General features: G+C 63.9%; 61 protein-coding genes, 1 pseudogene and 1 riboswitch (1 of these 63 only partly in view). Of the genes and pseudogenes, 44 read left to right on the plus strand and 18 right to left on the minus strand.

The annotated features are described in order from the left end of the window. Both HMPREF3067_RS02605 and HMPREF3067_RS02610 read right to left on the minus strand, forming a co-directional pair. On the minus strand, positions 1–378 hold the 5' end (the start) of the coding sequence (locus tag HMPREF3067_RS02605; RefSeq protein ID WP_070768176.1) for an ABC transporter permease. It extends 411 nt beyond the left edge of the window; 378 of the gene's 789 nt are visible here — the first part of the coding sequence; it begins with the start codon at positions 376–378; its stop codon lies off the left edge, out of view. A gap of 16 nt (positions 379–394) precedes the next feature. Continuing rightward, on the minus strand, positions 395–1,231 hold the full coding sequence (locus HMPREF3067_RS02610) for an ABC transporter ATP-binding protein (RefSeq protein ID WP_083319098.1): 837 nt from the start codon (positions 1,229–1,231) through the stop codon (positions 395–397). A gap of 149 nt (positions 1,232–1,380) precedes the next feature. Further along, positions 1,381–1,496, plus strand: a riboswitch (TPP riboswitch). Here HMPREF3067_RS02610 and HMPREF3067_RS02615 point away from each other — a divergent pair. The 4 genes from HMPREF3067_RS02615 (at position 1,486) to HMPREF3067_RS02630 (ending at position 4,960) form a co-directional block, all read left to right on the plus strand. Continuing rightward, a complete protein-coding gene (locus HMPREF3067_RS02615) occupies positions 1,486–2,070 on the plus strand; it encodes an ECF transporter S component (RefSeq protein ID WP_070768178.1) in 585 nt (194 codons plus the stop codon). It overlaps the preceding riboswitch by 11 nt. Next, complete coding sequence (locus HMPREF3067_RS02620) at positions 2,063–3,538, plus strand: ABC transporter ATP-binding protein (protein WP_070768179.1); 1,476 nt, start codon at positions 2,063–2,065, stop codon at positions 3,536–3,538. Before HMPREF3067_RS02615 ends, HMPREF3067_RS02620 begins: the two co-directional genes overlap by 8 nt. After that, a complete protein-coding gene (locus HMPREF3067_RS02625) occupies positions 3,531–4,301 on the plus strand; it encodes an energy-coupling factor transporter transmembrane component T family protein (RefSeq protein ID WP_070768180.1) in 771 nt (256 codons plus the stop codon). Before HMPREF3067_RS02620 ends, HMPREF3067_RS02625 begins: the two co-directional genes overlap by 8 nt. A gap of 8 nt (positions 4,302–4,309) precedes the next feature. Beyond that, positions 4,310–4,960, plus strand: a complete 651-nt coding sequence (locus HMPREF3067_RS02630; RefSeq protein WP_083319099.1) for a nucleoside/nucleotide kinase family protein — start codon at positions 4,310–4,312, stop codon at positions 4,958–4,960. A 30-nt stretch (positions 4,961–4,990) separates the two neighbouring features. Here the strand turns inward: HMPREF3067_RS02630 and HMPREF3067_RS02635 are convergent, their stop codons facing one another. Both HMPREF3067_RS02635 and HMPREF3067_RS02640 read right to left on the minus strand, forming a co-directional pair. Further along, entirely contained in the window at positions 4,991–5,698 is a 708-nt protein-coding gene (locus tag HMPREF3067_RS02635) for an anaerobic ribonucleoside-triphosphate reductase activating protein (RefSeq protein ID WP_070768182.1), read from the minus strand. Further along, positions 5,679–7,502 (minus strand): ribonucleoside triphosphate reductase, encoded by a 1,824-nt coding sequence (locus HMPREF3067_RS02640; RefSeq protein ID WP_070768183.1) that lies wholly within the window; start codon positions 7,500–7,502, stop codon positions 5,679–5,681. The genes HMPREF3067_RS02635 and HMPREF3067_RS02640 overlap by 20 nt, the downstream gene beginning before the upstream one ends. A gap of 524 nt (positions 7,503–8,026) precedes the next feature. Here HMPREF3067_RS02640 and rpsL point away from each other — a divergent pair. The 5 genes from rpsL (at position 8,027) to HMPREF3067_RS02665 (ending at position 13,715) form a co-directional block, all read left to right on the plus strand. Beyond that, positions 8,027–8,398, plus strand: a complete 372-nt coding sequence (rpsL, locus tag HMPREF3067_RS02645; protein ID WP_070768184.1) for a 30S ribosomal protein S12 — start codon at positions 8,027–8,029, stop codon at positions 8,396–8,398. A gap of 5 nt (positions 8,399–8,403) precedes the next feature. Continuing rightward, a complete protein-coding gene (gene rpsG / locus HMPREF3067_RS02650; protein ID WP_070768185.1) occupies positions 8,404–8,871 on the plus strand; it encodes a 30S ribosomal protein S7 in 468 nt (155 codons plus the stop codon). Between the two features lie 211 nt (positions 8,872–9,082). Then, complete coding sequence (gene fusA, locus HMPREF3067_RS02655; RefSeq protein ID WP_070768186.1) at positions 9,083–11,212, plus strand: elongation factor G; 2,130 nt, start codon at positions 9,083–9,085, stop codon at positions 11,210–11,212. A gap of 423 nt (positions 11,213–11,635) precedes the next feature. After that, positions 11,636–12,826 carry an elongation factor Tu gene (gene tuf, locus HMPREF3067_RS02660; RefSeq protein WP_070768187.1) on the plus strand — a complete coding sequence of 397 codons (1,191 nt, stop codon included), beginning with the start codon at positions 11,636–11,638 and terminating at the stop codon, positions 12,824–12,826. Between the two features lie 151 nt (positions 12,827–12,977). Then, the gene (locus HMPREF3067_RS02665; RefSeq protein ID WP_070768188.1) at positions 12,978–13,715 is read left to right on the plus strand and encodes a hypothetical protein; all 738 of its coding nucleotides are present in this window, start codon (positions 12,978–12,980) and stop codon (positions 13,713–13,715) included. A 33-nt stretch (positions 13,716–13,748) separates the two neighbouring features. Here HMPREF3067_RS02665 and amaP read toward each other — a convergent pair whose 3' ends face one another. The 6 genes from amaP to HMPREF3067_RS02695 are packed head-to-tail and all read right to left on the minus strand — an operon-like array spanning position 13,749 to position 16,903. Further along, on the minus strand, positions 13,749–14,309 hold the full coding sequence (gene amaP, locus HMPREF3067_RS02670) for an alkaline shock response membrane anchor protein AmaP (protein ID WP_070768189.1): 561 nt from the start codon (positions 14,307–14,309) through the stop codon (positions 13,749–13,751). Next, complete coding sequence (locus tag HMPREF3067_RS02675; RefSeq protein ID WP_070768190.1) at positions 14,302–14,877, minus strand: DUF6286 domain-containing protein; 576 nt, start codon at positions 14,875–14,877, stop codon at positions 14,302–14,304. Before HMPREF3067_RS02675 ends, amaP begins: the two co-directional genes overlap by 8 nt. Beyond that, positions 14,867–15,787 carry an Asp23/Gls24 family envelope stress response protein gene (locus tag HMPREF3067_RS02680; RefSeq protein WP_070768191.1) on the minus strand — a complete coding sequence of 307 codons (921 nt, stop codon included), beginning with the start codon at positions 15,785–15,787 and terminating at the stop codon, positions 14,867–14,869. The genes HMPREF3067_RS02675 and HMPREF3067_RS02680 overlap by 11 nt, the downstream gene beginning before the upstream one ends. Then, positions 15,787–15,984 carry a hypothetical protein gene (locus HMPREF3067_RS02685; protein WP_070768192.1) on the minus strand — a complete coding sequence of 66 codons (198 nt, stop codon included), beginning with the start codon at positions 15,982–15,984 and terminating at the stop codon, positions 15,787–15,789. Before HMPREF3067_RS02685 ends, HMPREF3067_RS02680 begins: the two co-directional genes overlap by 1 nt. A gap of 46 nt (positions 15,985–16,030) precedes the next feature. After that, complete coding sequence (locus HMPREF3067_RS10930; RefSeq protein WP_210400073.1) at positions 16,031–16,414, minus strand: hypothetical protein; 384 nt, start codon at positions 16,412–16,414, stop codon at positions 16,031–16,033. A gap of 6 nt (positions 16,415–16,420) precedes the next feature. Then, entirely contained in the window at positions 16,421–16,903 is a 483-nt protein-coding gene (locus HMPREF3067_RS02695) for an Asp23/Gls24 family envelope stress response protein (RefSeq protein WP_070768238.1), read from the minus strand. 753 nt (positions 16,904–17,656) lie between these two features. Here HMPREF3067_RS02695 and rpsJ point away from each other — a divergent pair. The 14 genes from rpsJ (at position 17,657) to rplE (ending at position 24,408) form a co-directional block, all read left to right on the plus strand. Next, positions 17,657–17,962 (plus strand): 30S ribosomal protein S10, encoded by a 306-nt coding sequence (rpsJ, locus tag HMPREF3067_RS02700; protein WP_003848085.1) that lies wholly within the window; start codon positions 17,657–17,659, stop codon positions 17,960–17,962. Between the two features lie 32 nt (positions 17,963–17,994). Continuing rightward, positions 17,995–18,651, plus strand: coding sequence for a 50S ribosomal protein L3 (rplC, locus tag HMPREF3067_RS02705; RefSeq protein ID WP_070768194.1), 657 nt, complete (start codon positions 17,995–17,997; stop codon positions 18,649–18,651). Beyond that, on the plus strand, positions 18,648–19,313 hold the full coding sequence (gene rplD, locus HMPREF3067_RS02710) for a 50S ribosomal protein L4 (RefSeq protein WP_070768195.1): 666 nt from the start codon (positions 18,648–18,650) through the stop codon (positions 19,311–19,313). The genes rplC and rplD overlap by 4 nt, the downstream gene beginning before the upstream one ends. Next, positions 19,306–19,608, plus strand: a complete 303-nt coding sequence (gene rplW / locus HMPREF3067_RS02715) for a 50S ribosomal protein L23 (protein ID WP_070768196.1) — start codon at positions 19,306–19,308, stop codon at positions 19,606–19,608. Before rplD ends, rplW begins: the two co-directional genes overlap by 8 nt. Positions 19,609–19,636: 28 nt before the next feature. After that, entirely contained in the window at positions 19,637–20,473 is an 837-nt protein-coding gene (gene rplB / locus HMPREF3067_RS02720; protein ID WP_070768197.1) for a 50S ribosomal protein L2, read from the plus strand. A 13-nt stretch (positions 20,474–20,486) separates the two neighbouring features. Then, on the plus strand, positions 20,487–20,765 hold the full coding sequence (rpsS, locus tag HMPREF3067_RS02725) for a 30S ribosomal protein S19 (protein ID WP_040084843.1): 279 nt from the start codon (positions 20,487–20,489) through the stop codon (positions 20,763–20,765). A gap of 3 nt (positions 20,766–20,768) precedes the next feature. After that, positions 20,769–21,131, plus strand: coding sequence for a 50S ribosomal protein L22 (gene rplV, locus HMPREF3067_RS02730; RefSeq protein ID WP_070768198.1), 363 nt, complete (start codon positions 20,769–20,771; stop codon positions 21,129–21,131). Further along, complete coding sequence (gene rpsC, locus HMPREF3067_RS02735) at positions 21,131–21,877, plus strand: 30S ribosomal protein S3 (protein WP_070768199.1); 747 nt, start codon at positions 21,131–21,133, stop codon at positions 21,875–21,877. Before rplV ends, rpsC begins: the two co-directional genes overlap by 1 nt. A gap of 3 nt (positions 21,878–21,880) precedes the next feature. Further along, entirely contained in the window at positions 21,881–22,297 is a 417-nt protein-coding gene (gene rplP / locus HMPREF3067_RS02740) for a 50S ribosomal protein L16 (RefSeq protein WP_070768200.1), read from the plus strand. After that, positions 22,297–22,527 (plus strand): 50S ribosomal protein L29, encoded by a 231-nt coding sequence (gene rpmC / locus HMPREF3067_RS02745; RefSeq protein WP_070768201.1) that lies wholly within the window; start codon positions 22,297–22,299, stop codon positions 22,525–22,527. The genes rplP and rpmC overlap by 1 nt, the downstream gene beginning before the upstream one ends. 2 nt (positions 22,528–22,529) lie before the next feature. Then, entirely contained in the window at positions 22,530–22,838 is a 309-nt protein-coding gene (gene rpsQ, locus HMPREF3067_RS02750; protein WP_070768202.1) for a 30S ribosomal protein S17, read from the plus strand. A gap of 328 nt (positions 22,839–23,166) precedes the next feature. Further along, entirely contained in the window at positions 23,167–23,535 is a 369-nt protein-coding gene (gene rplN, locus HMPREF3067_RS02755) for a 50S ribosomal protein L14 (protein ID WP_070768203.1), read from the plus strand. A 4-nt stretch (positions 23,536–23,539) separates the two neighbouring features. After that, entirely contained in the window at positions 23,540–23,854 is a 315-nt protein-coding gene (gene rplX / locus HMPREF3067_RS02760) for a 50S ribosomal protein L24 (RefSeq protein WP_070768204.1), read from the plus strand. A gap of 2 nt (positions 23,855–23,856) precedes the next feature. Further along, on the plus strand, positions 23,857–24,408 hold the full coding sequence (gene rplE / locus HMPREF3067_RS02765; protein ID WP_070768205.1) for a 50S ribosomal protein L5: 552 nt from the start codon (positions 23,857–23,859) through the stop codon (positions 24,406–24,408). 338 nt (positions 24,409–24,746) lie between these two features. Here rplE and HMPREF3067_RS02770 read toward each other — a convergent pair whose 3' ends face one another. Together HMPREF3067_RS02770 and HMPREF3067_RS02775 are read right to left on the minus strand one after the other, a co-directional pair. After that, positions 24,747–25,592, minus strand: coding sequence for a hypothetical protein (locus HMPREF3067_RS02770; RefSeq protein ID WP_070768206.1), 846 nt, complete (start codon positions 25,590–25,592; stop codon positions 24,747–24,749). 357 nt (positions 25,593–25,949) lie between these two features. Then, positions 25,950–26,696: a hypothetical protein gene (locus HMPREF3067_RS02775; RefSeq protein WP_070768207.1), complete on the minus strand. Its 747-nt coding sequence runs from the start codon at positions 26,694–26,696 to the stop codon at positions 25,950–25,952. A gap of 469 nt (positions 26,697–27,165) precedes the next feature. On the opposite strand from HMPREF3067_RS02775, the gene HMPREF3067_RS02780 reads away from it, so the two are divergent. Next, on the plus strand, positions 27,166–27,951 hold the full coding sequence (locus tag HMPREF3067_RS02780; RefSeq protein ID WP_070768208.1) for a formate/nitrite transporter family protein: 786 nt from the start codon (positions 27,166–27,168) through the stop codon (positions 27,949–27,951). Between the two features lie 164 nt (positions 27,952–28,115). Here the strand turns inward: HMPREF3067_RS02780 and fdhD are convergent, their stop codons facing one another. After that, a complete protein-coding gene (gene fdhD / locus HMPREF3067_RS02785) occupies positions 28,116–28,955 on the minus strand; it encodes a formate dehydrogenase accessory sulfurtransferase FdhD (RefSeq protein ID WP_070768209.1) in 840 nt (279 codons plus the stop codon). A 95-nt stretch (positions 28,956–29,050) separates the two neighbouring features. Further along, positions 29,051–29,323: a DUF6457 domain-containing protein gene (locus HMPREF3067_RS02790; protein WP_070768210.1), complete on the minus strand. Its 273-nt coding sequence runs from the start codon at positions 29,321–29,323 to the stop codon at positions 29,051–29,053. Positions 29,324–29,822: 499 nt separating this feature from the next. On the opposite strand from HMPREF3067_RS02790, the gene rpsH reads away from it, so the two are divergent. Genes rpsH through rplO form a run of 6 tightly spaced genes read left to right on the plus strand, consistent with a single transcriptional unit; the run spans position 29,823 to position 32,463 of the window. Next, complete coding sequence (gene rpsH / locus HMPREF3067_RS02795) at positions 29,823–30,206, plus strand: 30S ribosomal protein S8 (RefSeq protein WP_070768211.1); 384 nt, start codon at positions 29,823–29,825, stop codon at positions 30,204–30,206. Positions 30,207–30,220: 14 nt separating this feature from the next. After that, positions 30,221–30,757 carry a 50S ribosomal protein L6 gene (rplF, locus tag HMPREF3067_RS02800; RefSeq protein ID WP_070768212.1) on the plus strand — a complete coding sequence of 179 codons (537 nt, stop codon included), beginning with the start codon at positions 30,221–30,223 and terminating at the stop codon, positions 30,755–30,757. A gap of 3 nt (positions 30,758–30,760) precedes the next feature. Continuing rightward, on the plus strand, positions 30,761–31,162 hold the full coding sequence (gene rplR, locus HMPREF3067_RS02805; protein ID WP_070768213.1) for a 50S ribosomal protein L18: 402 nt from the start codon (positions 30,761–30,763) through the stop codon (positions 31,160–31,162). 34 nt (positions 31,163–31,196) lie between these two features. Then, on the plus strand, positions 31,197–31,817 hold the full coding sequence (gene rpsE, locus HMPREF3067_RS02810) for a 30S ribosomal protein S5 (RefSeq protein ID WP_070768214.1): 621 nt from the start codon (positions 31,197–31,199) through the stop codon (positions 31,815–31,817). Between the two features lie 3 nt (positions 31,818–31,820). Then, complete coding sequence (gene rpmD, locus HMPREF3067_RS02815) at positions 31,821–32,006, plus strand: 50S ribosomal protein L30 (protein WP_070768215.1); 186 nt, start codon at positions 31,821–31,823, stop codon at positions 32,004–32,006. Between the two features lie 7 nt (positions 32,007–32,013). Then, positions 32,014–32,463 carry a 50S ribosomal protein L15 gene (rplO, locus tag HMPREF3067_RS02820; RefSeq protein WP_070768216.1) on the plus strand — a complete coding sequence of 150 codons (450 nt, stop codon included), beginning with the start codon at positions 32,014–32,016 and terminating at the stop codon, positions 32,461–32,463. Positions 32,464–32,607: 144 nt separating this feature from the next. Here rplO and HMPREF3067_RS11320 read toward each other — a convergent pair whose 3' ends face one another. From HMPREF3067_RS11320 to HMPREF3067_RS02830, 3 genes are read right to left on the minus strand one after another with little or no spacing between them, the layout of a single operon-like run. Further along, on the minus strand, positions 32,608–32,775 hold the full coding sequence (locus HMPREF3067_RS11320) for a hypothetical protein (RefSeq protein ID WP_168166939.1): 168 nt from the start codon (positions 32,773–32,775) through the stop codon (positions 32,608–32,610). Between the two features lie 48 nt (positions 32,776–32,823). Beyond that, a complete protein-coding gene (locus tag HMPREF3067_RS02825) occupies positions 32,824–34,275 on the minus strand; it encodes an FtsX-like permease family protein (RefSeq protein ID WP_083319100.1) in 1,452 nt (483 codons plus the stop codon). Next, entirely contained in the window at positions 34,272–34,958 is a 687-nt protein-coding gene (locus tag HMPREF3067_RS02830) for an ABC transporter ATP-binding protein (RefSeq protein ID WP_070768217.1), read from the minus strand. Before HMPREF3067_RS02830 ends, HMPREF3067_RS02825 begins: the two co-directional genes overlap by 4 nt. Positions 34,959–35,069: 111 nt before the next feature. Here HMPREF3067_RS02830 and HMPREF3067_RS02835 point away from each other — a divergent pair, with 111 nt between their 5' ends. From HMPREF3067_RS02835 to eccB, 14 genes are all read left to right on the plus strand, one after another. Beyond that, complete coding sequence (locus tag HMPREF3067_RS02835) at positions 35,070–35,798, plus strand: sensor histidine kinase (RefSeq protein ID WP_070768218.1); 729 nt, start codon at positions 35,070–35,072, stop codon at positions 35,796–35,798. Further along, positions 35,798–36,463: a response regulator transcription factor gene (locus HMPREF3067_RS02840; RefSeq protein WP_070768219.1), complete on the plus strand. Its 666-nt coding sequence runs from the start codon at positions 35,798–35,800 to the stop codon at positions 36,461–36,463. Before HMPREF3067_RS02835 ends, HMPREF3067_RS02840 begins: the two co-directional genes overlap by 1 nt. Before the next feature lie 258 nt (positions 36,464–36,721). Then, a complete protein-coding gene (secY, locus tag HMPREF3067_RS02845) occupies positions 36,722–38,047 on the plus strand; it encodes a preprotein translocase subunit SecY (protein WP_070768220.1) in 1,326 nt (441 codons plus the stop codon). Then, positions 38,047–38,592, plus strand: a complete 546-nt coding sequence (locus HMPREF3067_RS02850) for an adenylate kinase (protein ID WP_070768221.1) — start codon at positions 38,047–38,049, stop codon at positions 38,590–38,592. The genes secY and HMPREF3067_RS02850 overlap by 1 nt, the downstream gene beginning before the upstream one ends. A 16-nt stretch (positions 38,593–38,608) precedes the next feature. Beyond that, on the plus strand, positions 38,609–39,406 hold the full coding sequence (map, locus tag HMPREF3067_RS02855) for a type I methionyl aminopeptidase (RefSeq protein ID WP_256381263.1): 798 nt from the start codon (positions 38,609–38,611) through the stop codon (positions 39,404–39,406). 142 nt (positions 39,407–39,548) lie between these two features. Beyond that, positions 39,549–40,409 carry a L,D-transpeptidase gene (locus HMPREF3067_RS02860; protein WP_070768223.1) on the plus strand — a complete coding sequence of 287 codons (861 nt, stop codon included), beginning with the start codon at positions 39,549–39,551 and terminating at the stop codon, positions 40,407–40,409. 256 nt (positions 40,410–40,665) lie between these two features. Continuing rightward, positions 40,666–40,884: a translation initiation factor IF-1 gene (gene infA / locus HMPREF3067_RS02865; protein ID WP_004566852.1), complete on the plus strand. Its 219-nt coding sequence runs from the start codon at positions 40,666–40,668 to the stop codon at positions 40,882–40,884. 182 nt (positions 40,885–41,066) lie between these two features. Then, on the plus strand, positions 41,067–41,435 hold the full coding sequence (gene rpsM / locus HMPREF3067_RS02870; protein ID WP_070768224.1) for a 30S ribosomal protein S13: 369 nt from the start codon (positions 41,067–41,069) through the stop codon (positions 41,433–41,435). A gap of 3 nt (positions 41,436–41,438) precedes the next feature. After that, positions 41,439–41,843, plus strand: a complete 405-nt coding sequence (rpsK, locus tag HMPREF3067_RS02875; protein ID WP_070768225.1) for a 30S ribosomal protein S11 — start codon at positions 41,439–41,441, stop codon at positions 41,841–41,843. Between the two features lie 23 nt (positions 41,844–41,866). Continuing rightward, positions 41,867–42,472, plus strand: coding sequence for a 30S ribosomal protein S4 (gene rpsD, locus HMPREF3067_RS02880; protein WP_070768226.1), 606 nt, complete (start codon positions 41,867–41,869; stop codon positions 42,470–42,472). A gap of 66 nt (positions 42,473–42,538) precedes the next feature. After that, complete coding sequence (locus HMPREF3067_RS02885; RefSeq protein ID WP_070768227.1) at positions 42,539–43,549, plus strand: DNA-directed RNA polymerase subunit alpha; 1,011 nt, start codon at positions 42,539–42,541, stop codon at positions 43,547–43,549. A gap of 64 nt (positions 43,550–43,613) precedes the next feature. After that, the gene (gene rplQ, locus HMPREF3067_RS02890; protein ID WP_070768228.1) at positions 43,614–44,135 is read left to right on the plus strand and encodes a 50S ribosomal protein L17; all 522 of its coding nucleotides are present in this window, start codon (positions 43,614–43,616) and stop codon (positions 44,133–44,135) included. A 499-nt stretch (positions 44,136–44,634) separates the two neighbouring features. After that, positions 44,635–45,561, plus strand: coding sequence for a tRNA pseudouridine(38-40) synthase TruA (gene truA, locus HMPREF3067_RS02895; RefSeq protein WP_083319102.1), 927 nt, complete (start codon positions 44,635–44,637; stop codon positions 45,559–45,561). A gap of 124 nt (positions 45,562–45,685) precedes the next feature. Continuing rightward, positions 45,686–46,978, plus strand: a complete 1,293-nt coding sequence (gene eccB, locus HMPREF3067_RS02900; RefSeq protein WP_246819212.1) for a type VII secretion protein EccB — start codon at positions 45,686–45,688, stop codon at positions 46,976–46,978. Here eccB and HMPREF3067_RS11325 read toward each other — a convergent pair. Then, positions 46,972–47,188 (minus strand): annotated as a pseudogene (locus HMPREF3067_RS11325) (peptidase S8); the annotation flags it as partial. The gene eccB and the pseudogene HMPREF3067_RS11325 sit on opposite strands and share 7 nt — an antisense overlap.

Consider the following 47,188-nt stretch of genomic DNA (forward strand, 5'->3'; position numbering starts at 1 on the left):
GAAAACCGCCACCACGGGGAGGGTGCAGCGCAGCGCCAAGGACAGCACCTGGGCGGTCAGGTAGTGGCCCGGGGTGGTGGGGGTAAGCGCTAGTTGGCGGCCCCAACCACTGCGACTTTCCACGACCGTGCCTCCGGCCGCCGCGGTCGCGGCGATGACCGCGCCGTAGAGCGCCATGGAGACCATGACGAAGGCTTTCGGGTTGCCGTGCGCAAAGTCCGGCATGGACGAATAGTCTTGCAGCGCGCCGAAGAGCAGGTAGAAGCCGACTGGCATGACGACAGTGAAAAAGACGTTGGTGAAATCCCGGAAGGCGCGCTTGAGGTTTAGCGCCGTCAGGGAGCGGACAGGCGTGGCAGCGGATGCGGTGGTGGTCATTCCTGTAATTCCTTTCTTAGGCCCATCGCGTAGGCCAAGTCGTGACTTCGGAGTTCTTCGCGTGGGTCTCCTCCGGCCGCAGGCCGGCGTGGAGGTCGGCGGTGAAATCGGGGGCGATGTAGCGCAGTACCGCCTCGTCGAGGCTCGGGTAGCTGCCTTGGACTTCCGCCACGGTGCCGTTGGCGGTGACAAGGCCGTCCTGGAGGATGACTACGCGGTCGGCGTAGCGCTGGGCCTCCTCGAGGTAGTGGGTGGCGAAAATGATGGTCTGGCCTTCTCGCGCCTGGTAGCGCAAGGTGTGCCAGAATTCGTGGCGGGTGTAGATGTCCATGCCGGTGGTGGGCTCGTCCAAGATGAGGAGGTCGGGGCGGGGCAGGATTGCCAGCGCGAAACGCACGCGCTGCTGCTCCCCGCCGGAGCACAACCGGACCTTACGGTTTTGGATCTCAGTCAGCCGGGTCTCCTCCATGACTTCGCGCACGACCTCATCCAGCGGCGCGGACCGCGGGTGCAGCCCGGCTATAGCGCGTACGGTTTCCTCGACCGTGATGTCGGGGAGAAGTCCGCCGGACTGCATCACCGCGCCCACGCGCGACGTCTTCGCGGCCCGGGCGGGCGGCCCGCCAAAGAGCTCGATGGTGCCGCTGGTTGGTTCGGTCAGTCCTAGCACCATGTCGAAAAGCGTTGTCTTGCCCGCGCCGTTGGCGCCTACCAAAGCCACAACCTCCCCAGCGGGGATGGTTAGGTCAAGGTCCCGGATGGCGTTGACCCGCTTCTTGCCGCGCCCAAAGGCTTTAGTCAGGTGCTGAATCTCAATAGCTGGGGTGGGGGTGCTGTTCGTTCTCGCGTTCATGCCCCGAGTATCGGGGAGGAGAACAAGGGGTGTGTAGGCCAAAGATCCAGACATAGGCATGACAAATGTCATGGGTCGGGATCTTTACCCCCGCTCAGGCAGGGGATTTTGTCGTGCGAAGGGGCTTGCTATGCTAAACGCCTGTACAACTAAACAAACGCGGGAGCTGTTGGCGGCAACGTCCAGCGGCTGAGATGGCCTTGGGGCCGAACCGTAGAACCTGATCCGGGTAATGCCGGCGCGAGGGAGGAAAAATGCCGAATAGGCTTCATTGGCGTGTTGTAGACATCGTGGTTGCATCCATCTTGGGTGTGGCCTGCGGTCTGATTTTCTTGCTGTGGAACACCGTGGGGTACGCGTGGTTCATGGCCATGGATAGTCTCACACCGGGGCTCGGGGGACTGGCCACCGGTATCTGGCTGTTGGGCGGCGTCATTGGCGGCTTAGTGATACGCAAGCCGGGCGCGGCTATCTTCGTCGAGGTCCTGGCGGCCTCTGTCTCCGCGGCGCTGGGCAGCCAGTGGGGTATTGAGACGCTCTACTCCGGCCTGGCCCAGGGCCTGGGCGTCGAGATCGTCTTGGCGATTTTCGCCTACCGGAACTTCAAGCTGCCGGTGGCGGCGCTGTCCGGCATCGGCGCGGGCATCGGAGCGTTCATCCTGGAGCTGTTCACGTCCGCCAACCTGGCCAAGTCGCTGGAGTTCAACCTCATCTACTTGTCCTGCCTGATGGTCTCCGGCGCCATCCTGGCCGGCGTGCTCGGCTACTACCTGGTCCGCGCCCTAGCGCGCACCGGCGCCCTGGACCGGTTTGCGGTAGGCCGGGAAGCCCGTGCCTAGTCCCGCTGCCAGCCACCCGACGGGACTTCACGCCCGGGACTTCGGCTGGCAGCACGCCGGGCGCAACCGGGCGGCACTCAAAGACATTGAGCTCGACATCGCACCGGGCGAGCGCGTCCTGCTGTGCGGGGACTCCGGCTCCGGCAAGTCGACGCTGCTGGCCGCCTTCGCGGGCGTGCTGGGCGGCGATGACGAGGGCGAGCAGGCCGGCGAGCTGACGCTCTACGACGGGGCCGGCCACCGCGAGGTGCCCGGGCGCACTGTCCCGGTGGGGCTGGTGCTCCAGGACCCGGACGCGCAGGTGATTGCCTCCCGCGTGGGCGACGACGTCGCCTTCGGGTGCGAGAACCTCGGCGTGGAAAGGGAAGAGATCTGGCGCCGGGTGCGCCACGCCTTGGACGTGGTGGGCCTGGACGTCGGCTTAGACCACCCGACGCAGCGCCTGTCCGGAGGGCAGAAGCAGCGCCTGGCGCTGGCCGGAATCATCGCCATGGGCGCGGGGCTCATCCTGCTCGATGAGCCCACGGCCAACCTGGACCCGCAGGGTGCCCGGGACGTTATCGCCGCGGTGCGCGATACCGTCGAGGCCACCGGCGCGACGCTCGTCGTGGTTGAGCACAACTACTCCGGTTGGGAAGATCTGCTGGACCGCGCGATTATGCTCAGCGACGGGCGCGTGAGCGCGGATTCCACCGTCGCGGAAGTGGCCGCCGCCCGGGCGGTGATTGGTCTGCCGCAAGCCCGGCCGGTTGCCGCGCACGCGCCGGCCGCGATGTTCTCGCGTGACCTGGTCACCCGTTTCGGGCCGCCGCGCAGCTACGAGATCCCGGCCGGGGCCTCCACCGTGGTTACCGGGCCGAACGGCTCCGGCAAGACCACCTGGCTGATGACCATGGCCGGCCTGCTCGCCCCGGTCAGTGGTCAGATCGGCATGTCGGAGGAGGTCGCCCGTGGGCTGCCGCCCAGCCCGCGGAAGTGGAAGTCGCGGCAGTTGGCGCACCGCATTGGCTACGTCTTTCAGAACCCGGAGCACCAATTTGTTGCCCGCAGCGTGGCCGAGGAGCTGCGCGTGGGCCCAACGGTGATGGGCGAGGAGGTCCCGACCGCGCGCATCGACGAGCTGGTAGAGCGCCTCCGGCTCGGGCACCTGCTGGAGGCCAACCCGTTCACGCTCTCCGGCGGGGAGAAGCGCCGCCTGTCCGTGGCCACCACCCTGGTGACCGCGCCGGCGGTAGTGCTCCTCGATGAGCCCACCTTCGGCCAGGATCCGTCTACCTTCGCCGAGCTAGTCGTCATGCTGCGCGAGCTCGTCGAGGCCGGCACCACGATCGCCTCCATCACCCACGACGAGATGTTCATCGCGGCGCTGGGTGATGCCCACATCCGCGTCACGGCCCCCGAAGCCGCGTCTAGCGTGCCTGCGAGTCGTGCTCGCGGCCACCGGCGAGGGGAGGGCCGGAATGCCTAATATCCTGGCGACTGTCAACCCGGTGACCCGGCTGGCGCTGATGGTCATTATCACCACGCCGCTGCTGCTGAGCCTGGATTGGGTCAGCGCGACCGTCTCCCTGGGCCTGACGGTACTGCTCGCCCCTCTGTGCGGGGTGCCCTGGCCCCGGCTGGTCCGGCTGGCCTGGCCCCTGCTGATTATCGCCCCGCTGTCGGGCATCTCCATGCTGCTCTACGGCCGGCCGGGCGGGAAGGAGTACTTCTCCATCTGGCTGGCGGTGGTCACGGAGAACTCGGTTGAGCTGGCCATCGCGGTGATGATCCGTGTCCTGGCAGTTGCCCTTCCCGTGGTGGTGCTGGCGCGCGACATCGACCCGACGGAGCTGGGCGACGGCCTGGCCCAGGTGCTGCGGCTGCCCGCGCGCTTTGTCATCGGCGCGGTGGCCGGGGTGCGCATGGCCACGCTTTTTAAGGACGACTGGGCGTCCATGGAACGGGCCCGCCGGGCTAGGGGACTGACCGACCGCGGCCGGATTGCGCACATGACCTCAATGTCCTTCGGCCTGCTGGTCGTGGCCCTGCGGCGCGGCGGTAAGCTCGCCACGGCGATGGAGTCCCGCGGTTTTGGCCGCACCCCGCCGCACGGCAGGAGCCGGACCTGGGCCCGTCAATCCCGCCTGCGCACCCAAGACTGGCTGGTCATGGCCGGTGTTGTAGTACTCGCGGCCGTCCCGGTGGTAGTTTCGGTAATCACGAACTCTTGGCGATTTTTTGGATTGTGATAGCTTCTATGCCCTCTGACCAGCCCGAGCAACCTGCTAGTGGCGTCGCGGACGAGCCCTTCTCGTCCGCGGCGGCGCTAAAACACTTGAGTATCGACCGGCAGCAGGCCTACGTGGTCGCGCGGGTGTTAGAGCTCGCCGCCGAGACCAAGCGGCCGATGAAGCCCGTCACCGTGCTCATCGACGGCCCGTCGGGGGCGGGCAAGACCTGGCTCTCGGCCCGCCTGGCCGAGCGCGACAACTGCCAGGTGGTGCACCTGGACGAGTTCTATCCCGGCTGGCACGGCCTGGACCGCGGCTCGGAGATGGTCTACGAGCACGTCCTGCGCCAGATGAACCCCGGCTACTGGCGTTGGGACTGGGAGGCCAACGCCCCCGGCGAATGGATGAGCCTGGACGCCCGCGACGACCTCATCGTCGAGGGCGTGGGCTCGGTAACTCCGGAGTCGTTGGCCACCGCCCGTCAGCGCGGCAGCGTCGTGGCCGTCTGGGTCACCGGACCGCGGGAAGAGCGCAAGGAGCGCGCGCTGAGTCGCGATCCGTATTACGCCGAGTGGTTCGAGGTCTGGGAGGACCAAGAAAAGGAGCACTTCGCAGAACTCGAGGCCGCCGGAATTGAATTCGACGTCCACTGGGACTGGACGCCGGCGCAGGACTAGCGGAGGCAGAAAGCCAGCCGCGCCAGCTGCCTAACCGCGGTAATAACCCTCGGCGTCGCAGCCGCGGGCGGACTGGACCACCAGCTCGCATCCCCGCGCCCGCGCCGCGGCCTTAAGCTCCGGCAGGTGACTTTCCACCACGGAGCCGGGCCAGGAGGTGGTGCGCAGCTGCAGCCCCATGCCGGAAGAGTGGGCGGTGTCCGCGGCGATATCCAGGCTCTGCCACATCCGGTGAGCTACCGCGGACGTCACCCCGGCCACAGCGGGCAAGTCCCCGGGCAGGCCCTTGACGTCCAGGCCTATCCAGTCCGGCCGCGTGTCCGAATCCGCCAGCAGGCGCCGCAGCCGCGCCGGGCTATAGCCGCTGGTGTGCAGCCCCACCGGGAAACCGGCGGCGTGGGTGCGGCGGATGGCATCGGCCAGCCCGGGCACCGCCAGCGGCTCCCCGCCGGAGACGACTAGGGCATCGATAAGCCCCCTGCGCGCGTCCAACAGGTCGAGCACCTCCTCGAAGCTCTGAACGCCCTCGAAGCCGTGGTAGCCGCCGCGGTCTCCGAGGGGCTGGAGCGCCGGGTTGTGGCAGTAGCGGCAGCGCAGCGGGCAGCCCTGCACGAAGGCCGTGATCGTGAGCTTGCCCGGCCAGTCGCAGGTGGAAAAAGGGATGACCCCCGCGATTGGCAGCGAGGAGCTGGCCGGCCCGGCGGAAGCGCCCGGGGGATTAATGAGCTGGGCCGACATAAGACTCCGCGAAGTACTCGCGCTCGTGGAACTCGCCCTGCTTGCCGGTGTTGAAGCTGGACACGGGGCGGAAATAGCCCATCACGCGGGTCCACATCTCTGTAGCCTCGCCGCACTCCGGGCACTGTGGGTGCTCACCGGAGATATAGCCGTGCGAGGCGCAGATGGAAAACGTCGGCGTGATGGTGATATACGGTAGGCGGAACGTGTTAAGCGCCCGCTTGACCAGCGTGGCGCAGGCGTCGCCGGAGGACATGGCCGAACCCATGTACAGGTGCAGGACGGTGCCGCCGGTGTATTTGGACTGCAGATCCTCCTGGGCGGCCAGGGCGGCGAAGGGATCCGGGGTGTGGGCCACCGGCAGCTGCGAGGAGTTGGTGTAGTAGGGCTGCGCCGCGGTGCCGGCCTGCAGGATGCCCGGGAAGCGCTCCTTGTCCTCGCGGGCAAAGCGGTAGGTGGCGCCCTCGGCCGGGGAGGCCTCCAGGTTGTAGAGGTGCCCGGTGCGCTCCTGGGCCTGGGTCAGCAGGGCGTTGACGTGGTCCAGCAGGCGCGCGACTTGGTCGTGGCCCTGCGGATCGGTGAGATCGTAGGCGTCCTGGGTGAAGTTGCGGATCATCTCGTTGCAGCCGTTGACGCCGATGGTGGAGAAGTGGTTGTCCAGGCTGGGCAGCCAGCGCCGCGTGTACGGGTAGAGGCCGCGATCCAGGTTTTCCTGGACGAAGGCGCGGCGGCGCTCCAGGGTGTCTACGGCCAGGTCGACCAGCTCGTCCACACGGGCCAGCAGCGCCTCCTCGTCGTCGCGGTAGAGGTAGCCCAGCCGCGCGCAGTTGAGTGTAACCACACCGATGGAGCCGGTCAGTTCCGCCGAGCCGAACAGGCCGTTGCCGCGCTTGAGCAGCTCCGTGAGGTCGAGCTGCAGCCGGCAGCACATGGAGCGCACCATGCCGGGATCCAGATCCGAGTTGAGGAAGTTCTGGAAATAGGGCAGCCCGTAGCGCGCGGTCATGGTGAACAGGGCCTGGGCGTTCGGGCTGTCCCAGTCGAAGTCCTTGGTGATGTTGTAGGTCGGGATGGGGAAGGTAAACGGGCGGCCGTCGGCGTCCCCGGCGGACATGACCTCCAGGAAGGCGCGGTTGATAAGGTCCATCTCCGCCTGCAGGTCCCCGTAGCGGAAGTCGACGGGCTCGCCGCCGATAAGAGGGGTGATATCCACCAGGTCGGCCGGGCAGGTCCAGTCGAAGGTGAGGTTGGTAAAGGGCGTCTGCGTGCCCCAGCGCGAGGGCACATTGAGGTTGAAGACGAACTCCTGCAGGGTCTGCTTCACCTGCTCGTAGCTCAAGTTGTCCAGCCGCACGAAGGGGGCCATGTAGGTGTCGAAGCTGGAGAAGGCCTGCGCGCCCGCCCATTCGTTCTGCAGCGTGCCCAGGAAGTTGACGGCCTGGCCGCATGCGGACGACAAGTGCTTGGGAGGGGCGGAGCTGACCGTGGCGGGCACGCCGCCGAAGCCTTCCTCCAGCAGCTGGCGCAGCGACCAGCCGGCGCAGTAGCCGGAGAGCATGTCTAGGTCGTGGATGTGGAGATCGCCGGCCCGGTGCGCTTGCCCGGCGGCGGGGGAGAAGACGTGGTTGAGCCAGTAGTTGGCGGTGACCTTGCCGGAGGTGTTGAGCACCATCCCGCCCAGGGAGTAGTCCTGGTTGGCATTGGCGTGGATGCGCCAGTCGGCGCGCTCGAGGTACTCATCCAGGGTGGACTGCACGTCGATGGTCGTGTGCTGCGCAGGGTGTGCGGGAGGCTGGTAAGCCATGGGTGTCCTTTCGGTTCAGGGAAGTGGTGAAGCCGTCGCGGCAGGGCCGGTGCCGCGAGCCCAGGGGTGGGCGAAGTAAAAAGCGCTTTCGATGGACAACATAGCTGTAATTTCGACGGTGTGAATTAGCCAAAACTCCATATATTCCGGTGCGGTATCTCACGCCCACAACATGTTGTGGTTTGGGGGCAGAGTTCGCTGCGTGAACCGGGGGCCATGTAGTGGCCGTGACGTTCGCCCCAGACCGCCGTTCGACCTACCCCATCGGTGGGGAGGGGAAAGTTCCGTGGACTTTGTCACTAAACTTTCGGGCCGGCCGCGATTTTTCTTTTTGGCGTGTTATCCGGTAAGGTTCCAAAGGTCTCGTCGTATACGTGCGGCGAAGAAGTCTGATCCTTAAACTGGCCGCCGCTGGGGTGAGGTTCTGGACGTGCGGCAGGGCCCCGGAAAAGAGCCCTCATTTTTGCATGTTTAGTCCTCTTATCCGGCGGCCAGCCGTAGAAGTCAACAGAAAGACTGAAAATATGCCAACTATTCAACAGCTGGTCCGCAAGGGCCGCCACAGCAAGCGCGGCGAGGTGTCCACCGCTGCGCTGAAGGGCTCCCCGCAGCGTCGTGGCGTGTGCACCCGCGTGTACACCACCACGCCGAAGAAGCCGAACTCGGCACTGCGCAAGGTCGCCCGTGTTCGTCTGACCTCCGGCATCGAGGTTTCCGCCTACATCCCGGGTGAGGGCCACAACCTGCAGGAGCACTCCATGGTGCTGGTGCGCGGTGGTCGTGTGAAGGACCTTCCGGGTGTCCGTTACAAGATCATCCGTGGCGCGCTGGATACCCAGGGCGTCAAGGACCGTAAGCAAGCTCGTTCCCGTTACGGCGCGAAGAAGGGACAGTAATAAAAATGCGTAAGAATGCTGCTCCGAAGCGTCCGGTTGTAAAGGATCCCGTTTACCAGTCTGAGCAGGTTACTCAGCTGGTCAACAAGGTCCTTAAGGACGGTAAGAAGTCGACCGCAGAGCGTATCGTCTACGGTGCGCTGGAGATGTGCCGCGAGAAGACCGGTACCGAGCCGGTTGACACGCTGGAAAAGGCTCTGGGCAACATCCGCCCGGATCTTGAGGTTCGCTCCCGCCGTGTCGGTGGCGCTACCTACCAGGTGCCGGTGGAGGTCCGCCCGGGCCGCGCCAACACCCTGGCCCTGCGTTGGCTGGTGACGTTTACCCGCCAGCGTCGTGAGAACACCATGATTGAGCGTCTGGCCAATGAGATCCTGGACGCCTCCAATGGTCTGGGTGCTTCCGTGAAGCGTCGCGAAGACACCCACAAGATGGCCGAGGCCAACCGCGCCTTCGCCCACTACCGCTGGTAATTTCCAGCAGACTGCACGCACATGCCCGAGTAACGACAACCTAGTTTTCGCGCCGTCGCACGGCGCCCATAACTTGATAATCGTTGCTCGGGCATTTGTCTCGCAGGCCACTTTGGGTGTCTTAGGCGCCCATGTGCTGCTAAAGCGGCTTATTAGTGGCACAATTGACCGAGAACTATCCGTTTAACGACTATGAGTTGGGGTAAAGACTGTGGCACAAGAAGTGCTTAAGGATCTGAAGAAGGTCCGCAACATCGGCATCATGGCCCACATCGATGCTGGTAAGACCACCACGACCGAACGTATCTTGTTCTACACCGGTATTAACCGCAAGGTAGGCGAGACCCACGATGGTGCCTCCACGACTGACTGGATGGAGCAGGAGAAGGAGCGCGGCATCACCATTACGTCCGCCGCCGTCACCTGTTTCTGGGAAGGCAACCAGATCAACATCATCGACACCCCGGGCCACGTGGACTTCACCGTTGAGGTGGAGCGTTCCCTGCGTGTTCTGGACGGCGCCGTCGCCGTCTTCGACGGTAAGGAAGGTGTCGAGCCGCAGTCCGAGCAGGTGTGGCGTCAGGCCGCTAAGTACGACGTTCCGCGTATCTGCTTCGTCAACAAGATGGACAAGCTGGGCGCTGACTTCTACTTCACCGTGCAGACCATCATCGACCGCCTGGGTGCTAAGCCGTTGGTCATGCAGCTGCCGATCGGTGCTGAGGATGACTTCGACGGCGTCGTCGACCTGCTCGAGATGAAGGCCATCACCTGGCGCGGCAAGGTCGAGACCGGTGCTGAGCCGACCATCGAGGAGATCCCGGACGACCTCAAGGACCGTGCCGTCGAGTACCGCGAGAAGCTCGTCGAGGCGGTCGCTGAGTCCGACGAGGAGCTGATGGAGAAGTACTTCGGTGGCGAGGAACTGACCATTGAGGAGCTCAAGGCCGGCATCCGTAAGCTGACCATCAACTCCGAGGTTTACCCGGTCCTGTGTGGTACCGCTTACCGCAACAAGGGTGTCCAGCCGTTGCTGGACGCCGTCATTGACTACCTGCCGACCCCGATGGACGTCGGCGAGGTGCACGGCCACGCTGTGGGCAACGAGGACGAGGACATGACCCGTAAGCCGTCCAAGGACGAGCCGTTTTCCGGTCTGGCCTTCAAGATTGCCGCTCACCCATTCTTCGGTCAGCTGACCTTCGTGCGCGTCTACTCCGGTCGCGTCGCCCCGGGCGACGAAGTCATCAACTCCACCAAGGGTAAGAAGGAGCGCATCGGCAAGATCTTCCAGATGCACGCCAACAAGGAAAACCCGGTGGATGAGGCCGTGGCCGGCAACATCTACGCCATCATTGGCCTGAAGGACATCACCACCGGTGACACCCTGTGTGCCAAGGATGCCCCGATCATCCTGGAGTCCATGGACTTCCCGGATCCGGTTATCAAGGTCTCCATTGAGCCGAAGACCAAGGCCGACCAGGAAAAGCTGGGTACGGCTATTCAGAAGCTGGCGGACGAGGACCCGACCTTCACCGTCGAACTGGACGAAGAGTCCGGCCAGACCGTCATTGGCGGCATGGGCGAGCTCCACCTGGACGTCCTGGTCGACCGCATGAAGCGCGAGTTCAAGGTCGAGGCCAACATTGGTAACCCGCAGGTCGCTTACCGCGAGACCATTAAGAAGCCGGTGAAGTCCCTGGACTACACCCACAAGAAGCAGACCGGTGGTTCCGGCCAGTTCGCAAAGGTCATCGTCTCCATCGAACCGTACAACCCGGACCCGGAGACCCTGGAAGAGGGCGAGAACCCGCAGTACCTGTTCGTCAACGAGGTCACCGGTGGTCGCGTCCCGAAGGAATACATTCCGTCCGTCGACGCTGGTATCCAGGACGCCATGCAGTACGGCTACCTGGCAGGCTTCCCGCTGGTCAACATCAAGGCCACCCTGGAAGACGGCGCCTACCACGACGTGGACTCCTCGGAGATGGCCTTCAAGCTGGCCGGCTCCCAGGTCCTGAAGGAGGCTGTCGCCAAGGCGAAGCCGACCCTGCTTGAGCCGCTGATGGCCGTTGAGGTCGTCACCCCGGAGGAGTACATGGGCACCGTCAACGGTGACATCAGCTCCCGCCGTGGCCAGGTCTACGCCATGGAAGACCGCGCCGGCGCCAAGGTCGTCAAGGCTAAGGTCCCGCTGTCCGAGATGTTTGGCTACATCGGCGACCTGCGTTCTTCGACCGCCGGCCGTGCGAACTTCACCATGGTCTTCGACTCCTACGCCGAGGTTCCCTCCAGCGTGGCCCAGGAGATCATCGCTGAGCGCACCGGCAACGCCAACTAGGGGTATCCACCCCGGCAACCACTTGGGGTTTTCTAGACCCCAAGAACCTAGGAAGCTTGCGCGTTTGGTATTCTGCGCTAGGGAATGCCAGATCCTTCCTAGGAACTAGGTTGGGTCGGTAGCGGTCGAGCTGAGCTTTGTAACTCCGCAGTGTAAACACCGCGACATTGCAGGCTGAGCCGGCCGTTACCGCTCACCTAGGATCCGCAAAGATTCTTGTCGAGAGATAACGTCCGCACTAACTTCCGCGGACAGACTTCCCGCAAGGGCGGTTTGAAATATCCGTGGCATAAATCTAGGATCGTGTAACTGGCACGTAAAGAAAGCGTCATAAGCACGCGGTTACAACCCACGTGCCTATGGCAACTGTCAACCACGTGGCTGCGAAGGTCGTAGCCACCATATAGTCCAGGAGGACATACAGTGGCAAAGGAGAAGTTCGAGCGTTCGAAGCCGCACGTTAACGTCGGCACCATCGGACACGTCGACCACGGCAAGACCACCACCACCGCAGCGATCACCAAGGTGCTGGCTGACGAGTACCCGGAAGAGAACACCGCTTTCGCTTTCGACATGATCGATAAGGCTCCGGAGGAGAAGGAGCGCGGTATTACCATCAACATCTCCCACGTTGAGTACTCCACCCCGAAGCGCCACTACGCACACGTGGACGCCCCGGGCCACGCCGACTACATCAAGAACATGATTACCGGCGCTGCTCAGATGGACGGTGCCATCCTGGTCGTCGCCGCTACCGACGGCCCGATGCCGCAGACCCGCGAGCACGTTCTGCTGGCTCGCCAGGTTGGCGTTCCGTACATCCTCGTTGCACTGAACAAGTGCGACATGGTCGATGATGAGGAAATCATCGAGCTGGTCGAGATGGAGATCCGCGAGCTGCTGGGCGAGCAGGACTTCGACGAGGAAGCTCCGATCGTTCACATCTCCGCTCTGAAGGCTCTCGAGGGCGACGAGAAGTGGGTTAAGTCTATCGTTGAACTGATGGATGCCTGCGACGAGTCCATCCCGGATCCGGAGCGCGAGACCGACAAGCCGTTCCTGATGCCGATCGAGGACATCTTCACCATTACCGGCCGCGGCACCGTCGTGACCGGCCGTGTTGAGCGTGGCCGTCTCGAGGTCAACGAGGACGTCGAGATCATCGGTATCAAGGACAAGTCCATGTCCACCACCGTCACCGGTATCGAGATGTTCCGCAAGATGATGGACTACACCGAGGCTGGCGACAACTGTGGTCTGCTGCTGCGTGGTACCAAGCGCGAAGAGGTCGAGCGTGGCCAGGTTATCATCAAGCCGGGCGCTTACACCCCGCACACCAAGTTCGAGGGTTCCGTCTACGTCCTGAAGAAGGAAGAGGGCGGCCGCCACACCCCGTTCATGGACAACTACCGTCCGCAGTTCTACTTCCGCACCACCGACGTCACCGGCGTCATCAAGCTGCCGGAAGGCACCGAGATGGTTATGCCGGGCGACAACGTTGAGATGAGCGTTGAGCTGATCCAGCCGGTCGCTATGGACGAGGGCCTGCGCTTCGCTATCCGCGAGGGCTCCCGCACCGTCGGCGCCGGCCGCGTTACCAAGGTCATCGAGTAATCGATACCCCTAACGCGCCGCGCTAAGGCGTAATAGATTGAGCCGCTTCTCCTTTTGGAGAGGCGGCTTTTTCGCGTCTTGGGGCTGGCCGCGTCCCGCGCCGAGGGTGGGCGGGGCAGGCGCATTCGCGCGGTGTAATAGAGTTGGACGGGTGCATGATCCAACCCGAATTGAAAAGACCCTGGGCGCGCTCCAAGAGGCCTGGGAGGGCCGGCCGGAGGATTCCCTGGCCACCATCTTCGCGCAGCTAGCCGAGCGGGGGATTGGCTGGGGCACCAGCGACGAGGACCTAGTTTCTGCGTTGGAGGAGATGTCCCGGTCCCGGCCCGCCCTGCTTCCTACCGAGGGCGGGGTGGCTCAGGGCTGTTGGCTGGTCTCCACGCAGGCGCCCACCGCGCGCGTGATGGTCTACCCGGAGCGTATAGTCGTGCGTTCCTTCCGGGATAATGGCGGGCAGGCGCGCGCCCTGCAGCCGGTGGTTTGGGACTATTCCCGCCTGCGCCCTACCGGGCCGGCGCGTCCGCTGGTGGTGGCAGACGCCGAGGGCATAGAGCACCGCCTGGGCGTGTGCGAGTCCCTCCAGCGGGTGGACGACAAAGAGATTGCCAAGGCGCGGGAACTGCTTTCCTCGGCGACGCGGGAGAAGCCCCTGCGGCGCCGGGACGTAGGGGATGTGGTCTGGGTGATAAAGACCAACCAGGGCGAGACGCTGGTGCTAGGCCACGGCCTGCGGGTCTATTCCGCTGGCCGCCGGGACCTGCAGCAGCGGAGCCTTAGGTGGGAGAAGATAGAGCAATGCCGCCCGGGCGAGCAGATGGTTGTCTGCCTGCCGGGCGGCGAGGTGGCGCGCTTCGGCGCCATCGAGGACGTGCTCGTCGCGGAGTGTTAGGGCCGCCGCCAGCGGCCCTCGGCCCGCGGCTGGTTAGCGCGCCTTTAGCTTGGAGTAGTGGAGCTTGTACGTGGTGTCCACGTCCATCTCCGGGAACGCCAGGCGGATGTCGCTCTCGCACTGCTCGATCTCTGCGCGCAGATCCGCCAGGGGTGTTTCCGCGCTGCTGATGACGGTGTAGGCGATGGTGGGCCGCTTGCGGTCGTAGGTCACGCGGCGGTCCACGGTCTCCACGCCGTCGAGGTTTTCCAGGGCGCTGGCGATGCCCCCGGCAATCGGGTTCATCGACATGGTCACCTGGCCTTCGTCGTTGGAGGCCGAGGAGGTCAGCTTGTTGAAGCGGTGCGGGCGGGAGTTCGCCACGATGATCCACAGGCCCAGGATGAAGGCCACGACGGCGGTGCCGGCCAAGACGTAGACCCACCAGGACTGCTCGCTGAGGCTGCCCCAGACGTCGTGGTTGACCCATTCGGCGGCCTGGTTGGCGAAGCTGACGTCGAAGTGCATCAGGATGGGCCACAGGCCTAGCACGACGAGGACGACGCCCAGCAGGAAAAACAGTAGGCGGTCGACGGTAGCTAGTGCTCTAGACATTGGATTCGACCTCCTGGACCGGCTCGACGGTCACGCTAACCCGGGGGGTGGACGCCAGCGTCTGCAGTGATTGGCTAACGGCCTCCTCCACGCGCGGGGCCAGCGCCGGGTCTTCGGTGTCGCCGTTGACAGTTATCTTGACGTTCTTGTCCGTGGCCTGGGTGCGGGCGGCCGCAACGCCCGGGACCTGGCGGGCCACCGCACTGGAGCGGCGGGCCACGTCGACGGCGCGGAGCCAGACCGAGGACCGCTCGGACTCGAGGCGCAGGTGGGTCTTCCGGCGCGGTTTGAAGGCCACGATGAGGAAGATAAGGCCCACCACGATAGCGGCCACGCCGGCCCAGATCATCCAGGTCTCCAGGTTCTCCCGGGCCACCAGGTCGGTGACCGGGGTGACCCAGGAGCTGGCGTTGGCTTCCGTGGCCACGAGCCAGGTTTCCCGGCCGGCCACGACGGCCAGCGCGAGCAACAACAGGCCCAGGAAGATGGCCCAGCCGCGCGCGGCGGGGGAGGCCTTGGGCTGCTGGCCCAGGCCGACGATTTCCTTGTTATCGGAATTAGCGGACATCGTAGCCTCCCTTCTGCGGTTGCGGGTGGGACGCCTTCCGGCGGGTAAGGAACGGGACGATTTCGGGGCTGCGGACCTTCAGCGGCGTGACCTCGATCTGGCGCAGCGGCTCCGGGCGGGGCGCGTAGACGCGCGCCGGCGACGGATTGGCGGGCCGAATCTCGATCCGGCGCAGCGGCTGGCCGGACGCGGTGCGCACCGGGCGCGGCTGGTGTTCGAAGGCTTCGCCGTGGGCGCGCAAGCGTGCCGGGGCAGGTGCCTGCACCGAGCGCGGGGTGACCGGCTCCGGGGTGACCGGGCTGGTAACCCGTGGCTGGCGCGGCTGCGCAATCTGGCGCGGGCAGAACGGGGAGGCGTCCGCCGACACGGAACGCACCTCCGGTTCGCTGCCGGCGTCGATGGAACGCAGGCGGACCGGCTCAGGGGAGTGGATCTCCGCGAGCTTGTCGATGCCGCGGACCGTCTCCGGCTGCCAGATTCGGTGCGGGTTGACCTGCGGGCTGAACGCTGCGGCGTGCGGGCGGGCGGCCACGCTGGTCGGGGCGATGCGCTCGCCCGGGACCACGGTGCCTACGGTGACGTTGACCCGCGTGGTCTCGTAGTCCGTGTAGGTGTGCGCTGCCTCGGCGATAGCGGAACGGACCTGCTCCGCCACCTGAGTCACGGGCGCGGGCCAGGTCACCGCGATGGAAGCCTCCACCGCGAGAACGCGGCGGTAGGAATCTACCTGGGTGTGCACGCGCGGGAAACCGCGGCCAGCGATACCTGCGAGCTTTGAGTCCACGTCGCAGGTTCCGGGCACGGAACGGATGGCTGCCGTAACCAACTTGTCAAAAGTGCGGATGGAGATTTCCGTCGCGCCAGCGTTATCCGCCCCGGCCCCAGTGGGGTTGTTCGGGGTGTCGGTCATTAGCCTTGGCCCTTGTCTTTGCCGATGATGTTGTACCAGATTTCGGAAAGATTGATGCGGCCATCAAAGTGTGCGCCGATGACACCGCCGATGGCGCCGAACAGGATCATGAGCAGCACCAGGGGCAGGTTGCCCAGAATGATGGCGAAGGCCAAAACAACACCGGCGACGATGCCGTAAGTGGTGTAGTTGTTCATAGGTTTACCCTTCGGTGGGAAAGTAGAAGTCGGGCGGGTCGCTCGTCTACGAGGTCGGGCCAGGGGCCGGTTGGGCGACGGAAGAGTCCGCCTTCGGTACAGCGGAAGCGTTCGCGACGGCATCCGCGATGCGCACGTCGACGCGTTGCAGCTCAGGAACGGTCTCCCGAGCCTTATCGCGCACGCGGTCGGCCAAATCGTGAAGATCCTTGGTGCTGGAAAGATCTGCAACCACCTGGATTTCGATCTGGGTGTCGTCGCGCTGGTGCAGTTGGCGGATCCCCGGGACGCGCTGGCCCGGGAAATACAGAGAGACTTCCCCGAAGCGTCCGCCGAAGAGCTCGGCGACGCCGGGAAGTCCTTCCAGTGCTGCAGCTAGCCCTTGGGCCTGGTCTGCCTCTAAGAGGAAGCGAGAACGGGGGCTGGGCATGAGTTACTACGCCTGGTTGCCAGCGATGGCCTGCTGCTCGTAGTCGTCGTTGTCTTCCTCCGGCAGCTTAACGTCGTGGACGATGACGTCGACGCGGTCAACGTCGAGGCCGGTCATGCGCTCTACGGCGTTCATGATGTTGCGGCGGATGGCCTCGGCCAGCTCGTGGATGGCCACGCCGTACTCGGCGATGATGGCGACCTCGACGGAAGCGGTGCCCTCGGAAACCTCGACGGACACGCCCTGGCGGACGTCCTCGGAAGCGCCGAAGGACTCGCGGATGGAGCCCAGCATGCGGGCGCCGCCGCCACCCAGGGCGGAAACGCCGGAGACCTCGCGGGCGGCGATACCGGAGATCTTGGCAACGACGTCGTCGTCAATGGTGGTGGTGCCGTACTCGGTCTCCAAGTTGGAGTTCACCTTGCGCTGGGAGACCTCCTCGCCGCCAACCTTCTGGGCCGGGGCGTTCTGGGAAGCGGAATCCTGCACCTTGCTCTCGTTAGCCGAGCTGTTGTTGGAGTTCTTGCCGGAGTTTGCGGTGTTGTTAGCCACAGCTATTTCCCTTTCACTAATGGGGTTTTGTTTACGCCCCAAATTATACGGAGATTCCACGGAACCGGCTCGTTATTAATGCAGGGATAGAGAAATCTTTATGCGAAGGTGATTTTTAGCACTGTTTGGGCAGTGGTTTGGAAAAATCGAGTCTACGTGCTTTAATACAAGGGTTGCTTTAACACGGCAGCGTGTCCTCAGGACTGAAGGAAGGGCCGCGGTAGGAAACTACGGCAGGGCTTCCGGAAGGAAAAAGGAAGACGCTGACGCTGGTAAGGCGAACATGACGCTTTCGCATAGGGCCTGCTCCGGCAGGTGCTAACGAAGGTCTAAGGATCGGGCTAGGTCCGCGTTTGAGCAGAGACATCCCGAGAATTAGAACCGGAGAAGGGGCATGGCAAATAAACAGCGGCAGTATAGTAAATCGGTTCGGATTGCCACGTGTAATGCGTGAAAACCGTCCTCGAGTAACTTGAATTGACTTCGGGTCTTGTACCCCGAAAGGAAGTCGGTGCCTGTTTTTGCCAGGCTAAGCACTTCTTCGTCGTCATGGCAGTCAAGACAACTGGCGTTGCGCCCAGGCCCCTGGCCCGGACAACGTTATAGAGAAATCGAGAAGCAAGTTTCCACCGCTTCACGCCCCGGAAGAACCGGGTATGTGAAAGTGGGAAAGCGAGAAAGAGGATAAGCGTGGCGGGACAAAAAATCCGCATTCGGCTGAAGGCCTATGACCACGAGGCTATCGACGCTTCTGCCAAGAAGATCGTCGAAACTGTCACCCGCACGGGTGCCCGTGTCGTTGGCCCGGTGCCGCTGCCGACCGAAAAGAACGTATACGCCGTTATTCGTTCTCCACACAAGTACAAGGACTCTCGCGAGCACTTCGAAATGCGCACCCACAAGCGCCTGATCGACATTCTCGACCCGACGCCGAAGACCGTTGACGCCCTGATGCGCATCGATCTTCCGGCAAGTGTCGACGTGAATATTCAGTGATCGACGAATAGAACTTTGGTGGAGAAATACTAATGAGTGAAAACGAGATCAAGGGCATTCTGGGCCGCAAGCTCGGCATGACCCAGGTCTTCGACGAGGAGAACCGCGTTGTACCGGTCACCGTCGTCGAGGCTGGGCCGTGCGTTGTCACCCAGATTCGTACCGTAGAAACCGATGGCTACAACGCCATCCAGATCGCCTTCGGCGACATGGATCCCCGCAAGGCTAAGAAGCCGGCCGCTGGCCACTTCAAGAAGGCTGGCGTGACCCCGCGTCGCCACGTGGCCGAGATCCGCATGGACGACACCTCCGCTTACGAGGTTGGCCAGGACGTGACCGTTGAGATCTTCGAAGGCGTTGACTTCGTGGATGTCACCGGCACCACCAAGGGCCACGGCTACGCCGGCGCTATGAAGCGCCACGGCTTCGCCGGCCAGGGCGCTGCCCACGGTAACCAGGCTGCTCACCGTCGCGTCGGCGGTATCGGCGGCGCTGCTACCCCGGGCCGTGTCTTCAAGGGTAAGCGCATGGCTGGCCGCATGGGCCAGGACCGCGTTACCACGCAAAACCTGAAGGTTCAGAAGATCGATGCCGAGTCCAACCTGCTGCTCATCAAGGGTGCTATCCCGGGTGTACGCGGCGGACTCGTCACCGTTAAGACCGCAGTGAAGGGCGGTGCACACGCATGAGCAACCTTAAGCTAGACGTCCAGACCGCTGAGGGTAAGACCAACGGCTCCGTGGAGCTGCCGGCTGAAATCTTTGACACCGAAGCATCCATCGCTTTGATGCACCAGGTCGTCACCGCTCAGCTGGCTGGCGCCCGTCAGGGCACCCACGCCACCAAGACCCGCGGCGATGTCCGCGGCGGTGGCCGCAAGCCGTTCCGCCAGAAGGGCACCGGCCGAGCTCGTCAGGGCTCCATCCGCGCCCCGCACTACACTGGCGGCGGCACCGTGCACGGTCCGCAGCCGCGTAACTACGCGCAGCGTACCCCGAAGAAGATGATCAAGGCTGCTCTCTTCGGCGCACTGTCCGACCGTGCTCGCAACGAGCGCATCCACGTCATCGAAGAGCTGGTTCCGGGCCAGAAGCCGTCCACCAAGTCGGCTAGGGCCTTCCTCGAGCGCCTGACCGACCGCAAGAACGTGCTGCTGGTCATCGGCCGCGAGGACCTGAACGCTCGCCGCAGCGCCAACAACCTGGAAAACGTCCACATCTTGGACGCTGGCCAGCTGAACACCTACGACGTTCTGAACGCGGACGACGTTGTGTTCTCCGTTGAGGCTCTGCATACCTTCGTCAACCGTGTCAACGGCGCTGACGAGGCCAAGGAGGTCAACAATGGCTAAGACCGTTAACCCGCGCGATATCATCATCGCCCCGGTCGTTTCTGAAAAGTCCTACGGCCTGATGGAGCAGAACGTCTACACGTTCTTCGTCGCCAAGGACTCCAACAAGACCCAAATCAAAGATGCCGTAGAGCAGATCTTCGGCGTGAAGGTCGACTCCGTCAACACCGTTAACCGCGAGGGCAAGCTGAAGCGCACCCGCACCGGTTTCGGCCGACGCAAGTCCACCAAGCGCGCCTATGTGACGCTCCGTGAGGGCAGCGACTCCATCGACATCTTCGGCGCTGGCGCCTAAGAGGAAAGTCGAGAAGTAAGGAAGAATTATGGCTATTCGTAAGTACAAGCCGACAACTCCGGGTCGCCGCGCATCCTCCGTGTCTAAGTTCGAGGAAATCACTCGTTCTACTCCGGAGAAGTCCCTGCTGCGTCCCCTGAGCAAGACCGGCGGCCGTAACAACTACGGTCGCATCACCACCCGCCACATCGGCGGTGGCCACAAGCGCCGTTACCGTCTGATCGACTTCCGTCGTAACGACAAGGACGGCATCCCGGCAAAGGTCGCTCACATCGAGTACGACCCGAACCGCACCGCAAACATCGCTCTGCTCCACTACGTGGACGGCGAGAAGCGCTACATCATCGCACCGAAGGGCCTGAAGCAGGGCACCATGGTCGACTCTGGCGCCAACGCCGATATCAAGACCGGTAACAACTTGCCGCTGCGCAACATCCCGACCGGTACCATCATCCACGCTGTAGAGCTGAAGCCGGGCGCCGGCGCTAAGCTGGCCCGCTCCGCTGGTGCTTCCATCCAGCTGCTGGGTAAGGAAGGCAAGTACGCAGTGCTGCGTATGCCGTCTTCCGAAATCCGCCGCGTGGACATCCGCTGCCGCGCTACCGTCGGTGAGGTCGGCAACGCTGACCAGATGAACATCCGTTGGGGCAAGGCCGGCCGTCTGCGTTGGAAGGGCGTCCGCCCGACCGTCCGTGGTGTTGTTATGAACCCGGTCGACCACCCGCACGGTGGTGGTGAGGGTAAGACTTCCGGTGGTCGCCACCCGGTTTCGCCGTGGGGCCAGAAGGAAGGCCGTACCCGCAACCCGAACCGTTACTCCAACAACATGATCGTGCGCCGTCGTCGCCCGAACAAGAAGCGCTAAGAGGAGGTAAAAAATGCCACGCAGCCTAAAGAAGGGCCCCTTCGTCGATGAGCACCTCCTCAACAAGGTAGATGCTCAGAACGAGGCAGGCACCAAGCAGGTCATCAAGACCTGGTCCCGCCGTTCGACCATTTTGCCGGACTTCATTGGCCACACCTTCGCCGTCCACGACGGCCGGAAGCATGTGCCGGTGTTTGTCGACGACTCCATGGTCGGCCACAAACTGGGCGAGTTCGCCCCCACCAAGACCTTTAAGGGTCACGTCAAGGATGACAAGAAGGGACGTCGATAAGCGATGAGTGACACCATCACCAACGCCAGCGCTACGGCCCGTTACGTCCGCGTAACCCCGATGAAGGCGCGCCGCGTTATCGACCTGGTACGCGGGAAGTCCGTATCCGAGGCACTGGCTATCCTGAAGTACGCCCCGCAGGGCGCTGCTAAGCCGGTCGCTAAGGTCGTTGCCTCGGCCGCTGCTAACGCTGAGAACAACTTCGGGCTCGACCCGAAGACCCTGGTCATCTCCGAGGCTTACGCCAACGAGGGTCCGACCATGCGTCGTTTCCAGCCGCGCGCCCAGGGCCGCGCATTCATGATCCGTAAGCGCACCAGCCACATCACCGTGGTGGTCGAGAGCCAGCAGGAAGGGGCCAAGTAATGGGCCAGAAAATCCATCCTCACGGCCTACGTTTGGGCATCACTTCCGACTGGAAGACCCACTGGTACGCCGATAAGGACGACTACGCAAAGTACGTAGCCGAAGACATCAAGATCCGCGAGTACCTGTCGACGGGGCTCGAGCGCGCCGGCATCGCCGACGTCGTCATCGAGCGCACCCGTGACCGCGTCCGTGTCGACATTCACACTGCCCGCCCGGGCATCGTGATCGGGCGTCGCGGTGCTGAGGCCGACCGAATCCGCCGTGGGCTGGAAAAGCTCACCGGCAAGATGGTTGCCCTCAACATCCTCGAGGTCAAGCAGGTCGACGCCAACGCCACCTTGGTTGCTCAGTCCATCGCTGAGCAGCTGGTCAACCGCGTTGCTTTCCGCCGCGCTATGCGCAAGGCTATCCAGTCCGCTATGCGCCAGCCGCAGGTCAAGGGCATCAAGGTCCTCTGCTCTGGTCGTCTGGGCGGCGCTGAGATGTCCCGCACCGAGCGCTACCACGAAGGCCGCGTTCCGCTGCACACCCTGCGTGCGGAAATCGACTACGGCACCGCAGAGGCCCACACCACCTTCGGCCGCATCGGCATCAAGGTGTGGATCTACAAGGGTGACGTTGTCGGCGGCGTACGCGAATCCGAACTGAACGCTCCGGCGCAGGGCCGCGGCCGCGACCGTGGTGGTCGTTCCCGCCGTGGCGGCCAGCGCCGTCAGCGCGCACAGCAGAAGCAGGAGGGCTAATCCATGCTGATTCCTAAGCGCGTCAAGTACCGTCGTCAGCACCGCCCGGGTCGGCGCGGTGTCTCCAAGGGCGGTAACCGCATCAACTTCGGTGATTACGCCATCCAGGCTCTGGAGCCGGCGTACATCACCAACCGTCAGATTGAGGCCGCACGTATTGCCATCAACCGCCACGTCAAGCGCGGCGGCAAGGTGTGGATCAACATCTTCCCGGACCGTCCGTTGACCCAGAAGCCGCTCGGCGTTCGTATGGGTTCCGGTAAGGGCCCGGTCGAAAAGTGGGTGGCTAACGTCAAGCCGGGCCGCGTTCTTTTCGAGATGAGCTACCCGACCGAGGCCACCGCTATCGAGGCTCTGCGCCGTGCCGGCCAGAAGCTTCCGTGCAAGGTCCGCATCATCAAGAAGGAGGACCAGTTCTAATGGCTACCGGTACCCCCGCCCACGAGTTCCGCGAGCTCGACAACTCCGAGCTGGAAAACCGCCTGAAGGATGCGAAGGAAGAGCTGTTCAACCTCCGTTTCCAGAAGGCAACTGGCCAGCTGACCAACAACCGCCGCGTCAGCGTTGTAAAGCGCGACATCGCCCGCATTTACACCGTTCTGCGTGAGCGCGAGTTGGGCCTGTCCGTTGCTCCGGGAGCTGAGGCCTAATCATGAGTGAGGCAAACGTGACTGAATCCAAGAAGCAACCGACTCCGAAGAAGGAGAAGGAAAAGGGCGCCCGCAAGGTCCGCACCGGCTACGTGGTTTCTGACAAGATGCAGAAGACTATTGTCGTCGAGCTCGAAGACCGCAAGCAGCACGCCCTGTACGGCAAGATCATGCGCTCCAACTCCAAGGTGAAGGCGCACGACGAAGACGAGATCGCCGGCGTCGGCGACCGCGTCCGCATCGCCGAGACCCGCCCGCTGTCCAAGGACAAGCACTTCCGTCTCGTCGAGATCGTCGAGAAGGCTAAGTAAAACCCAGCCCTTTCGCGATTAAGCGATTAAGGCCCGCAGCAACCGTTTGGTTGGCTGCGGGCTTTTTCTATGTCCGGCCCCGCACCTGCACAAATGGACCTGCGGCGTGTTGCAGAATGAAAAGATGAGGGATTTGAGTTAAGGGGCCGGGATGTGGTTGAATATTAGGGTTGCTAAAAGCTTGGTCGGCGCGCGGTGCGTTCCGAACCGCAGCCCCGAGACCCCTCGACATGTTCGTTGTAAGGCTTTAGCTCCAATCATGTAAGTAGACCAGGTGTGGCAAGGACGGAAATCTTGTCGCACGTTAATCCAGGTCAGGAGACCCATAGTGATTCAGCAAGAATCGCGCCTGCGCGTCGCCGATAACTCGGGTGCACGAGAGCTGCTCGTCATCCGCCCGCTCGGTGGCTCCGTACGTCGCTTCGCTGGCATCGGTGACGTCGTCGTCGCCACTGTCAAGGAAGCCGTACCAGGCGGCAACGTTAAAGAAGGTGACGTCGTCAAGGCCGTCATCGTCCGTGCCAAGAAGGAAACCCGTCGTCCGGACGGGTCCTACATTCGCTTTGATGAGAACGCTGCTGTCATCCTGAAGGGTGAAAGCGAGCCCCGCGGTACCCGTATCTTCGGGCCGGTTGCTCGTGAGCTGCGTGACAAGCGCTTCATGCGCATCGTTTCTCTCGCCCCGGAGGTGATCTAGTCTTATGAAGATTCATAAGGGAGATATGGTCGTTGTCATCTCGGGCCCGGATAAGGGTGCCCAGGGCAAGGTCATCGAGGCATACCCGAAGCGCGAGAAGGTCCTCGTCGAGGGCGTTAACCGCATCAAGAAGCACGTCGCCAACTCTGCTACCGAGCGCGGTGCTGAGTCCGGCGGAATCGTGACCCAGGAGGCTCCGATCCACGTGTCCAACGTTGCGATCCTGGACTCCGAGGGCAAGCCGACCCGCGTGGGCTACCGTTTCGACGAAAACGGCAAGAAGGTCCGTATCGCGCGTAGCAACGGGAAGGACATCTAAACATGAGTGAGAACTACACCCCGCGCCTGAAGGCGCGCTACCGCGACGAAATCAAGAACACCCTCAACGAGGAGTTCCACTACGACAACGTCATGCAGATTCCGGGCGTGACCAAGGTTGTCGTCAACATGGGCGTCGGCGACGCTGCCCGTGACTCCAAGCTGATCAACGGTGCACTGGAAGACCTGGCCCTCATCACCGGCCAGAAGCCGCAGCTGCGCCGCGCACGCAAGTCCATCGCAAACTTCAAGCTGCGCGAGGGCATGCCGATCGGCGCCCGCGTCACCCTGCGTGGCGACCGCATGTGGGAGTTCCTGGATCGCCTGCTGACCATCGCGCTGCCGCGTATTCGCGACTTCCGCGGTCTGTCTGATCAGCAGTTCGACGGCCACGGCAACTACACCTTCGGCCTGTCCGAGCAGTCCATGTTCTACGAGATCGACATCGACAAGATCGATCGCCCGCGTGGTATGGACATCACTGTCGTGACCACCGCTACCAACGACGACGAGGGGCGCAAGCTCCTGCGCGAGCTGGGCTTCCCGTTCAAGTAAGGTAGCAAGCCGAGCTCTCAGCCGAGCCAAGGCTAGGAACTCGCGCTAAGCAAGAACCCCGGCGGGTACTCACACGAAGTACCGGCTGGGGTTCTTCTCTGTCTTCTGTCTTTGTTGGCTCCGTTTCGCTCTTTAGTTGACGCCCCCGTTCCGCTGCGATGCGTAGCAGAGTTCTGTGCGCTCTGCGGTGTATCCGAGATATAAGGTCGCTTAGAAAGCTGCATAGCCGCCTGCTGAGTGTCGGCGGCTGCTTACGGGCGCTGAGCTGGGCATAGAAAAGCTCCCGCAGTCACCGAGTTGGTGAGTACGGGAGCTTTAGCCTTTACGGCTTCGCGTAATTAGGCGAAGAACTTGCGACGGGCCACGAAGGCGGCGGCGCCTGCCATGGCGACGACGGCCAGGGCGATGAGGCCGCGTGCCACAGTGTTGGAGCCGGTCTCAGCGGCCATGCCGCGCGGGGCGGTGGCGGTGTCCTGAGCGGTGCCGACACTCTGGGCGCCGGCGGCGTCGTCCAGCTTGCCGCCCTGGGCGATGACCTCGTCCTTGTTAGCGGCCAAAAGTTCCTCGGAGGCGGCCTTTTCTTCTGCGGTCGGCTGCTCGTTCACGCGGGACTTGTCCTGGGTGTAGGTCTTGCCGTCCTGCATCAGGTACCAGGTCACGCCGCCGATGATGAGGGCTGCCGGCAGGGCCAGCCAAGCCAGCTTGGAGTAGTCCTTTTCTTCCTCGCCCTGCTGCTTGTTGTACTCGGCCAGCATGGCATCGGAAGCAGCGCGCATCTCGTCGGTGACCGGCTCGTTGACCTTAGCCGGGTCGTCGACGTAGACGCCCTTGTCCTGGGCGGACTGGTACCAGGTGGTGCCCTCTTCCTCGATGGTGGCCGGGCCGGGGATGCCCTCGTTTTCCGCGGGGGCGCCTTCCTCGCCGGCGTCACCGGATTCGCCTTCGGAGGTGAAGTGGTTTTCTTCGCGCCACTCATTCAGGGCATTGTCGAGCTCGGTGCCGGTCAGTTCGGTGGCATCCTCGCCGAAACCGGAGACGTACTTGCCCTCGGCGTTCTTGTAGTACTCCGTGCCGTCGACGGTGAGCGACATCGGGTTTTCCTGGGCCTGAGCGACGACGGTGCCGCCCAGGGTAAGAGCTGCGGCCAGGACGCCGGCGGTCAGGGTGCGGGTGAGCTTCTGCATGAGAGGTTCTCCTTGAGAGTGATGGGACGAGGCGCCAATTTCGAATAGAGGACCATGGCGCCATCGAAATAGAGTTTACTCCCCAATAGCCACTTTTGTCACAACAAGTAACAATTTTCTCTTCAGCAACTTTGAATACTTCGGCACAATGTGGGGTCCAAAAGGGTTGACAGGGTTCGGGGTGAATCTGCTCGGGATTGGGTAAATCTCCAGCTAGGTAGTGGATCGAACAGCTTTCGGCGTGTAAAATCCGTATCGCCCCAGCGTAAAGGTATTATTTAAGACCCTCTTCCTTCGTTGGGGGTAAATTTCGGGGGTATAGATATTTGCGCCGGTACGGGTCGCGGCGCGCTGCCGCTAGGCCGAGGCCGGGTCCTTGCCCGGGTAGGGCACGGGCTGGACCTCGTCGGGGGAGACCTGGTCCGGCGCATCGTTGCCGGCGTCGGGGCTGACCACGGACTCCAGCTGCCAGCCCACCACCGCGTTGCGGACGGCCGGCTGCCACAGGTTGGCGGGCTGGATGCAGCTGATGGTCAACAGGCGCCCGGGCTGGGGACCTTCACCCCACACGGCGGTATCGTCAGCCAGGCCACCCTTGTCGGGGTCGTGGAGGTCGGTTGCTGTATAGACCAGCCAGTCCTCGCCGGAGGCCTCCGTGCGCAGATAGAGCTTGTCGCCCACGCTGACGCGGTGCTCGTCGCTGCCGCCGTCGTAGAGGTTGTCGAAGACCCCGGACACACCCGCGCCCGTGTGTCCGGCGACCACCACGAGGTCCTCGGCGGTGGTGCCGGGCAGGGAATAGGGGCGGTCATCCGCGGTATACGTGCACGCGGTGTCCATGTTTTCCGGATCGATGGCGCCGTCCGTGACTCGGCAGGGCTCCGCGTCGAAATTAGCGTGAATGCCTACCGCCGGCACGTACATCTCCTGTGCCGGCGACGGGGCGATAGCCGGGGGCTGACCCGCGTGAGCCGACAGCTGTGGGGCCTGAGTGATCTCCTCCGGGGTGTCGACGGTGCGCTGGATGGAGAAGATCAGCGCGACCGTAGCGACGACGCCGACCGCGACGCGGACCGCACTGTTGTCGGACCACGCGCGGAGCAATCCGGGCCGGGCCTTGGCTTGGCTAGTGTTGGCTTCCCTGCTAACCGGCGCGGTCGAGACAGCCTCCTGCCGCGGGAAAGCCAAAGGGTGCTGCCGCGGGGCGGTGTCCGCGCTCCGGCGAGGGCTTGTGGCTTTCGGGCGTGGGCGGGCAGTGGAGCGTGAATCCGGGCGGGCAGCGTCGTCCCGGGCCTGTAAGGCGGCCCAGGCGCTGGTGTGTGGGTGGCTCGGCATCGAGGTGGCTCCGAAAGGGGTAAGGCGGGGAGGGAAAGGGGCCCGCCGGTGGGGTCGGGGGAACGAATATACACAACCATAGTGCCTGGAGTGATTGGAGTTGCAAAAGACACGGTTGGGGTGATGGGAAACTTGCTGCCTGATTATGCAACTGCTGTATAGCGCCTTAGAATTTTATGCGTACTAGGCCCGTGTGGCCCCTTCCGCGTAACCGCAGTAAAGGAAATCAAGGAAATCAATGTCGTTGAATGATTCGGCCGCCGCGGCCGTCAATAAGAAAGTGACCCTGCTGGATAAATCCTTCAGCAGGTTCGCCGGCCGCTCCACCCTGGCGGGCGTGTACCTGACCGTGGGTACGGCCTTCGCCGGTGTCGTGGGCAACTCGGTGGAGCAGTTCGCTCCCGGCCTGGGAACCCCAGTCTTTGCCATGCTCTTCGGCCTAGGCCTGTTCGCCATCGTGGTGCTCGGCGCTGACCTGGCCACCGGCAACATGATGTACATGGTCTACGGCGCGGTTAACAAGCAGGTCTCGTGGGGCAAGGGCCTCTGGCTGCTCATCGTGACCACCTTCTTCAACCTGGTGGGGGTCATCCTGTTTGCCGCGGCCATGGGCATGTCGGCGAAATTCTCCGGCATGGACCCCAGCCACCTCATCGTCACCCTGTCCGAGGGCAAGCTGACCAAGTCCCCGCAGGGCATGTTCGTCGAGGCCATCCTGGCCAACTTCGTGGTCAACATGGCCATCGTGGGCGGCATCTTCGCCAAGGAGGTCGTCTCCAAGTTCTTCATGATCGTGCCGATCATCGCCTGCTTCGTGGGCCTAGGCCTCGAGCACGTTATTGCTAACTTCTGCCTCTTCCTGCTCACCGCCTTCGGCTCGGATCCGCTCCCGGCCGCGCTGACCGTCGGCAACGTCGCGCTCAACTGGACCCTGGTCTGGCTGGGTAACTTGGTCGGCGGCGGCTTCCTCATCGGCGGCGTCTACGCCTGGCTGAACAACGGCCCCGAGGAATACCGCGACTAATCCCCACCGAAGGATGGGAAACTCAGACCTTGTGGCTCCGCGAGTTTCTTAATTTCGGCAAGTTCTCAACCGGTGAGGACAAGGCCCGCTGAGTGTATGCCCGGCGGGCCTTCGTAATCTGATGCTACTGATCTGGCGTTGGTGATCTGGTGGTGCGGTTGTAGCTAGCCCCGCGAGCGGTCCAGCTGGCCGGAGTACAGGTTAAACCGGTCGCCGCGGGCGAAGCCGACGAGTGCCATGCCGGCCTCGCGGGCGGTCTCGACGGCAAGTGAGGAGGCGGCGGAGACCGCAATCAGCGCGGGGAAGCCGGCCATGGCGGCCTTTTGTACCAGCTCGAAGGAGGCACGCGAGCTGACCACCAGCACCATGTCGTGGGCGGGCAGGCGGCCTTCCAGCAGCAGGTGTCCGATGACCTTGTCGGCGGCGTTGTGCCGACCGATGTCCTCGCGCACGACCACCGGTTCGCCGTCCATAGTGAAGGCGGCCGCGGCGTGGATGCCGCCGGTCTTTTTGAACTGCTTCTGGTGCTCACGCAGGCGGTCCGGGATGTTTGCAATGAGCTGCGGGTCCACGTCCCAGTGGGGGATGGGGTAGGGCAGCCTGTGCTGGAGTTGCTCGATGGAGGAGGTGCCGCAGACCCCACACGCGGAGGTCGTCAGCCCCAGGCGCAGATCCGATAGCTCGATGACGTTCTGCCGGGCCAGTTCCACGTCCAGCAGGTTGTAGGTGTTCTCCCCGTTGACGGTAGACCCGGTGCAGTAGCGCGCGGTCGTCACGTCGGTGGCGGTACGGATGTGGCCCTCCGAGTGGAGGAAGCCGTGGGCCAGCTCCACGTCGTGGCCCGGGGTGCGCATGGTGGTCGTAATCGTCTGGCCGTCCACGCGGATCTCCAGCGGCTCCTCGCCCGCGACGGTGTCGGCCCGGGTGTCTACCTGGGTGAGCTGGCCGCCCGAGTCGAGGCGCACGCGGGTGACGGCAAAGCGGGCGTTAACCCTGTTGGACACTAATCCTCCTGGTGTGGGTTCTCTGTGACCTGGTTTTTGGGGCCTGGGGTTTTACTGATCTGGTTTGCTATGACCTGGCCGGTGCGGCATGGTTGCTATTGCTTGGCGATCTGGGCGCGCAGCTTGTTGATGTGCTGCCGGGCCTCGTCGGTGTCCTGGGACGCGAGGCCGACTAGGAACGCGGTTAGCGGTGCGGCCGGGCGGGAACGGTTGTGGGCGACGTCGGCGGTCAGGTCGAGCAGTTCCTTGGTCAGGGCGGTGGCATCCGCCTTGTCCAGGCCCAGGTAGCCGGCGGCTTCGACGAGCCAGGCGTGGGCGGACTGCATGGGTTCTTTGTTGTTATCGATCTTCTTCGCATCATCAGACATGGAGCCCAGTTTAGGCCCCCGCGCAAAAGGAGGCGTTGGTGCTGGTGAAGGGGACAACGGGAGGCTGGTCGGGCTCTGAGACGGGGTGGCGGAAGGGGAGTGGGAAGCTGCCGCGGGCGGGCAAGAAGTCGTGAGCAGGAGAAATTTTACAAACGCCCTGCTGGTTGGGTACACTTTTCCGTTGGAATAGCGTCCGTCGGGGGTTTTGAACCCCTGACCTGCTTGGCAGTGCCCTAAGGGTCCTGCTGAGCCGTGATTTTTAGGCGCCTTCCAGGTAAGAATTGAACATCAACTTTGTTGTAGGCCCCTCGCCGATAGAGCGGACCGTGTCTGTATCAAAGGGTGGCGAGCGCCTCGCGGTATTGACCGCGGGGAGCGTGAGTAGCCCGAAATCACACGGAAAACGCGCGTGGTGAGTCCAGTCGAACGGGCAGGAAGTCTCTGTCTGCCTCGCGGCTGGGGTGGGAACCGCAACGAGAAAGGTAACGGTCGTTTAACCATGACCATGACTGATCCTATCGCCGACATGCTGTCGCGCGTGCGCAACGCAAACCATGCGCACCACGACACCGTGTCGATGCCGACCTCCAAGATTAAGGCCAACATCGCTGAGATCTTGAAGCAGGAAGGCTACATCGCTGACTACTCTGTCGAAGAGCGCGAGCTGTCCCTCGAGCTTAAGTACAACAACCGCGAGCGCTCCCTGTCCGGTCTGCGCCGCGTGTCTAAGCCGGGTCTGCGTGTGTATGCAAAGTCCACCAACCTGCCGAAGGTTCTTGGCGGCCTGGGCGTGGCTATCATCTCCACGTCCCACGGTCTGCTGACCGATCGTCAGGCTCAGGAGAAGGGCGTAGGCGGAGAAGTTCTCGCCTACGTCTGGTAAGGGAGGTATGACACATGTCTCGAGTCGGTCTAGCACCCATCGCCGTTAAGAGCGGCGTCGAAACCAAGATCAACGGACAGACCGTCGAGGTCAAGGGCCCGAAGGGCACCCTGACCGTCGAGGTCCCGGAGCCGATCACCGTCGCCGTGGAGGATAACGAGATCCGCGTCTCCCGCCCGGATGATCACCGCAAGCACCGTGCCCTGCACGGCTTGTCTCGTTCCCTCATCAACAACGCCGTTGTCGGCGTGACCGATGGCTACACCATCAAGATGGAAATCTTCGGTGTCGGCTACCGCGTTCAGCAGAAGGGTTCGAACCTGGAGTTCAACTTGGGCTACTCCCATCCGATCCTCATCGAGGCTCCGGAGGGCATCAGCTTCGCAACTGATGGCGCCACCAAGTTCTCCATCACTGGCATTGACAAGCAAGCTGTCGGACAGATCGCCGCGAACATCCGCCGCCTGCGTAAGGACGATCCTTACAAGGGCAAGGGCATTCGTTACGAAGGCGAGCAGATCCGCCGCAAGGTCGGAAAGACGGGTAAGTAAGCAATGGCAAACACTGAAAACAACAAGCGCACTCCAGTCGGCAAGGACATCTCTAGCCGTCGTCGCGAGGCACGCGCCCGCCGTCACTTCCGTATCCGTAAGACCCTGCGCGGTACCCCGGAGGCACCGCGTCTGGTTCTCCACCGCTCTTCCCGCCACATGCACGTCCAGGTCATCGACGACCTGGCGGGCCACACCTTGGTCTCCGCGTCCACCATGGAAGCGGACATTCGCGCACTCGAAGGCGACAAGAAGGCTAAGGCTTCCAAGGTGGGTGAGCTGATCGCAGAGCGCGCCAAGGCAGCTGGCATCGAGCAGGTTGTCTTCGACCGCGGTGGTTACAAGTACCACGGTCGCGTCGCAGCTCTGGCTGAGGCCGCACGTGAAGGCGGTCTGAAGTTCTAATGGTCAACGGAAACATCAACGGAAGGAACGCCTAATGTCGGACCGTGAACAGCGTGACGGCGGACGCTCCGCCGAGAACAAGAACAACAACCGCGGTGGCCACAACCGCCGCAATGATCGTCGTAACCAGGACAACGAGCGCGATAAGTACATCGAGCGCGTTGTGACCATCAACCGCGTCTCCAAGACCGTCAAGGGTGGCCGCAACATGTCGTTCACCGCTCTCGTGGTCGTTGGCGATGGCCAGGGCATGGTCGGCGTCGGCTACGGCAAGGCCAAGGAAGTCCCGGCCGCCATCCAGAAGGGTGCCGAGGAAGCTCGCAAGAACTTCTTCCGCGTCCCGATGATCGCTGGCACCATCACCCACCCGGTCGAGGGCCGCGACGCCGCCGGCATCGTCATGATGAAGCCGGCCGCCCCCGGTACCGGTGTCATCGCCGGTGGCGCTGCTCGCCCGGTGCTTGAGTGCGCCGGCGTACAGGATATCCTGTCGAAGTCCCTGGGCTCCGACAACGCCCTCAACGTCGTCCGCGCTACCGTGGACGGCCTCAAGCAGCTGGTCCGCCCCGAGGAAGTTGCCGCTCGCCGCGGCAAGTCCGTCGAGGAGGTCACCCCGGCCCGTATGCTGCGCCGCCGCGCAGGTCAGGAGGCATAAACAATGGCTCTGAAGATTACTCAAATTAAGGGCCTGGTGGGCACCAAGCCGAACCACCGCGCCAACATTGAGGCCCTGGGCCTCAAGCGGATCGGTCAGTCCGTCGTCAAGCAGGACACCCCGATCATCCGCGGCATGGTTAACAAGGTGCGTCACCTGGTCACCGTTGAAGAAGTGGCAGGGGAGTAGATAAATCATGGCTGATATCATCAAGCTGCACGATCTGCGCCCTTCCAAGGGCGCAAATAAGGCTAAGACCCGCGTCGGCCGCGGTGAAGCTTCCAAGGGTAAGACCGCCGGCCGCGGTACCAAGGGTACTAAGGCCCGTAAGCAGGTTTCGGCCGCTTTCGAGGGTGGCCAAATGCCCATCCACATGCGTCTGCCGAAGCTCAAGGGCTTCCGCAACCCGAACAAGGTCGATTACCAGGTGGTCAACGTGTCCGACCTGGCCAAGGCCTTCCCGAACGGCGGCGACGTTACTGTCGCAGACATCGTCTCCGCCGGCCTGGTTCGCGCCAAGCAGCCGGTCAAGGTCCTGGGCAACGGTGAAATCAGCGTCAAGCTGAACGTCACCGCTGACAAGTTCTCCAAGTCCGCTGTGGAGAAGATCGAGGCCGCCGGTGGTTCCACCACCGCGACCAAGTAAGTCTATTAAAGACCTACTAAACAACAATCCCACCGCCGGGTTCCCGTTTCCGGGACACCGACGGTGGGATTTTTCTATGTCTTATTTGCTACTCCAGCACTCACCGCCCTGTGGAAGCAAGCGCCAGGTGAACGGCGCGATAGGTTACTTTGACTCGCCGGAGGCCGGCGCGGAGGGCTCGGTGGAGGAGACGTCGTGTTCGTTCTCGCTGCGGGAGGAGTCGTCGCAGGCGGTGGCGCCGCCCACGGCGAGCAGCGCGGTCAGGGCGACGGCCGCCAAGCGGCGGGTAGGGTGAAGCTTAGTGGTAGCCATAGATAGAATTCCTTCCTTTAACGGCTAACGGTTCTCTGTCCTGCCAGCCTAGTCGTTTTTGCGGATGGCGTTGTGGGCTACCCGATTCCGCAGGGGAATAACGGCGATGAACGCCACGGCCACGACCATCCAGCCCGCGCCCAGAAGGAGCCCGGCGTTGGCCAGGCGCGGGGCGATCTCTAGATCCCCGGCGCTGTAGAGCATCACCAGGCCGATTACCGCGCCCCAAGCGAAACCGAACAGGCTGACGGTGATGAGGGGAGCGAAGATCTCGTAGGCGGCCACGCGGGTGAGAAAGCCCGGGCGCAGCCCCATCAGCCGGAGGCTGCGGGTCAGGTCAGCGTTGGCGAAGACCTCGTGCGCCTGGCCCTGCAGGATGGACATTGCCATTATGCAGAAGCCGAACGAAATGGTCAGGATGATCCCGGTGAAAACATCGTGGAAAATGATGGAGGTCTCCGGGTTCTCCCGCAGCGACTGGCTCAGATCGTCGTCCCCGAAGGGGGAGACGATCATGTAGCCGGCCAAGAGACCGAAGAGCGCGCTCGGAGAGACTCGCCGCCAGGCCGCCCGGGCCCCGGTGGCCACCCGGCGGGAGGCGATGAAGTTGGCGGTAGACCCCAGGGCGCCGGCAGCCCAGGCGCTGACCTGCAGGAAGAGCGGGGCGATGAGGTTTAGAGTTCCGATGAACAGGAGCAGGAAAACGGCGACGGCGAGCATAGCCGACAGGCTGGCAAAGAAGTCGAACTGATTAACTCCTACCAACAGGCCGACGGCGAGTACCAGGAAGGCCACGGCGCGCCACCACCGCAGGGCGCGGGGCAGCTGGCGGCGGGCTACCCCTAGCGGGCTCACCGCGACCCGCTGCATGCCGGCCAGGGCGGCGGCCAGCGCCAGGACGATAAGAGCGGATCCGACGGCCAGGTAGCCCCACCACGGCAGGTAGAGCTCGGACGGGGAGAGGGGAATCCCCATAAAGGTCAGGGCGGAAAAGGCGGGGGCCAGCAGCGCGCTGATAAACGCCCCGAGAACCGTGCCGAGCAGCGCGTTGATGCCCGTCTCCAGGACCGTCATGCGGGTGATGTCGCGGGCGCTGAGCCCGATGAGCCGCAGGGCGGCCAGCCGCCGCTCCCGCCCGGCGGCGCTGGTGACGGCGGCCTGGGAGATGAGGCTAAACAGGGCAGGAACGAGGAAGGCGCAGGCAGTCAGGGCCAAGACCGTCCAGGTGTGGGCGTCCATGCCCGGCTGGGAGGTGTCCAAGCCGGCCTGGAAGTGAGCGTTTTCGCCCCGGCGGTAGAACATGTACGTCCCGCCGGCGACGAGGAAGGCGATGGTCGCGCCCACGGTCAGCGAGCCGAGCGAAAGCAGGGTCAGGGTGCCGGTGCCGGTGCGGGAGGACACGGAAGCCCGGAACAGCTGCAGGGTCAGACCGCCGATGGGGGCGCGCGCCGGCGCGGACCGAGAGGGGCGGGCGTTTGGGGCTGCGGTGGGAGTGCTCATCGTGCGATCCCCAACTGGCGGTCGTCGTGGATGATGCCGTCGCGCAGCTCGATGCGCCGGTCCAGCCAGTCGGCCACCTGCGCGTCGTGGGTGACCAGCACCAGGGTGGAGCCTTGCTGGCGCACCAGCGTGGTCAGCATCTGCATGACGTCGTGCCCGGTGGCCTGGTCGAGCGCCCCGGTCGGCTCGTCGGCGAAGATGACCGCGGGCTCGGTGGCCAGCGCGCGGGCGATGGCCACGCGTTGGGCCTGCCCGCCGGACAGCTGCCCGGGGCGGCGGTCGGCGAACTCGCCCAGGCTCAGCTGATCCAGCAGGTGGACGGCGCGGCGCCGGGCCTTCCGGCGGGAGGTGCCGGTCAAGGTAGCCGGCAGCGCGATGTTCTCCGCGGCGGTCAGCTCCGGCAGGAGCTGCCCGTCTTGGAAGACGAAGCCGAAGGAGCTAAGGCGCAGGTGCGAGCGGTCGCCGTCGTTGAGTTCGGTCAGGTCGGTCGTTCCGAAGTGGACCCGGCCGGTGCTGGGCAGCAGGACTCCGGACATGCAGTGCAGGAGGGTGGACTTGCCGGAGCCGGACGGGCCCATGATGGCGGCGGTTTCACCCGGGGAAAGATCCAGTGTGATGCCGGAGAGGACATCGGTGCCGCCAAAATTCTTGGTGACGTCGTTGAGTTTCAATGTGGTGATCATGTCTACCTATTCAACGTAGGAAAACGCCGGCGCAGAAGCGGGGTGGTCCTAGATTTCTGGGTAGGGCTGGCCCTACCCCCACCGAAAGCGCAGGCGTTAAAGTCTGTCAGTGTGAGACTCCCGTGGAAGCATAACCCGCGCGCGGCCGTCGACCCGGCCGCCACCGACCGCGCGCAGGAGCGGGCTCAAGCCCAGCGCCTGGCCGAGCTTACCCGTGCCCGCCGGGCGATCGCGGACGCCTATGAAATCGAGCGCCAGCGCATCGAGCGGGACCTGCACGACGGCACCCAGCAGTACCTCGTGGCGGCCTCCATCAAGTTGGGCGAGGCCTTGCTGGACCTAGACGGCGTGGAGGAAAAGCTGGTGCGCGCGGCCAAGGAAGACATCGATAACGGGCTGAGCAGCCTGCGTGCGACCGTCCGCGGCATCCAGCCGCAGGTACTCACGGACCGCGGGTTGGTGGCCGCGCTTGACGATGCAGCGGTGGGGCTGGGGCCGCACGTCGCCGTCCGCGCCCCGCACCCCCTGCCGGAGCTGCAACCCAGCATTTTGGCCGCGGCCTATTTCTTCGCCACCGAGGCCATGACCAATGCCGCCAAGCACGCCCCAGGCGCGGCGGTCAGCGTCCTGGTCACCGCCGACGCCAACCTGCGCATCACCGTGGTGGACGAGGGGCCGGGCGGGGCCGAGCTGGCCCGCGGCCGCGGCCTGGCTGGGATGCGTGAGCGGCTGGCGGCTTTCGGTGGCAGGCTGGAGCTGACCTCGCCGGCAGGCGGGCCCACGCGGGTGGCGGCGGTCATTCCGTTGCTGTTGGAACGAGGAGAAACGGGGATCGGATAATGCGGACTGTTATCGCGGATGATTCCGCGCTGCTGCGCGAAGGCGTGGCCGGGCTCCTGGAGCGTCGCGGCCACCGCGTCGTCGGCCAGGCCAGCGACGCCGACCAGCTGGTCGGCCTGGTGCGCGAGCTGGCCACCGCCGGTCAGCTCCCCGAGATCTTAATCACTGACGTACGGATGCCGCCGCGCATGGCCGATGACGGCCTGCGGACCGCGGTGAGCCTGCGGCAGGAGTTTCCAGGCCTGGCGGTCGTGGTCTTGAGCCAGTACGTGGCCCCAGCCTATGCCGTGGAGCTTTTCGATAACACCGACGGCGGGACCGGCTACCTGCTCAAAGACCGAGTATCAGAAGTGGCAGACTTCCTTAAATCCCTGGACACCGTGGCCGCCGGCGGCGTGGTCATCGACCCGACGGTGGCGCAGGCGCTGATGAACTCGGCGCGCAGCGGCATCGGCGAGCTCACCCCGCGGGAGCGGGAGGTACTAGAGCTGATGTCCTGTGGGCTGTCCAACCGGGAGATTGAAAACAAGCTGTTCCTATCGACGGCGGCGGTGGGGAAACATGTGAGCAATATCTTCCTGAAACTGCGCCTGGACCCGGCAGAAGAAAACCGGCGGGTCAAGGCCATCTTGCGCTACCTCGCGCAGCGCCAGCTGCCCGGTTAAGGCGAACCTAACCGCGTTTAGGCCGTTGCTATTGGGGCTAACGCTTTTGCGGCTGGTAGGGTAATGGGGTCAAAACTGTTCATCCCACCCGGAGGGCTCACCAGGCCGCCTTCACCGCGCGCGTCGCGGACGGCGGCCTGGCTTTGCCCAGCGGGTCAAATGAGTATCCACCTCGAGGCAGTAGAAGGGCACCGGCACGCGCGAGGCGCGGGCGGTATTTTTCTGCGGACGCCCTCGGTAGGCCAGGAGGATTGTGTAGTGTCCGCCATTATCCAGGCATTTAAGGACGCCGATCTGCGCAAAAAGATCATCTTTACGATCGTGATGATCATCGCGTACCGCATCGGCGCGCAGATCCCGTCCCCGGGCGTCGACTACGGCGCCATCGCGGGCCGTCTGCGCGACCTGACGGAAGAATCCGGCAACCTGTACTCCGTCATCAACCTGTTCTCGGGTGGCGCGCTGTTGCAGCTGTCGATTTTCGCCATCGGCATCATGCCGTACATTACGGCCTCCATCATCGTGCAGCTGCTAACCGTGGTCATCCCGCACTTCGAGCAGCTGAAGAAGGAAGGCCAGTCTGGGCAGACCAAGATGACGCAGTACACGCGCTACCTCACCGTGGCGCTGGCGCTGCTGCAGTCCTCCGGCATCGTCGCCCTAGCAGACCGTCAGCAGCTGCTGGGCCAAGGCGTGGAGGTCCTGGTTCCGGACCGCAACATCTTCGACCTAGTGGTGCTGGTGCTGGTGATGACCTCCGGCGCCGTGCTCGTGATGTGGATGGGCGAGCTGATTACTGAAAAGGGTATCGGCAACGGCATGTCCCTGATGATCTTCGCAGGTATCGCGACCCGTCTGCCTACCGACGGCATGAACATCCTGCAGAACAACGGCGGCCTGGTCTTCGCCATGATCGTCGCCGGCGTCATCGTCCTGGTTATCGGCATCACCTTCATTGAGCAGGGCCAGCGCCGCATCCCGGTCCAGTACGCCAAGCGCATGGTGGGCCGCCGCCAGTACGGTGGTTCCTCCACCTACCTGCCTCTGAAGGTCAACCAGGCCGGCGTTATCCCGGTGATCTTCGCGTCCTCGCTAATCTACATGCCGGTGCTTATCACCCAGATCGTCAACTCCAACAACGCGGTCACCCCGGACAACTGGTGGCAGCGCAACGTCATCTCCTGGCTGCAGAGCCCGGCGTCCTGGCAGTACATCGTGCTCTACTTCGTGCTGACCATCTTCTTCGCTTACTTCTACGTATCGGTTCAGTACGATCCGGCGGAGCAAGCAGATAATATGAAGAAGTACGGTGGCTTCATCCCGGGCATCCGCCCCGGCCGCCCGACGGCCGAGTACCTGGGCTACGTGATGAACCGCCTGCTGTTCGTGGGCGCTGCCTACCTGGGTATCATTGCTATCCTGCCGAACATCCTGCTGGACTTCGGCGTGGGGCACTCCCAGGGCGGCGGCATGACCGCCTTCGGTGGTACCGCGATCTTGATTATGGTCTCTGTTGCCTTGACTACCGTCAAGCAGATTGAGTCCCAGCTTCTGCAATCGAACTACGAAGGACTGTTGAAATAATGCGTTACGTACTCCTTGGACCTCCCGGTGCCGGCAAAGGCACGCAGGCCGCTATCTTGAGCGAAAAGCTGGGCATCCCGCACATCTCCACCGGTGACCTCTTCCGCGCCAACATCGGCGAGGGCACCGAGCTGGGCAAGGAAGCCAAGTCCTACATGGACGCCGGCCAGCTCGTGCCGACCGACGTCACCGCCCGCATGGTCAAAGACCGCCTTGAGCAGGACGACGCCGCCAAGGGTTTCCTGCTGGACGGCTTCCCGCGCACCGTGGCGCAGGCCGACATCCTGAGCAAGCTGCTGGCCGACAAGGGCCTGGAGCTGGACGGCGTGCTGAACTTCGAGGTTTCCGAGGACGTCGTGGTCGAGCGCATGCTGGCCCGCGGCCGCGCGGATGACACCGAGGACACTATCCGCACCCGCCTGGGCGTCTACCGCGATGAGACTTTCCCGCTCATCCAGCACTACGGCGACGCCATCATCTCGATCAAGGCCGAGGGCGAGATCGAAGAGATCAACGCCCGCGCCATGGAAGCACTGGGGAAGTAGGTTAAGAGCCATTTCCATCTTCTCGCGCCGCAGCAAACGCATCCCCGCCCGTACCCCGGGCGAACTCGACGCCATGCAGGCGGCCGGCGAAATCGTCGGCCGCGCCCTGCAGGCCGTGCGCTTGGCTGCGGCGCCTGGCGTATCTACCCTCGAGCTCGACGCCGTCGCGGAAGAACTCATCCGCGGCGCCGGGGCTCAGCCCACCTTTAAGGGCTACGAGGGCTTCGCGGGCTCCATCTGCGTCTCCGTCAACGACGTCATCGTCCACGGCATCCCCGATAACGAGACGGTCCTGGCCGAAGGCGACTTGGTCTCCATCGACTGCGGGGCCACCCTCGACGGCTGGGTGGGGGACAGCGCCTGGACCTTCCCCGTCGGCGAGGTCAGCGCGGAGGCTGCCAAGCTGAACGATGCCACCGCCTGGGTCCTGTCCGAGGGGCTTCAAGCCATGGTGCCGGGCAACCGACTGACCGATGTCTCCCACGCGCTCGAGCTAGCCACCTGGGCCGCTGAGGAAAAGTTCGGTGTCGAGCTGTTCATCGTCGACGGCTACGGCGGCCACGGCATCGGCCGCACCATGCACGAGGAGCCCTACCTGGCCAACGAGGGCCGCCCGGGCCGCGGGCCCTATATCCAGGAAGGCTCCGTGCTGGCCATCGAGCCCATGCTGACGCTGGGCACCGAAGGCTCCGTGGTTCTGGACGACGACTGGACCGTCATTACTGAGGACGGCTCGCTGGCCTCCCACTGGGAGCACACCGTCGCCGCCACCGCCGACGGCCCGCGCATCCTGACCCCACGCTACGACAAGTAGCCCGGCCTTACTAGGGCCAGGCTCCCGAGAGCACCGGGCAGCGCGCGGCGGCGCTGGGCGGGAAAGCCCGTGCGCGGCTACGATTTGGTAACGTTCACGCCCGGCTGGGAAATTCCTCGGACAGAGGTCTATAATTTCCAGCATGTCGAAATTCCGCTTCAATGCCGTCCCCCTGGCTTTCCGTCGCGCCGCCCTCGCGCTGGCCGCCACGGTGGCCATAGCCGTCACCCTGATTGGTGGCGTACCGAACGCCCGCGCCCAGCAAATGCCGGACCCGACTCGTTTGTCCTCCCAGGTTCAGCTGAACCAAGGTAGCTCCGAACTGCCGAACATCGACCAGCTGTCCAAGCAGGTGCAGGACGAGGCTGACAAATTCTTCGGCGGGGCTCGCGAGCAGGCCTGGAACACCCGCAATCAGATGCTTGACGAGGTCAACAAGCTCAACCCGCAGGCCGCCAACGCCCTGCGCCCGGTCGTCGACAACGTCCTGAATGCTTTGTTCCCGGGCCTGGTGGCCCAGAAGCAGGCCGAGGCCAAGGCCGCCCGCGACGCCGCTGCCCGCGCCCAGGCTGAGCAGGCCGCCCGCGAGAAGGCTGCCGCCGAGGCCGCTGCCCGCAAGGCGGAGCAGGAGCGCCAGCGCAACGCCTTCAACCGCGGCCCGTGTCCGGTCGACGCCGCCGTCTGCGTCGACCTGGACGGCCGCCGCACTTGGCTGCAGAAGAACGGCGATGTCACCTACGTCGCCCCGTCCATGGCCCCGGGCAAGCCGGGCCAGGAGACCCCGCGTGGCACCTTCCACGTCAACCGTAAGATCAAGGACGAGATCTCCTACGAGTTCAACAACGCCCCGATGCCTTACGCCATCTACTTCACCAACAACGGCCACGCCTTCCACCTGGGCGACCCGGCGTACGACTCTGCCGGTTGCGTCCGCCTGCCGGGCCAGGCTGCTGTCCGTTACTTCAACGACCTGCAGATTGGTGACAAGGTCTTCATCTACTAAGCGAAGCTTCGACATCTGAAACTTTCCCGGCCCGCCCCGCACCGCCTTTTATGGCGCGGGGCGGGCCTTTTCGCGGGCGCTCGCCGGCTGGGATCCTGCACAAGGGTAGTGGCACGGGTTTGGAATTCGTGTCGTTAACGCGTATGCTCTTTGTTTGGTGTATGTGTGCGGAACTTCCCGCACGTTAAACGCCAGGCAGTAGACAAATACATGCAGTCGCTTTGGTTAGTCGCCAGCGGCTAGAAAAGTTGAGGTTATGGCTAAGGAAGGCGCAATTGAGGTCGAGGGCCGCATCATCGAGCCCTTGCCGAATGCAATGTTTCGTGTCGAGCTAGACAACGGACACAAGGTTCTTGCCCACATTTCGGGCAAAATGCGTCAACACTACATCCGCATCCTCCCTGAGGACCGGGTAGTTGTTGAGCTGTCTCCTTACGACCTGACCCGCGGACGCATCGTCTACCGCTACAAGTAAAGACAGTAAGCCTCCTTACCCAGGGGCGGCCGCAAGGTCGGTCGCCTTTTTCCACCTCAGGTCACGGTGGCTTGAGCCCCACCACAATTTCGCGCTGGCACCGGCACGGTCCGGGCGGCGCGCGAAATGGTAGGGGACGGGTAGGGAGAAAACCACCGTAAAAACCCGAAAGGACAAGCCACATGGCACGTCTAGCTGGTGTTGATCTCCCGCGCAATAAGCGCATGGAGATCGCTCTCACCTACATCTATGGCATCGGGCACACCCGTGCCAAGGCACTGCTGGAAAAGACCGGCATCTCCTCCGACCTGCGTACCGACAACCTGGATGATGACCAGCTGTCGGCACTGCGTGACGCGATCGAGGCTGAGTACAAGGTAGAAGGCGATCTGCGCCGCCAGGTACAGGCTGATATCCGCCGCAAGATTGAAATTGGCTGCTACCAGGGCCTGCGCCACCGCCGTGGCCTGCCGGTTCGTGGTCAGCGCACCAAGACCAATGCTCGTACTCGTAAGGGTCCGAAGAAGACGATCGCAGGAAAGAAGAAGTAATTCATGCCTCCAAAGACTCGTTCCGGCGCCCGCCGTTCTGGCCGTCGCGTCGTAAAGAAGAATGTGGCCCAGGGCCACGCGTACATCAAGTCCACCTTCAACAACACCATCGTCTCGATCACCGATCAGACCGGTGCTGTGATTTCCTGGGCATCCTCCGGCCACGTCGGCTTCAAGGGTTCCCGTAAGTCCACCCCGTTCGCAGCCCAGATGGCTGCCGAGTCCGCCGCCCGCAAGGCGATGGAGCACGGGATGAAGAAGGTTGACGTTTTCGTTAAGGGCCCGGGCTCGGGCCGCGAAACCGCAATCCGTTCGCTCCAGGCCGCCGGCCTAGAGGTGTCCTCGATCTCGGATGTGACTCCGCAGCCGCACAACGGCTGCCGTCCGCCGAAGCGTCGTCGCGTTTAAGGGAAGGAAGAGGTAACTAAACTATGGCTCGTTATACCGGCCCCGCTACCCGTGTATCCCGCCGTCTCCGCGTCGACCTGGTCGGCGGCGATATGGCGTTTGAGCGCCGCCCGTACCCCCCGGGACAGGCTGGCCGCAACCGCATCAAGGAATCCGAGTACTTGCTGCAGCTGCAGGAAAAGCAGAAGGCAAAGTACACCTACGGTGTCCTGGAGCGTCAGTTCCGCCGCTACTACGCAGAGGCCAACCGCCTGCCGGGCAAGACCGGTGACAACCTGGTCATCCTGCTGGAGTCCCGCCTGGACAACGTGGTCTACCGTGCTGGTCTGGCTCGCACCCGCCGCCAGGCCCGTCAGCTGGTTTCCCACGGCCACTTCACCGTCAACGGTAAGAACATCAACGTTCCGTCCTTCCGCGTGACGCAGTACGACATCATCGATGTCCGCGAGCGTTCTCAGAAGATGGAATGGTTCGAAGAGGCCCAGGACCGCCTGGCCGACGCCAACGTTCCGGCATGGCTGCAGGTCGTTCCGGAGACCCTGCGCATCCTCGTGCACCAGCTGCCCGAGCGTGCACAGATCGACATCCCGCTGCAGGAGCAGCTCATCGTCGAGCTTTACTCGAAGTAACCTTCGAAAAGTCATCTTTATCCCTCTACCGACGTCATATAGCGGGCGTCGAAAAGGAGAATTTCAATGCTCATTTCCCAGCGTCCTCAGCTCTCCGAAGAATTCATCGACTCGTCTCGTTCCAAGTTCGTCATCGAACCGCTCGAGCCGGGCTTCGGTTACACCCTCGGCAACTCCCTGCGTCGCACCTTGCTGTCGTCCATCCCGGGCGCGGCCGTGACCTCCGTCAAGATTGATGGCGTTCTCCACGAGTTCACCACCATCAACGGGGTCAAGGAAGACGTTTCCGAGATCATCCTGAACATCAAGGGCTTGGTGCTGTCGTCCGACTCCGAGGAGCCGGTCGTTATGTACCTGAGCAAGGAAGGCCCGGGCGAGGTCACCGCGGGCGACATTCAGCCGCCGGCCGGCGTGGAGATCCACAACCCGGATCTGCACATCGCCAGCCTGAATGACACCGCGAAGCTGGACATGGAGCTTGTCGTAGAGCGCGGCCGCGGCTACGTGCCGGCCGCCGCTACGTCTGGGGAAATCGGCCGCATCCCGGTCGACCAGATCTACTCCCCGGTCCTCAAGGTTTCGTACAAGGTCGAGGCAACTCGTGTTGAGCAGCGCACCGACTTTGACAAGCTGATCATCGACGTGGAGACCAAGAACTCCATAACCGCTCGCGACGCCCTGGCTTCCGCCGGTGGCACCCTGGTTGAGCTGTTCGGCTTGGCCCGCGAACTCAACACGGCCGCCGAGGGCATCGAGATCGGCCCGTCCCCGCAGGAGACGGAGTTCATCGCTGCCTATAGCAAGCCGATTGAAGACCTGAACTTCTCCGTTCGCTCCTACAACTGCCTGAAGCGCCAGGAAATCCACACCGTCGGTGAGCTCGCCGAGTGCACCGAGTCCGATCTGCTGGATATCCGCAACTTCGGTCAGAAGTCGATCAATGAGGTAAAGATCAAGCTGGCTAACCTGGGTCTGGCTCTGAAGGACACTCCGGAAGACTTCGACCCCACCCAGCTGGAAGGTTACGACGCTGAAACCGGTGACTTTAAGGATCCGGCTGCAGACGATTCCGAGTAAAGAAGCTAGTGCGCCGGCCCCGCCGGCTGCAGCGCTCATTTAAAACGCTAACGAGGAGTACATAATGCCTACCCCGAAGAAGGGTGCCCGTCTCGGCGGCTCCGCTGCCCAGCAAGCTCACCTGCTGAGCAACCTGGCAGTCAGCCTGTTCGAGCACGGCGCTATCAAGACCACCGATGCGAAGGCGAAGATGCTTCGTCCTTACGCCGAGAAGATCATCACCAAGGCCAAGTCCGGCTCCGTTGCCGACCGCCGCCAGGTTCTGAAGCTCATCCCGCACAAGGATGTTGTTGCTTACCTGTTTGATGAGCTTGCCCCGAAGTTCGCTAACCGCGACGGCGGCTACACCCGCACCATCAAGCTGGACAACCGCGCCGGCGACAACGCTCCGATGTCCCAGATCTCCCTGGTGACCGAGGAGACCGTCTCCGCCGAGGCTAACCGCGCTACCCGCGCCGCCGCCTCCAAGCAGGCCGAGGCCGAAGAGGCTGAGGCTGAAAAGTCCGAGGAGGCCGCTGAGGAGGCTTCGGCTGAGGAGACCACCGAGGCTTCTGCTGAGGCTGAGGCCGAGGCTGAGGACAAGTAAGTCCTTCTGACTCAGTAAAACCGCCCGTCCACTCCGCACCTGCGGTAAGGCCGGGCGGTTTCTTTGTGCTGTGGTGTCCGCGCCCAGCGCGGGATAGGACCGCGCTGGGTGAGACAGCGGCCGATACAACAACGAACCGCCGGCGGCCCGAAGGCTACCGACGGTTCGCTGTCTCTGTCTCTCTAAGGTTCCCCAAGCCACTGCTTGAAAAGGAATACTCCTCCGCGGCCGTTCAAGCCGCCTCTGCGAAGTCCGCCCCGCTTTGGCTGTCATCAGCCGCCCTGCGGGGCGCAAGGACCATCTCTCAAATCCACACCAAGGAAAGCGGAAATGATCGCCTTCCCTTGGCGCCTGACAATTATTGTGGCAGGTCAGTCTGTAAAGGTGCTGTTAATGCAGTTTCCACACATTCAGCTATCCCACATAATGCCCGCTAGGTGCCAAGAAATCGGGTCCAAAAATTTTTTTCCGGCCCGGCGTGGCGGTAGCATGTGGGCCTATGAACTCTGCTGAGCATCCCCGCCAGGCCACCCCGGAGGAAACGGCCAATCCCTCGCCCGCCGTCAGCGTGCGGCGCGTGCGCTTGGACGTGGCCTACGACGGCACTGGCTTCCACGGGTGGGCTCGGCAGAAGCCGCAGCAGGGCAACGAGCTGCGTACGGTGCAGGCGGTCATCGAGGACAAACTGACATTGATCCTGCGCCACCCAGTCGAGCTGACCGTCGCCGGGCGCACCGACGCCGGCGTGCACGCGGCCGGTCAGGTCGCGCACTTCGATATCCCGGAGGAGTCGCTGCAGCAACGCTCCATCGACGGGGATCCGGGCAAGCTAGTCCGCCGCCTGTCCAAGCTCCTGCCGGACGATATCCGGGCCCACGACGTGGACTTCGCCCCCGCCGGCTTCGACGCGCGCTTTTCGGCCCTGCGGCGGCACTACCTCTACCGGGTGACCACCTCCCCGGCCGGAGCGCTACCCATGCGCAGGGCGGATACCGCGGTCTGGCCGAAGCCGGTAGACATCGACGCCATGCAACAGGCCGCCAACCTCCTGGTGGGTCTCCACGACTTCGCGGCCTTCTGTAAAGCCAAGCCGCACGCCACCACCATACGCGAGCTGGAGAGCTTTACCTGGGAGGATGTCTCGACGGCCACCGAGCCGAATCTGTACCAGGCGCACGTGGTCGCTGACGCGTTTTGCTGGTCGATGGTGCGCTCCCTGGTGGGCTGCTGCCTGGCGGTGGGGCAGGGACGTCGGAACGTCGACTTCGCCACGGCCATGCTCGCGGAGAGTCAACGCTCCTCCCAGATCCCGGTCGCCCCGGCCAAGGGGCTCAGCCTGGTCGGCGTGGACTACCCGGCCCCGGAAGAGCTCTCCGCACGGGCGGAGGCCACCCGGGCCAAGCGCAGCGGTAGCGAGCTCGGCTAAGCCCGGCTACCCTGTCAGGCAGCGGCAGAGTTTGCAGAGTTTATTGCCTGCCGACAGTACGGTTTCTACAGCAGCGATGGGGTGTCGCTGGCTACCCAGGGGGGAAAATTTTATGGCGCGTCCAGTGCCTACGACGAAGGCGCAAGTATCCGGCCACAAATTCCTGCACAGGCGGGTAGAGCATGGTCTGGTCATGGGGGATATCCGCATGATCCACGACCCGTTGTCTACCCGCCGGCGCGCGCTAGTCTTCGGGCTTATCGCCGTGGTGCTGGTGGCCATAGGCGCAGCCCTGCTGGCCTGGCTGCAGCCGGAGCCCAACCCCGGCGAGGCGCCCATTGTGGAATCCGCGGACAAGCAGCTCTTCGTGCTCGTCGACGACACCTACCACCCGGTGGCGAACCTGGCCTCGGCCCGCATCATCGCCGGCGAGCCGGCGGAACCGGCCCGCATCGGCACCCGGCACTTAGACGACGCGCAGCTGGGCGTGCCGCTGGGTATTGCGGACGCGCCCGGCTTTATCGCCGCCTCCGGCACCGAAAACGCGGTGGAGTGGTTGGCCTGCTTCGCCGGCGCGGACGCGGCGGAGACCCCCGGCTTCGTCATCACCATCGACGCCGTCCGCGAGTTCAGCGCCGGGGACATCGTGGTCACCGCCAACCAGGGGCACACCCTCCTTGACGGGCAGGCCGCGTGGGTGGAAACGGAAGGCACGGACTGGCTGGTGGACGCGCACGGTCGGCGCGAAATCCCGCCGGCGGAGACGACGGAGGGCCGGATAATCCGGCGCGCCCTGGGCGTGGACGCGGACACCTTCCGCTGGGAGCTGCCCGCGGAGTTGCTCAACGCGTTCCGGGCGCTGCCCGCCGTCGAGTTCCCAGACCCGCTGCCGGCCGTCATCGACACCGGTACCGGGGACCAGGGGCTGTGGGCCCGGACGGAGGAGGGCGTCTTCGCGCTGACCGAGCCGCAGGCCGGCGCCTTGGTCGATGCCGGCGCTGACCTGCAGCGCCTGAGCCACGAGGAGGTGGCCGCCCTGCCGGATGCCCCGGCGGCGCAGGAGGCCTTCAGCCTGCCCGAGGCCGCGCCTGAGTTCATCGATCCGGCCCACGGCTGGCTGTGCGCGACGGCCGAGGGCCGCGGGGCCGCCGCGCCGCCGCAGGAGGGGACCATCGAGCTGTCCGGCTCGGCCGTGGCCGACCGCTTCAGCGGCCTACCCCAGGGCGGGCTGGGGCTAAGTTCCGAGCACGGCTTCCACCTGGTCACCGCGCACGGCCTGCGGCATTCCGTGGAGGACGAGGCCACGCTGAAGGCCCTGGGCACGGGCACCGGGGGAGAAGTGCCCTGGCAGATCCTCCGGCTGTTGCCGGGTGGCAGCCAGCTCAGCCGGGAGAAAGCGCTGAAGGCCAGTTACTGAGCGCGCCCGCGCCGGAGTACGGCCCCGCCCAGGGCCGCGACTAACGCGGTGCCGGCCAGGCTGAGCAGCACCAGCTGCGCCCGCCGGGTGGCCGGGCGCACCGAGTCCTCGCCCGCGGCCACGGCCAGCGCCCGTTCCTCCTCGGCGTAATCGGCCGGGCGCGCGCTCACAGCCGCCAAGGGATCCACGCCGCCGTGGGCGGGCTCGGCC

It is taken from the genome of Corynebacterium sp. HMSC04H06 (assembly GCF_001815935.1).
Taxonomy (GTDB): domain Bacteria; phylum Actinomycetota; class Actinomycetes; order Mycobacteriales; family Mycobacteriaceae; genus Corynebacterium.

Coding starts and splice junctions, on each gene's coding strand:
- HMPREF3067_RS02610 (WP_083319098.1), bottom strand. CDS start 1,231: ATGAACGCGAGAACGAACAGCACCCCCACCCCAGCTATTGAGATTCAG.
- rpsG (WP_070768185.1), top strand. CDS start 8,404: ATGCGTAAGAATGCTGCTCCGAAGCGTCCGGTTGTAAAGGATCCCGTT.
- rpsM (WP_070768224.1), top strand. CDS start 41,067: ATGGCACGTCTAGCTGGTGTTGATCTCCCGCGCAATAAGCGCATGGAG.
- truA (WP_083319102.1), top strand. CDS start 44,635: ATGAACTCTGCTGAGCATCCCCGCCAGGCCACCCCGGAGGAAACGGCC.
- HMPREF3067_RS02840 (WP_070768219.1), top strand. CDS start 35,798: ATGCGGACTGTTATCGCGGATGATTCCGCGCTGCTGCGCGAAGGCGTG.
- HMPREF3067_RS02625 (WP_070768180.1), top strand. CDS start 3,531: ATGCCTAATATCCTGGCGACTGTCAACCCGGTGACCCGGCTGGCGCTG.
- rplE (WP_070768205.1), top strand. CDS start 23,857: ATGAGTGAGAACTACACCCCGCGCCTGAAGGCGCGCTACCGCGACGAA.
- rpsL (WP_070768184.1), top strand. CDS start 8,027: ATGCCAACTATTCAACAGCTGGTCCGCAAGGGCCGCCACAGCAAGCGC.
- rpsC (WP_070768199.1), top strand. CDS start 21,131: ATGGGCCAGAAAATCCATCCTCACGGCCTACGTTTGGGCATCACTTCC.
- rpmD (WP_070768215.1), top strand. CDS start 31,821: ATGGCTCTGAAGATTACTCAAATTAAGGGCCTGGTGGGCACCAAGCCG.
- rpsH (WP_070768211.1), top strand. CDS start 29,823: ATGACCATGACTGATCCTATCGCCGACATGCTGTCGCGCGTGCGCAAC.
- rplP (WP_070768200.1), top strand. CDS start 21,881: ATGCTGATTCCTAAGCGCGTCAAGTACCGTCGTCAGCACCGCCCGGGT.
- rplQ (WP_070768228.1), top strand. CDS start 43,614: ATGCCTACCCCGAAGAAGGGTGCCCGTCTCGGCGGCTCCGCTGCCCAG.
- HMPREF3067_RS02790 (WP_070768210.1), bottom strand. CDS start 29,323: ATGTCTGATGATGCGAAGAAGATCGATAACAACAAAGAACCCATGCAG.
- rpsQ (WP_070768202.1), top strand. CDS start 22,530: ATGAGTGAGGCAAACGTGACTGAATCCAAGAAGCAACCGACTCCGAAG.
- HMPREF3067_RS02675 (WP_070768190.1), bottom strand. CDS start 14,877: ATGTCCGCTAATTCCGATAACAAGGAAATCGTCGGCCTGGGCCAGCAG.
- rpmC (WP_070768201.1), top strand. CDS start 22,297: ATGGCTACCGGTACCCCCGCCCACGAGTTCCGCGAGCTCGACAACTCC.
- rplV (WP_070768198.1), top strand. CDS start 20,769: ATGAGTGACACCATCACCAACGCCAGCGCTACGGCCCGTTACGTCCGC.
- HMPREF3067_RS02635 (WP_070768182.1), bottom strand. CDS start 5,698: ATGTCGGCCCAGCTCATTAATCCCCCGGGCGCTTCCGCCGGGCCGGCC.
- amaP (WP_070768189.1), bottom strand. CDS start 14,309: ATGTCTAGAGCACTAGCTACCGTCGACCGCCTACTGTTTTTCCTGCTG.
- infA (WP_004566852.1), top strand. CDS start 40,666: ATGGCTAAGGAAGGCGCAATTGAGGTCGAGGGCCGCATCATCGAGCCC.
- rplX (WP_070768204.1), top strand. CDS start 23,540: ATGAAGATTCATAAGGGAGATATGGTCGTTGTCATCTCGGGCCCGGAT.
- rplR (WP_070768213.1), top strand. CDS start 30,761: ATGGCAAACACTGAAAACAACAAGCGCACTCCAGTCGGCAAGGACATC.
- rpsE (WP_070768214.1), top strand. CDS start 31,197: ATGTCGGACCGTGAACAGCGTGACGGCGGACGCTCCGCCGAGAACAAG.
- HMPREF3067_RS02770 (WP_070768206.1), bottom strand. CDS start 25,592: ATGCAGAAGCTCACCCGCACCCTGACCGCCGGCGTCCTGGCCGCAGCT.
- HMPREF3067_RS02885 (WP_070768227.1), top strand. CDS start 42,539: ATGCTCATTTCCCAGCGTCCTCAGCTCTCCGAAGAATTCATCGACTCG.
- rplC (WP_070768194.1), top strand. CDS start 17,995: ATGAGTGAAAACGAGATCAAGGGCATTCTGGGCCGCAAGCTCGGCATG.
- rplW (WP_070768196.1), top strand. CDS start 19,306: ATGGCTAAGACCGTTAACCCGCGCGATATCATCATCGCCCCGGTCGTT.
- HMPREF3067_RS10930 (WP_210400073.1), bottom strand. CDS start 16,414: ATGCCCAGCCCCCGTTCTCGCTTCCTCTTAGAGGCAGACCAGGCCCAA.
- HMPREF3067_RS02685 (WP_070768192.1), bottom strand. CDS start 15,984: ATGAACAACTACACCACTTACGGCATCGTCGCCGGTGTTGTTTTGGCC.
- HMPREF3067_RS02680 (WP_070768191.1), bottom strand. CDS start 15,787: ATGACCGACACCCCGAACAACCCCACTGGGGCCGGGGCGGATAACGCT.
- rplF (WP_070768212.1), top strand. CDS start 30,221: ATGTCTCGAGTCGGTCTAGCACCCATCGCCGTTAAGAGCGGCGTCGAA.
- HMPREF3067_RS11320 (WP_168166939.1), bottom strand. CDS start 32,775: ATGGCTACCACTAAGCTTCACCCTACCCGCCGCTTGGCGGCCGTCGCC.
- HMPREF3067_RS02825 (WP_083319100.1), bottom strand. CDS start 34,275: ATGAGCACTCCCACCGCAGCCCCAAACGCCCGCCCCTCTCGGTCCGCG.
- rpsD (WP_070768226.1), top strand. CDS start 41,867: ATGGCTCGTTATACCGGCCCCGCTACCCGTGTATCCCGCCGTCTCCGC.
- HMPREF3067_RS02640 (WP_070768183.1), bottom strand. CDS start 7,502: ATGGCTTACCAGCCTCCCGCACACCCTGCGCAGCACACGACCATCGAC.
- HMPREF3067_RS02630 (WP_083319099.1), top strand. CDS start 4,310: ATGCCCTCTGACCAGCCCGAGCAACCTGCTAGTGGCGTCGCGGACGAG.
- HMPREF3067_RS02860 (WP_070768223.1), top strand. CDS start 39,549: ATGTCGAAATTCCGCTTCAATGCCGTCCCCCTGGCTTTCCGTCGCGCC.
- HMPREF3067_RS02780 (WP_070768208.1), top strand. CDS start 27,166: ATGTCGTTGAATGATTCGGCCGCCGCGGCCGTCAATAAGAAAGTGACC.
- HMPREF3067_RS02615 (WP_070768178.1), top strand. CDS start 1,486: ATGCCGAATAGGCTTCATTGGCGTGTTGTAGACATCGTGGTTGCATCC.
- rplO (WP_070768216.1), top strand. CDS start 32,014: ATGGCTGATATCATCAAGCTGCACGATCTGCGCCCTTCCAAGGGCGCA.
- rplD (WP_070768195.1), top strand. CDS start 18,648: ATGAGCAACCTTAAGCTAGACGTCCAGACCGCTGAGGGTAAGACCAAC.
- rplB (WP_070768197.1), top strand. CDS start 19,637: ATGGCTATTCGTAAGTACAAGCCGACAACTCCGGGTCGCCGCGCATCC.
- HMPREF3067_RS02850 (WP_070768221.1), top strand. CDS start 38,047: ATGCGTTACGTACTCCTTGGACCTCCCGGTGCCGGCAAAGGCACGCAG.
- HMPREF3067_RS02830 (WP_070768217.1), bottom strand. CDS start 34,958: ATGATCACCACATTGAAACTCAACGACGTCACCAAGAATTTTGGCGGC.
- rpsK (WP_070768225.1), top strand. CDS start 41,439: ATGCCTCCAAAGACTCGTTCCGGCGCCCGCCGTTCTGGCCGTCGCGTC.
- rpsS (WP_040084843.1), top strand. CDS start 20,487: ATGCCACGCAGCCTAAAGAAGGGCCCCTTCGTCGATGAGCACCTCCTC.